This is a genomic window from Mycobacterium sp. IS-1556 (assembly GCF_001499985.1).
In the GTDB taxonomy this organism is placed as follows: domain Bacteria; phylum Actinomycetota; class Actinomycetes; order Mycobacteriales; family Mycobacteriaceae; genus Mycobacterium.
The window spans coordinates 54,325-110,159 of sequence record NZ_LQIM01000008.1; the positions used below are offsets into that span (position 1 = coordinate 54,325).

Annotated in this window: 58 protein-coding genes and 1 pseudogene (1 of these 59 running past the window's edge); 27 read left to right on the forward strand and 32 right to left on the reverse strand. The window is 67.0% G+C overall.

Features of this window, described 5'->3' with window-relative positions:
- Window positions 1-265: 265 nt before the first annotated feature.
- Window positions 266-1,096: an alpha/beta fold hydrolase gene (locus tag AU187_RS07680; protein WP_059166506.1), complete on the reverse strand. Its 831-nt coding sequence runs from the start codon at window positions 1,094-1,096 to the stop codon at window positions 266-268.
- Between the two features lie 204 nt (window positions 1,097-1,300).
- On the opposite strand from AU187_RS07680, the gene AU187_RS24905 reads away from it, so the two are divergent.
- Entirely contained in the window at window positions 1,301-1,816 is a 516-nt protein-coding gene (locus AU187_RS24905; protein WP_082684012.1) for a putative immunity protein, read from the forward strand.
- A gap of 83 nt (window positions 1,817-1,899) precedes the next feature.
- Here AU187_RS24905 and AU187_RS07690 read toward each other — a convergent pair whose 3' ends face one another.
- Complete coding sequence (locus AU187_RS07690; protein ID WP_059098319.1) at window positions 1,900-2,787, reverse strand: aminodeoxychorismate lyase; 888 nt, start codon at window positions 2,785-2,787, stop codon at window positions 1,900-1,902.
- Window positions 2,788-2,838: 51 nt separating this feature from the next.
- On the opposite strand from AU187_RS07690, the gene ygfZ reads away from it, so the two are divergent.
- Together ygfZ and AU187_RS07700 are read left to right on the forward strand one after the other, a co-directional pair.
- Complete coding sequence (gene ygfZ / locus AU187_RS07695; RefSeq protein WP_059098320.1) at window positions 2,839-3,915, forward strand: CAF17-like 4Fe-4S cluster assembly/insertion protein YgfZ; 1,077 nt, start codon at window positions 2,839-2,841, stop codon at window positions 3,913-3,915.
- Between the two features lie 127 nt (window positions 3,916-4,042).
- Window positions 4,043-4,222, forward strand: coding sequence for a DUF3073 domain-containing protein (locus AU187_RS07700; protein ID WP_059098321.1), 180 nt, complete (start codon window positions 4,043-4,045; stop codon window positions 4,220-4,222).
- 16 nt (window positions 4,223-4,238) lie between these two features.
- Here the strand turns inward: AU187_RS07700 and purM are convergent, their stop codons facing one another.
- The gene (purM, locus tag AU187_RS07705; protein WP_059098322.1) at window positions 4,239-5,312 is read right to left on the reverse strand and encodes a phosphoribosylformylglycinamidine cyclo-ligase; all 1,074 of its coding nucleotides are present in this window, start codon (window positions 5,310-5,312) and stop codon (window positions 4,239-4,241) included.
- An 85-nt stretch (window positions 5,313-5,397) separates the two neighbouring features.
- Between purM and AU187_RS07710 the strand changes: the two genes are divergently transcribed.
- A complete protein-coding gene (locus tag AU187_RS07710) occupies window positions 5,398-6,354 on the forward strand; it encodes an NAD(P)H-binding protein (RefSeq protein WP_059098323.1) in 957 nt (318 codons plus the stop codon).
- Here AU187_RS07710 and purF read toward each other — a convergent pair whose 3' ends face one another.
- The gene (gene purF, locus AU187_RS07715; protein ID WP_059098324.1) at window positions 6,355-7,878 is read right to left on the reverse strand and encodes an amidophosphoribosyltransferase; all 1,524 of its coding nucleotides are present in this window, start codon (window positions 7,876-7,878) and stop codon (window positions 6,355-6,357) included. It abuts the gene before it with no gap.
- 211 nt (window positions 7,879-8,089) lie between these two features.
- Window positions 8,090-8,491, reverse strand: coding sequence for a sterol carrier family protein (locus AU187_RS07720; protein WP_059098325.1), 402 nt, complete (start codon window positions 8,489-8,491; stop codon window positions 8,090-8,092).
- 61 nt (window positions 8,492-8,552) lie between these two features.
- Here AU187_RS07720 and AU187_RS07725 point away from each other — a divergent pair, with 61 nt between their 5' ends.
- Window positions 8,553-9,713, forward strand: coding sequence for an MCE family protein (locus AU187_RS07725; protein ID WP_059098474.1), 1,161 nt, complete (start codon window positions 8,553-8,555; stop codon window positions 9,711-9,713).
- 3 nt (window positions 9,714-9,716) lie between these two features.
- Here the strand turns inward: AU187_RS07725 and AU187_RS07730 are convergent, their stop codons facing one another.
- Genes AU187_RS07730 through purL form a run of 4 tightly spaced genes read right to left on the reverse strand, consistent with a single transcriptional unit; the run spans window position 9,717 to window position 15,158 of the window.
- The gene (locus AU187_RS07730) at window positions 9,717-10,508 is read right to left on the reverse strand and encodes an SDR family NAD(P)-dependent oxidoreductase (protein ID WP_059098326.1); all 792 of its coding nucleotides are present in this window, start codon (window positions 10,506-10,508) and stop codon (window positions 9,717-9,719) included.
- Window positions 10,505-11,128 carry an Rv0804 family intramembrane glutamic endopeptidase gene (locus AU187_RS07735; RefSeq protein WP_059098327.1) on the reverse strand — a complete coding sequence of 208 codons (624 nt, stop codon included), beginning with the start codon at window positions 11,126-11,128 and terminating at the stop codon, window positions 10,505-10,507. Before AU187_RS07735 ends, AU187_RS07730 begins: the two co-directional genes overlap by 4 nt.
- Complete coding sequence (locus AU187_RS07740) at window positions 11,128-12,852, reverse strand: alpha/beta hydrolase (RefSeq protein WP_059098328.1); 1,725 nt, start codon at window positions 12,850-12,852, stop codon at window positions 11,128-11,130. The genes AU187_RS07735 and AU187_RS07740 overlap by 1 nt, the downstream gene beginning before the upstream one ends.
- Window positions 12,849-15,158: a phosphoribosylformylglycinamidine synthase subunit PurL gene (purL, locus tag AU187_RS07745; RefSeq protein WP_059098329.1), complete on the reverse strand. Its 2,310-nt coding sequence runs from the start codon at window positions 15,156-15,158 to the stop codon at window positions 12,849-12,851. Before purL ends, AU187_RS07740 begins: the two co-directional genes overlap by 4 nt.
- A gap of 103 nt (window positions 15,159-15,261) precedes the next feature.
- Between purL and AU187_RS07750 the strand changes: the two genes are divergently transcribed.
- A complete protein-coding gene (locus AU187_RS07750) occupies window positions 15,262-15,492 on the forward strand; it encodes a hypothetical protein (protein WP_059098330.1) in 231 nt (76 codons plus the stop codon).
- Window positions 15,493-15,537: 45 nt separating this feature from the next.
- Here the strand turns inward: AU187_RS07750 and AU187_RS07755 are convergent, their stop codons facing one another.
- Both AU187_RS07755 and AU187_RS07760 read right to left on the reverse strand, forming a co-directional pair.
- Window positions 15,538-15,894: a VOC family protein gene (locus tag AU187_RS07755; RefSeq protein WP_059098331.1), complete on the reverse strand. Its 357-nt coding sequence runs from the start codon at window positions 15,892-15,894 to the stop codon at window positions 15,538-15,540.
- Between the two features lie 15 nt (window positions 15,895-15,909).
- A complete protein-coding gene (locus tag AU187_RS07760; protein ID WP_059098332.1) occupies window positions 15,910-17,172 on the reverse strand; it encodes a M18 family aminopeptidase in 1,263 nt (420 codons plus the stop codon).
- A gap of 49 nt (window positions 17,173-17,221) precedes the next feature.
- On the opposite strand from AU187_RS07760, the gene AU187_RS07765 reads away from it, so the two are divergent.
- The 3 genes from AU187_RS07765 to AU187_RS07775 are packed head-to-tail and all read left to right on the forward strand — an operon-like array spanning window position 17,222 to window position 20,031.
- Window positions 17,222-18,253, forward strand: coding sequence for a Dyp-type peroxidase (locus AU187_RS07765; RefSeq protein WP_059098333.1), 1,032 nt, complete (start codon window positions 17,222-17,224; stop codon window positions 18,251-18,253).
- The gene (locus tag AU187_RS07770) at window positions 18,253-19,050 is read left to right on the forward strand and encodes a family 1 encapsulin nanocompartment shell protein (RefSeq protein ID WP_059098334.1); all 798 of its coding nucleotides are present in this window, start codon (window positions 18,253-18,255) and stop codon (window positions 19,048-19,050) included. The genes AU187_RS07765 and AU187_RS07770 overlap by 1 nt, the downstream gene beginning before the upstream one ends.
- The gene (locus tag AU187_RS07775) at window positions 19,051-20,031 is read left to right on the forward strand and encodes an NHL repeat-containing protein (protein ID WP_156442335.1); all 981 of its coding nucleotides are present in this window, start codon (window positions 19,051-19,053) and stop codon (window positions 20,029-20,031) included. It abuts the gene before it with no gap.
- A 43-nt stretch (window positions 20,032-20,074) separates the two neighbouring features.
- On the opposite strand, the gene purQ is transcribed toward AU187_RS07775, so the two are convergent.
- The 3 genes from purQ to AU187_RS07790 are packed head-to-tail and all read right to left on the reverse strand — an operon-like array spanning window position 20,075 to window position 21,686.
- Complete coding sequence (gene purQ / locus AU187_RS07780; protein WP_059098336.1) at window positions 20,075-20,749, reverse strand: phosphoribosylformylglycinamidine synthase subunit PurQ; 675 nt, start codon at window positions 20,747-20,749, stop codon at window positions 20,075-20,077.
- A complete protein-coding gene (gene purS / locus AU187_RS07785) occupies window positions 20,746-20,985 on the reverse strand; it encodes a phosphoribosylformylglycinamidine synthase subunit PurS (protein WP_059098337.1) in 240 nt (79 codons plus the stop codon). Before purS ends, purQ begins: the two co-directional genes overlap by 4 nt.
- Window positions 20,986-21,020: 35 nt before the next feature.
- Complete coding sequence (locus AU187_RS07790; protein ID WP_059098338.1) at window positions 21,021-21,686, reverse strand: hypothetical protein; 666 nt, start codon at window positions 21,684-21,686, stop codon at window positions 21,021-21,023.
- A 46-nt stretch (window positions 21,687-21,732) separates the two neighbouring features.
- On the opposite strand from AU187_RS07790, the gene AU187_RS07795 reads away from it, so the two are divergent.
- Window positions 21,733-22,386 carry an MBL fold metallo-hydrolase gene (locus AU187_RS07795; protein ID WP_059098339.1) on the forward strand — a complete coding sequence of 218 codons (654 nt, stop codon included), beginning with the start codon at window positions 21,733-21,735 and terminating at the stop codon, window positions 22,384-22,386.
- Between the two features lie 82 nt (window positions 22,387-22,468).
- On the opposite strand, the gene AU187_RS07800 is transcribed toward AU187_RS07795, so the two are convergent.
- The 6 genes from AU187_RS07800 to AU187_RS07825 form a co-directional block, all read right to left on the reverse strand.
- Complete coding sequence (locus AU187_RS07800; RefSeq protein ID WP_059098340.1) at window positions 22,469-24,106, reverse strand: FAD-binding dehydrogenase; 1,638 nt, start codon at window positions 24,104-24,106, stop codon at window positions 22,469-22,471.
- Between the two features lie 23 nt (window positions 24,107-24,129).
- On the reverse strand, window positions 24,130-24,834 hold the full coding sequence (locus AU187_RS07805) for a DUF2334 domain-containing protein (RefSeq protein ID WP_059098341.1): 705 nt from the start codon (window positions 24,832-24,834) through the stop codon (window positions 24,130-24,132).
- 69 nt (window positions 24,835-24,903) lie between these two features.
- Window positions 24,904-25,401 carry a glutathione peroxidase gene (locus AU187_RS07810; RefSeq protein WP_059098342.1) on the reverse strand — a complete coding sequence of 166 codons (498 nt, stop codon included), beginning with the start codon at window positions 25,399-25,401 and terminating at the stop codon, window positions 24,904-24,906.
- Between the two features lie 9 nt (window positions 25,402-25,410).
- Window positions 25,411-25,968 carry a TetR/AcrR family transcriptional regulator gene (locus AU187_RS07815; protein WP_059098343.1) on the reverse strand — a complete coding sequence of 186 codons (558 nt, stop codon included), beginning with the start codon at window positions 25,966-25,968 and terminating at the stop codon, window positions 25,411-25,413.
- Between the two features lie 43 nt (window positions 25,969-26,011).
- Window positions 26,012-28,117, reverse strand: a complete 2,106-nt coding sequence (locus tag AU187_RS07820; RefSeq protein WP_059098344.1) for a S9 family peptidase — start codon at window positions 28,115-28,117, stop codon at window positions 26,012-26,014.
- 29 nt (window positions 28,118-28,146) lie between these two features.
- Entirely contained in the window at window positions 28,147-29,034 is an 888-nt protein-coding gene (locus AU187_RS07825) for a phosphoribosylaminoimidazolesuccinocarboxamide synthase (RefSeq protein ID WP_059098345.1), read from the reverse strand.
- Between the two features lie 31 nt (window positions 29,035-29,065).
- Between AU187_RS07825 and AU187_RS07830 the strand changes: the two genes are divergently transcribed.
- Both AU187_RS07830 and AU187_RS07835 read left to right on the forward strand, forming a co-directional pair.
- The gene (locus AU187_RS07830; RefSeq protein ID WP_059098346.1) at window positions 29,066-29,686 is read left to right on the forward strand and encodes a hypothetical protein; all 621 of its coding nucleotides are present in this window, start codon (window positions 29,066-29,068) and stop codon (window positions 29,684-29,686) included.
- 95 nt (window positions 29,687-29,781) lie between these two features.
- Window positions 29,782-30,639 (forward strand): annotated as a pseudogene (locus AU187_RS07835) (PDDEXK-like endonuclease domain-containing protein).
- A gap of 6 nt (window positions 30,640-30,645) precedes the next feature.
- Here AU187_RS07835 and AU187_RS07840 read toward each other — a convergent pair.
- Genes AU187_RS07840 through purB form a run of 4 tightly spaced genes read right to left on the reverse strand, consistent with a single transcriptional unit; the run spans window position 30,646 to window position 34,846 of the window.
- Window positions 30,646-31,230 carry a DUF1707 SHOCT-like domain-containing protein gene (locus AU187_RS07840; RefSeq protein ID WP_059098347.1) on the reverse strand — a complete coding sequence of 195 codons (585 nt, stop codon included), beginning with the start codon at window positions 31,228-31,230 and terminating at the stop codon, window positions 30,646-30,648.
- Window positions 31,217-32,176, reverse strand: coding sequence for a tellurite resistance/C4-dicarboxylate transporter family protein (locus AU187_RS07845; protein ID WP_231740242.1), 960 nt, complete (start codon window positions 32,174-32,176; stop codon window positions 31,217-31,219). The genes AU187_RS07840 and AU187_RS07845 overlap by 14 nt, the downstream gene beginning before the upstream one ends.
- A gap of 10 nt (window positions 32,177-32,186) precedes the next feature.
- Window positions 32,187-33,431, reverse strand: coding sequence for a cytochrome P450 (locus AU187_RS07850; RefSeq protein ID WP_059098348.1), 1,245 nt, complete (start codon window positions 33,429-33,431; stop codon window positions 32,187-32,189).
- On the reverse strand, window positions 33,428-34,846 hold the full coding sequence (gene purB, locus AU187_RS07855; protein WP_059098349.1) for an adenylosuccinate lyase: 1,419 nt from the start codon (window positions 34,844-34,846) through the stop codon (window positions 33,428-33,430). Before purB ends, AU187_RS07850 begins: the two co-directional genes overlap by 4 nt.
- Before the next feature lie 40 nt (window positions 34,847-34,886).
- On the opposite strand from purB, the gene AU187_RS07860 reads away from it, so the two are divergent.
- Window positions 34,887-35,750, forward strand: coding sequence for a DUF429 domain-containing protein (locus tag AU187_RS07860; protein ID WP_059098350.1), 864 nt, complete (start codon window positions 34,887-34,889; stop codon window positions 35,748-35,750).
- Here AU187_RS07860 and AU187_RS07865 read toward each other — a convergent pair.
- The gene (locus AU187_RS07865; protein ID WP_059098351.1) at window positions 35,747-37,165 is read right to left on the reverse strand and encodes an APC family permease; all 1,419 of its coding nucleotides are present in this window, start codon (window positions 37,163-37,165) and stop codon (window positions 35,747-35,749) included. The genes AU187_RS07860 and AU187_RS07865 overlap by 4 nt on opposite strands.
- 81 nt (window positions 37,166-37,246) lie before the next feature.
- The gene (locus AU187_RS07870; protein WP_059098352.1) at window positions 37,247-37,864 is read right to left on the reverse strand and encodes a TetR/AcrR family transcriptional regulator; all 618 of its coding nucleotides are present in this window, start codon (window positions 37,862-37,864) and stop codon (window positions 37,247-37,249) included.
- 126 nt (window positions 37,865-37,990) lie between these two features.
- On the opposite strand from AU187_RS07870, the gene AU187_RS07875 reads away from it, so the two are divergent.
- Window positions 37,991-38,815: an alpha/beta hydrolase-fold protein gene (locus AU187_RS07875; RefSeq protein ID WP_172800187.1), complete on the forward strand. Its 825-nt coding sequence runs from the start codon at window positions 37,991-37,993 to the stop codon at window positions 38,813-38,815.
- On the opposite strand, the gene purD is transcribed toward AU187_RS07875, so the two are convergent.
- Window positions 38,812-40,080, reverse strand: coding sequence for a phosphoribosylamine--glycine ligase (gene purD / locus AU187_RS07880; RefSeq protein ID WP_059098353.1), 1,269 nt, complete (start codon window positions 40,078-40,080; stop codon window positions 38,812-38,814). The two genes, AU187_RS07875 and purD, sit on opposite strands and share 4 nt — an antisense overlap.
- A gap of 73 nt (window positions 40,081-40,153) precedes the next feature.
- Here purD and AU187_RS07885 point away from each other — a divergent pair, with 73 nt between their 5' ends.
- The 3 genes from AU187_RS07885 to AU187_RS07895 are packed head-to-tail and all read left to right on the forward strand — an operon-like array spanning window position 40,154 to window position 42,554.
- Window positions 40,154-41,386 (forward strand): cytochrome P450, encoded by a 1,233-nt coding sequence (locus AU187_RS07885; protein ID WP_059098354.1) that lies wholly within the window; start codon window positions 40,154-40,156, stop codon window positions 41,384-41,386.
- A gap of 27 nt (window positions 41,387-41,413) precedes the next feature.
- The gene (locus AU187_RS07890; protein ID WP_059098355.1) at window positions 41,414-42,031 is read left to right on the forward strand and encodes a TetR/AcrR family transcriptional regulator; all 618 of its coding nucleotides are present in this window, start codon (window positions 41,414-41,416) and stop codon (window positions 42,029-42,031) included.
- Window positions 42,032-42,050: 19 nt separating this feature from the next.
- Window positions 42,051-42,554, forward strand: a complete 504-nt coding sequence (locus AU187_RS07895; RefSeq protein ID WP_059098356.1) for an EspA/EspE family type VII secretion system effector — start codon at window positions 42,051-42,053, stop codon at window positions 42,552-42,554.
- A 6-nt stretch (window positions 42,555-42,560) separates the two neighbouring features.
- Here AU187_RS07895 and AU187_RS07900 read toward each other — a convergent pair whose 3' ends face one another.
- Genes AU187_RS07900 through AU187_RS07920 form a run of 5 tightly spaced genes read right to left on the reverse strand, consistent with a single transcriptional unit; the run spans window position 42,561 to window position 47,305 of the window.
- Complete coding sequence (locus AU187_RS07900) at window positions 42,561-43,787, reverse strand: hypothetical protein (protein ID WP_059098357.1); 1,227 nt, start codon at window positions 43,785-43,787, stop codon at window positions 42,561-42,563.
- The gene (locus AU187_RS07905; protein WP_059098358.1) at window positions 43,777-44,211 is read right to left on the reverse strand and encodes a carboxymuconolactone decarboxylase family protein; all 435 of its coding nucleotides are present in this window, start codon (window positions 44,209-44,211) and stop codon (window positions 43,777-43,779) included. The genes AU187_RS07900 and AU187_RS07905 overlap by 11 nt, the downstream gene beginning before the upstream one ends.
- Window positions 44,212-44,215: 4 nt before the next feature.
- Window positions 44,216-45,058, reverse strand: a complete 843-nt coding sequence (locus AU187_RS07910) for an NAD(P)-dependent oxidoreductase (RefSeq protein ID WP_059098477.1) — start codon at window positions 45,056-45,058, stop codon at window positions 44,216-44,218.
- 5 nt (window positions 45,059-45,063) lie between these two features.
- Window positions 45,064-45,813 carry an SDR family oxidoreductase gene (locus tag AU187_RS07915; protein ID WP_059098359.1) on the reverse strand — a complete coding sequence of 250 codons (750 nt, stop codon included), beginning with the start codon at window positions 45,811-45,813 and terminating at the stop codon, window positions 45,064-45,066.
- A 25-nt stretch (window positions 45,814-45,838) separates the two neighbouring features.
- Window positions 45,839-47,305, reverse strand: a complete 1,467-nt coding sequence (locus AU187_RS07920; RefSeq protein WP_059098360.1) for an aldehyde dehydrogenase — start codon at window positions 47,303-47,305, stop codon at window positions 45,839-45,841.
- Window positions 47,306-47,445: 140 nt separating this feature from the next.
- Here AU187_RS07920 and AU187_RS07925 point away from each other — a divergent pair, with 140 nt between their 5' ends.
- The 10 genes from AU187_RS07925 to AU187_RS07970 all read left to right on the forward strand — a co-directional run.
- On the forward strand, window positions 47,446-48,054 hold the full coding sequence (locus tag AU187_RS07925; protein ID WP_059098361.1) for a TetR/AcrR family transcriptional regulator: 609 nt from the start codon (window positions 47,446-47,448) through the stop codon (window positions 48,052-48,054).
- Window positions 48,051-49,274 carry a cytochrome P450 gene (locus AU187_RS07930; protein WP_059098362.1) on the forward strand — a complete coding sequence of 408 codons (1,224 nt, stop codon included), beginning with the start codon at window positions 48,051-48,053 and terminating at the stop codon, window positions 49,272-49,274. Before AU187_RS07925 ends, AU187_RS07930 begins: the two co-directional genes overlap by 4 nt.
- Window positions 49,275-49,284: 10 nt before the next feature.
- Window positions 49,285-50,112 carry an SDR family oxidoreductase gene (locus AU187_RS07935; RefSeq protein ID WP_059098363.1) on the forward strand — a complete coding sequence of 276 codons (828 nt, stop codon included), beginning with the start codon at window positions 49,285-49,287 and terminating at the stop codon, window positions 50,110-50,112.
- A complete protein-coding gene (gene cyp51 / locus AU187_RS07940) occupies window positions 50,109-51,479 on the forward strand; it encodes a lanosterol 14-alpha demethylase (RefSeq protein WP_059098364.1) in 1,371 nt (456 codons plus the stop codon). Before AU187_RS07935 ends, cyp51 begins: the two co-directional genes overlap by 4 nt.
- A 6-nt stretch (window positions 51,480-51,485) precedes the next feature.
- Complete coding sequence (gene fdx / locus AU187_RS07945; protein WP_059098365.1) at window positions 51,486-51,695, forward strand: ferredoxin Fdx; 210 nt, start codon at window positions 51,486-51,488, stop codon at window positions 51,693-51,695.
- A 3-nt stretch (window positions 51,696-51,698) separates the two neighbouring features.
- A complete protein-coding gene (locus AU187_RS07950; protein WP_059098366.1) occupies window positions 51,699-52,244 on the forward strand; it encodes a nuclear transport factor 2-like protein in 546 nt (181 codons plus the stop codon).
- Window positions 52,245-52,334: 90 nt separating this feature from the next.
- Entirely contained in the window at window positions 52,335-53,462 is a 1,128-nt protein-coding gene (locus AU187_RS07955) for an NDMA-dependent alcohol dehydrogenase (RefSeq protein WP_059098367.1), read from the forward strand.
- Between the two features lie 6 nt (window positions 53,463-53,468).
- Window positions 53,469-53,924, forward strand: a complete 456-nt coding sequence (locus AU187_RS07960; protein WP_059098368.1) for a nuclear transport factor 2 family protein — start codon at window positions 53,469-53,471, stop codon at window positions 53,922-53,924.
- The gene (locus AU187_RS07965; RefSeq protein ID WP_059098369.1) at window positions 53,914-54,792 is read left to right on the forward strand and encodes an SDR family NAD(P)-dependent oxidoreductase; all 879 of its coding nucleotides are present in this window, start codon (window positions 53,914-53,916) and stop codon (window positions 54,790-54,792) included. Before AU187_RS07960 ends, AU187_RS07965 begins: the two co-directional genes overlap by 11 nt.
- A 32-nt stretch (window positions 54,793-54,824) precedes the next feature.
- Window positions 54,825-55,835, forward strand: partial view of an HNH endonuclease signature motif containing protein gene (locus tag AU187_RS07970; protein WP_172800185.1) — the 5' portion only. It continues 642 nt past the right edge of the window; 1,011 of the gene's 1,653 nt are visible here — the first part of the coding sequence; the start codon lies at window positions 54,825-54,827; its stop codon lies off the right edge, out of view.

Here is a 55,835-nt window from a genome sequence, read left to right on the forward strand (position 1 = left end):
AGGGGCTCGGGGGCCGGGTGACTGCGGGGAATTCGCCAGCGCGCGCAGAGCGCGAAGAGCCGTCAGCTCATTCCCCTGGCGCTGCTAGCTCGCAGCCACCTCACAAGTCCATAAGTCACTCAAAATCTCGGACCACCTCCTTCCCTGTGTACCGGCGAAGGTACCACTGACGCTATTAGGGCTGGTAGTGATTTTTCTCCCGTGCCGGGCGGATGCACTTGCCTACCCAGTTGAACGGGTGCCGAGGCAGCGGGCCCGAAATCGGCTATTCCGCTGACGTGTGGATGCGGTCGGCGAAGGACTCGATGATTCGCGCGACGTCCTTCGGGTGTTTGAGGTCGGCGCCGTGATCACGGCCGGCCATCACCACACGTTCCGCATCTGGTATCGCGCGTTCGATCGCATCCAGGCGCCGAACGAGATGATGTGGGCTTCTGTCACCGCCCAGCAAGAGGGTGGGCACTCGGATCGTGGCGTAGGTGTTGAGACGGTTGCCGAGCTGGTCCAGCGCTTCGAGGGCGTCGAGTTGGCACGGCACCAGCCGACGCAGGCGCGGGATGAGCGCGCAGGCCATCGCTGCTAGTGGTGCCTGCCAGGCCGGTAGCTCGATTGTTTCGCGGAAAAAGATGGCCATCGCCTTGTCGGGGCGGCCAGCGGCCAACGCCGCTCGCGCCTTGGCCAACACCTCGCCGTGCTCGCCTGCCAGAGGTTTGTCGATGACAGCTGCGGGTTCGAAGATCACGCCGCCGGTGAACGAAGACGGCGATGTCGCCAACGCCTCCAAGGCGACAACGCCACCGTCAGAATGGCCGTACAGCAGCACCGATTCCCCGACAGCCCGCACGATTGCGAGTAAGTCTTCGACCTCATCGGCGATCGTTGCGGGCGGTCCTCCCAATTTCGGGTCGCGCTTGAGGTCGAGCCGGTATTGGCGGCGGTGCAGTCGGATGACGCGGAACCTCGCGGCGAGTAGGCCGGAGAGTTTCTTCGTCCTTGTCCCGTCGTCCAATCCCGGACCGACGATCACGATGGTGGGGCCACGCCCCTCGTCGTACGCGTGTACCTCGACGCCGTCGGAAGACGGAACGGCAAGCATGGACTCACCCTAGCTACGCGCGAAGCAATGATCGACACCGCGCTACGCCTCGTCGACGAAGTCGGTTTAGACGCGGTGCGCCCGCAGATTCGAATATCACCAGCGCGAACTTCTAGCTGCCGCAACAATTGACGAGCCACGGGAAGACCGCAAGGTTCGCCTGGATAGGATGCGGGGCGGACTTACATAGGGGCGCCGCCAGCCATGATTCTCCCGAAGGTGCGCGATCCGCGCTTTGTGACCGTCCGCCGCGGTGGGACCTTGACGGACTCGGATCACCATTTGCTCGCACTATGGGCGGCCTCATGCGCGGAGCACGTCCTTCACCTATTCGAGTCAGCTCACCCTGAGGATCCACGACCGCGTCAGGCCATCGAGCATGCCCGCGCCTGGGTGCGGGGCGAGGTCAAGATGATGGAGTCTCGCGCGGCAGGAGGTCATTCCATGGGAGCGGCGCGAGACAAGCAAGGGGCAGCACGGCACGCCGCATACGCAGCTGGCCAGGCTGGCGCCGTAGCCCATGTCGCCGCCCACGAACTCGGCGCGGCCGCCTATGCGATCAAGGCCGCACGTGCTGCTGCGCCGGACGGCGAGGCCGAAGCCGCAGGACGACTCGAGTGCCGCTGGCAGCGGGACCAGCTCCCGGAGGCGATCCGAGAACTCGTACTTGACGATCAGCGATTGCGGAACCACATCTGCTGGTTGGTGTTCGACTGCTGAGCCGGCCAGCCTGTATCGGCGTACCGGTTCATCTGCACACGGCGAGGCGATGGTTCCCCGTATCCGCGCGACGGTACCCGCGTTCAGCGATCGCTGACGACCGCGGCGTCGACGAGTTCGGCGAACTCCGCCGCCAACGGGCTCGGCGGCAGCGCTCTGCCGTCGAGGGTGTGCACCCGCGCGGCGAGCGTGATGCTCGACACCAGCCAAACACCTTGAGCGGTAAGCAGATCCGTTGTCCGCAACGAGCGGTAGTCGCAGTCGTACCCCTTGTTGCGCGCCACCTCGAACAACGCCTGCTGCGTGGTGCCGCGCAGGATCGGGAACCATGGCGGCGGCGTGAAGAACGCGACGTCGCCCGCGCCCGGTTCGGACTCGGCGGCGATCACCACGGTCGAACGCGGTCCCTCGAGGAGGTGACCATCGGCGCCGACGAAGATCACATCGCCGGCGCCGTGCCGCTCGGCATGCCGCAGGGCGGCCATGTTCACCGCGTACGACAACGTCTTCGCGCCGGCCAACAGCCACGGCATCTCGGCGGTGCCCTCGGTCGGTAGTCCGCGGGGCAGCGTCAGCGCCGCAAGCCCGTGGCGGCGCACCTGGGCCACCCGCGCCGGCAACGCACCGATCGTGGCGAACGCCGTCGGTGGCGACCCGCCTTCGCGGCCCCGGCTGTACACCAGCCGCAGCACGCCCTCGTCGTCGGCGCGCGCGTTCCATTCCTCGACCGCTGCGGACACCGCGGCCCGCCACCGCGGCAGGTCGGGTGCCGGCAAGTCGGTCATCCGCGCCGATTGGCTGAGCCGGGCCAGGTGGCTTTCGAGCAGGCACGGTCGGCCGTCGCGGATCAGCAGCGTCTCGAAGACACCGTCGCCGCGTACCGCTGCGAGGTCGTCGGCGTGCAGCAGCGCCGCCGCCGGATCGTGCAACCGCCCGTCCAGCGTCACCACGACCCCGGGTTCGCCAGCCATGGGCCCACAGCGTAGCCGCGGCCCGCCGAGGGCCGAACGTAGAGTTGACGTGTGACATTCTCTGCGCCAGCCGTCCCCGCTCCCGACACCGGACCCGACGCCGGCGCTGTCTGGCACTACGGCGATCCGCTGGCCGAGCAACGGGCGGCGGCGGACGCGGCGGTCGTCGTGGACCGCTCACACCGCGCTGTGCTCACCCTCACCGGCGGCGACCGCAGGACCTGGCTGCACAGTCTGACCACCCAGCACGTCAGCGACATGGGCGACGGCACGGTCACCGAGAATCTCAGCCTCGACGGCCAGGGCCGTGTCGAAGATCACTGGCTGCAAACCGAACTCGGCGGCGTCACGTATCTCGACACCGAAGCGTGGCGTGGCGAGGCGCTGCTGAGCTACCTGCGCAAGATGGTGTTCTGGTCCGACGTCGCGGTCGAACCGGCCGACCTGGCGGTGTTGTCACTGCTCGGCCCGCGGTTGGCTGACGCCGCGGTGCTCGACGCGCTCGGCGTCGGTTCGCTACCGGCGGAACGCACGGCCGTCGCGCTTCCCGAAGGCGGCTTCGTGCGGCGCCTCGGCGGATCGGCGCTCGAACTCGACCTCGTGGTGCCCCGCGAACAGGTCGACCGCTGGCGCCGGCGGCTCGACGACGCAGGGGTCCGGCCCGCCGGGGTGTGGGCCTACGAGGCCCACCGGGTGGCCACGCTTCGGCCCCGGCTGGGTGTGGACACCGACGAGCGGACGATCCCGCACGAGGTCGGCTGGATCGGCCCCGCCGTGCATCTGGACAAGGGCTGCTACCGAGGGCAGGAGACCGTCGCCCGGGTGCACAACCTGGGTAAACCGCCGCGGATGCTGGTGCGGTTGCATCTCGACGGTTCGACCGACCGGCCCAGCACCGGCGACCCGGTGCTCGCCGCCGGCCGGACGGTCGGTCGCCTCGGCACGGTGGTCGACCACGTGGACGACGGCCCCGTCGCGCTGGCGCTGCTCAAGCGGGGGCTGCCCGCGGACACCGAATTGACCGTCGCAGGGGTGCCCGCGCTGATCGACGCGGACTCGATGCCGCCGCCCGACGTCGCAGGTGCCGGACGCCGCGCGGTCGAACAGCTGCGCGGCGGAAACCGCTGACCGCCGAGGGCCTGGCAGCGCACCGCAGCCAGGCACGGTAAAGTGTCGGCAGGACGATAAAAAGACAGATCAGATCGGAGCCGCCTGCAAATCGGGCCGCTCCGTTATTGCGCGAGGGGGTCCCCCCATGGGCCGCGGCCGGGCAAAGGCAAAGCAGACCAAGGTTGCTCGTGAGCTCAAATACAGCTCACCGCAGACCGACTTCGAGCGGCTTCAGCGCGAGCTGTCGGGCGCTCCCGATGACGACATGGCCGGTACCGACCCGGTGGCCGACGACTGGGTCGACGACGACGACTGGCGCCGCTGACGCTCAGAGCTGAGGCTCAGAAGCGCGGGTGCTGACCCACGAGCCTGGCTCGAGGACCGTTCTTGCCGCCCTTCTTGACGGTGCCCAGCGTCCAGCAATTCAGGTGACGCGCGGTCAAGATCGCCAGGGCGCGGTCGGTGTCCTCCGGTGCGACGACCGCGACCATCCCGACACCCATGTTGAAGGTCTTCTCCATCTCGCTGCGCTCGACCCGTCCGCGTTGCCCGATCATCGCGAACACGGGTGCCGGCGTCCAAGTGCCGCGGTCGATTTCGGCGACCAGCCCGTGCGGGACCACCCGCTCGAGGTTGCCGGCCAACCCGCCGCCGGTGACGTGGCAGAAAGTGCGTACCTGCGTCTCGGCGGCCAGGGCCAGGCAGTCCTTGGCGTAGATGCGGGTCGGCTCCAGCAGTTCTTCGCCGAGCGTGCGACCGAACTCTTCGACATGACCGGCCAGGTTCATCCGGTCGATTTCCAGCAGCACCTTGCGGGCCAGTGAGTAGCCGTTGGAGTGCAGGCCGGTCGAGGCCATCGCGATCAGCACGTCCCCGGGCTTGACCCGGTCCGGGCCGAGCACGTCGTCGGCCTCGACGATGCCCACCCCGGTGGCCGAGATGTCGTAGTGGTCGGGCGCCATCAGGCCGGGGTGCTCGGCCGTCTCGCCGCCGAGCAGCGCGCAGCCGGCCAGCTGGCAACCGTTGGCGATGCCGGCCACCAGTTCGCCGATCCGCTCGGGAACCGTGCGCCCGACCGCGATGTAGTCCTGCAGGAACAGCGGTTCTGCGCCACAGACCACGAGGTCGTCGACGACCATCGCGACCAGGTCGATTCCGACCGTGTCGTGCTTGTCCATGGCCTGGGCGACCGCCAGTTTGGTGCCGACGCCGTCGGTCGACGAGGCCAGCACCGGTTCCCGGTAGCCGCCACGCAGCGCGAACAGTCCCGCAAAGCCGCCGATGCCGGCGCGTACCTCGGGCCTGGTGGCCTTCTCGGCGAGTGGTTTGAGGAGTTCGACGGCCCGGTCACCGGCTTCGATGTCGACCCCGGCCGACGCGTAGGAGATGCCGGCAGGTTCGGCGCGTTCGGTCATCGCGATAAAGGCTACCGGTGTTCGCCGCGCCGCGGTAACCGCCTTCTTGGGTTTGCCCGCGCACCAAACCGGCGATCCCGCCGGGATGACAGACGCGATTCGCTGCTTGGTGACGGGCGCGACCGGCTATATCGGCGGCCGGTTGGTGCCCGCTCTGCTCGACCACGGTCATGCGGTGCGGGCGCTGGCGCGTAACCCCGACAAGCTCGACGACGCGTCGTGGCGCGACCGGGTGGAGGTGGCACGCGGCGACCTCGGTGGCACGGACTCGCTGCGCAACGCGTTCGAGGGCATGGACGTCGTCTACTACCTGGTGCACTCGATGGGCACCTCGCCCGATTTCGTCGAGGAAGAGGCCCGGTCGGCCCGCAACGTCGTCGCCGCTGCACGCGATGCGGGGATCAGGCGGTTGGTGTATCTGGGCGGCCTGCACCCAGCAGAAGCCGACCTGTCCCCGCATCTGCGGTCGCGGACCGACGTCGGCGAGATCCTGATTGGGTCCGGAATCGAGACCGTCGTCCTGCAGGCCGGAATCGTGATCGGCGCGGGATCGGCTTCTTTCGAGATGATCCGGCACCTGACCAACCGCCTGCCGGTGATGACGACACCGAGATGGGTGCACAACAAAATCCAGCCGATCGCGATCGACGACGCGCTGCACTATCTGGCCGAGGCCGCCGCTGCGCCGGTAGCGGCATCGCGCACATGGGATATCGGCGGACCCGACGTGCTCGAATATCGTGAGGCGATGCAGGTGTACGCCGATGTGGCCGGTCTGCGACGGCGGGTGATCATCGACTTACCTTGGCTCACACCGACGTTGGCGAGTTGGTGGATCGGGTTGGTGACGCCGCTGCCCGGCGCGCTGGCACGTCCGCTCGTCGAGTCGCTGGAGTGCGAGGCGGTGATGGCCAACCACGACATCGATGACGTCATCGCGCCGCCGCACAGCGGCCTGACGGGTTATCGCGACGCGGTGGCGAAGGCGTTGCAGCGCGGCCCGCTGCCCGGCGATCCGCGCTGGGCGCACGTAGGGCGGTAGTTACGGCCTGCGCAGCGCCGAGACGTTGTCGTTGTCGGACTGCAGCGGCACGCCGGTCTTGGCGGCCGTCGCGAGCATGTGCTCGATCACGTTCTTGCCCAACGCCGATTCGCCCGGCAACTCGATCGGATACTTGCCGTCGAAGCAGGCGCTGCACAACCTGGAAGCGGGCTGCTCGGTCGCGGCGATCATGCCCTGCTGGCTGATGTAGCCGAGGGTGTCGGCGCCGATGGCGTGGCGCACCGCCTCGAGCATCTCCCCCTGGTCCTCGACGGCGTTGGCGATCAGTTCGGCCGGGGTGGCGAAGTCGATGCCGTAGAAGCAGGGCCATTTGACGGGCGGCGACGCGATGCGGACGTGCACCTCCACGGCGCCGGCCTCGCGCAGCATCCGGATCAGGGCGCGCTGGGTGTTGCCGCGCACGATCGAGTCGTCGACGACGATCAGTCGCTTACCCCGGATCACTTCCTTGAGCGGGTTGAGCTTGAGCCGGATGCCGAGCTGGCGGATGGTCTGCGACGGTTGGATGAACGTGCGTCCCACGTAGGCGTTCTTCATCAGGCCTTGGCCGTAGGGGATGCCGGACTCCTGCGCATAACCCACCGCGGCGGGGGTGCCCGACTCCGGCACGCCGATCACCAGATCCGCCTCGACCGGCATCTCCCTGGCCAGTCGGCGGCCGATGTCGACGCGGGTGGCGTGCACCGAACGGCCGGCCAGAGTGCTGTCCGGGCGCGCCAGATAGACGTACTCGAAGACGCAGCCCTTGGGTTCGGGGTTGGCGAACCGGGTGGAGCGCACCCCGTCGGCGTCGATGGCCAGCAGTTCACCGGGCTCGATGTCGCGGACGAACGAGGCGCCGACGATGTCGAGCGCCGCGGTCTCCGACGCGACGACCCAGCCGCGGTCCAACCGCCCCAACGCCAACGGTCGCACCCCGTACGGATCGCGCGCCGCATACAGGGTGTTCTCGTCCATCCACGTCAGGCAGAACGCGCCACGCACGGTCGGCAGCAGTTCCAGCGCGGCCTGCTCCAGCGTCGCGTCGGCCGCCCCGTGGGCGAGCAGCGCACCGAGGATGTCGGAGTCGGTGGTCGCCGCCGGAGCGCCCCTGGTACCGAGCAAACCGGCCTCGCGGGCGCGGGCGGCGAGTTCGGCCGCGTTGACGAGGTTGCCGTTGTGTCCCAGTGCGACGCCGGTGCCCGCCGCCGTGTTGCGGAACACCGGCTGGGCGTTCTCCCACGTCGTCGAACCGCTGGTCGAGTAGCGGCAGTGCCCGATGGCGACGTGGCCTTCCATCGCGGCCAGCGTCTGCTCGTCGAAGACCTGGCTGACCAGGCCCAGATCCTTGAACACCAGCACCTGGGAGCCGTCGGCGACGGCGATTCCCGCGGCTTCCTGGCCGCGGTGCTGAAGCGCATAGAGGCCGTAGTAGGTGAGCTTGGCGACCTCTTCACCCGGCGCCCACACGCCGAATACGCCACACTCTTCGCGGGGTTCAGGATCGGTCTGCGGGCCGGTCACGATATGGCTGCTCCCAGGGCGGAATGGGTAGACCGCCTCAGTCTACGTACATCACCGGTCATTCACCGAATGCGGCGGGGGTGTCGCCGCAGTCGAAACAAGCCGTCCGCTTGCGCATGTTTCTGCCGTTCAACCTGCGATTTCGGTGTACTTCGCCGCGCGCATCGCGACGAACTACACCGAAATCAGCCGTAGCGAAGGTGTGGCCAAGTTAACCGTCGAGGTCGACCAGCGGTAGCCAGGTCGCGATCTCCCCGGCGCGCGACCCCGACAGCGTCAACCGGCCGTCTGCCACGGCGTCGTTCGGCGACAGCATCCCGCAGGCGAGCAGCAGCCAGGTCCGCGGATCCGTCTCGGCCACATTGGGCGGGTTGCCGCGCCGGTGCGACGGCCCCGCGATGCACTGCACCGCGATGAACGGCGGTACGCGGACCTCGACGCTGGAACCCGGCGCGACGGCGGCGAGCGTGCGGGCCGTCAACCGGACCGCCTCGGCGAGTTCGGTTCTGGCCGGCGCTGGTCGCTCATCGTCGCGTAACCAGTCCGCGAGCGCCGCGACCGCCGTGCGGGTCTTCGCCGGATCGGCAGGGCGGACCCGTCGAGAGGTGGCCATCCCTTACTGTCTCAAAGTGTTCGTCGACCGCCACAAGCCGCCGTACAAGGTGGCCGGTGCGATGTTCCTGGTCATCGCCACCGTCGCGGCGGGCGTGCTCTATCTGCAGTTTCGCGGCGACCTGTTGCCTCGGACCCAGCTGACGTTGCTGTCGCCGCGCGCCGGTCTGGTCGTCGAACCGGGCGCGAAGGTGACCTACAACGGCGTGGAGATCGGGCGGGTCAGCCGGATCTCGCTCGTCGACGTGGGCGACGGGCACCAGGCGAAACTCACGCTCGAAGTCAATCCCCGCTACCTGGACCGCATTCCGGTGAACGTGGTTGCCGAGATCCGTGCCACCACGGTGTTCGGCAACAAGTACATCTCGTTCACCGCACCGGAAGACGCGTCGCCACAACACATCACGGGTCGAGATGTGATCGAGGTGTCGGCGGTGACGACGGAGTTCAACACAGTGTTCGAGACGGTCATGGCGCTCGCAGAACAGGTCGACCCGATCAAGTTGAACCAGACCCTGGCCGCGACGGCGGAGGCGCTCACCGGTCTGGGAGACCGATTCGGCGAGTCGCTGCTCAACGGCAACCGGATCATCGACGACCTCAACGCCCGGATGCCGGCGATCCGGTCCGACACTCAACTGCTGGCCGATCTCGCCGACGTGTACGCCGACGCGTCACCGGAGCTGTGGGACGGCCTCGAGAACGCGGTGACCACCGGCCGCACGTTCAACGACCACCGCGCCGACCTCGACGCCGCGCTGATGGGCGCGCTCGGCTTCGCCGACATGGGGGCCGACGTCTTCGAGCGCGCGGGCCCGTATCTGGTCCGCGGCGCTGCCGATCTGGTGCCCACGGCGAAGCTGCTCGACTACCACAGCCCCGCGCTGTTCTGCACTATCCAGAACTTCAACGAGGTCCAGCCGCGGGTGGCGAAGACGTTGGGCGGCAACGGGTATTCGCTGACCGGTGGCGGTGGCGTCCTCGCGGGGGCCGGCAATCCGTACATCTACCCGGACAATCTGCCGCGGGTCAACGCCACCGGCGGGCCGGAGGGCCGTCCCGGCTGCTGGCAGGACATCACCCGGGAGCTGTACCCGATGCCGTACCTGGTGATGGACACCGGCGCCAGCATCGCCCCGTACAACCATCTGGAACTCGGTCAGCCGTTGTTCATCGAGTACGTGTGGGGCCGCCAGGTCGGCGAGCTCACGATCAACCCGTGAGGTTCAGTCCGGGAAACCGAACAGCTTGACCACGCCGTGGTCGCGACCGGCGGTGTAGCCACCGTCGACCGCGATGGCCTGCCCCGTCACGAACGACGCATCGGTCGACACGAGAAACGCTGCGACGGCCGCGATCTCGTCTGGCCGGCCGCGCCGTTGCAGAGCGTGCTCCTCGGTGATGGAACGCAGTGGGCCCGCCATGCCTTCGAGGCCCATCACGCTCTGGAGCATCGGGGTGTCGACGAACCCGGGGCAGATGGCGTTCGCGCGGATACCGCTCGGGCCGTAGTCGACGGCGATGTTCTTGGTGAGCAGCACGACACCGCCCTTGGCGGCGTTGTAGCTGCTGCCGCCGGCGGTGCCCTCCAGACCTTCGACGCTGGCCAGGGTGACGATCGACCCGCGCTCGCCGTCGACGCGCGGTTGCTCGATCATCTTCGCCACCGCGGCCTTGGCCACCAGGAACGTTCCGGTGAGGTTGACCGCGATCACGCGGTCCCACTCGGCGCGGTCGAGCAGGTGCACCGGCCCGCCGCCGGCGACCCCGGCCGAGTGCACGACGCCGTCGAGGCGTCCGCGAACCGCGGCGAACACCGATGCCACGGCAGCTTCATCGGTGATGTCGGCGGTGACGAACTCGAAGCGCTCGCAAGGTTCCTCGGGTGGTGGCGCCACGTCGGCGCCGATCACGGTGTCGCCGCGGGCGAGCAGGCGCCTGACGGTGGCCAGCCCGATGCCCGACGCAGCCCCGGTCACGACGATGGTGCGCGGACGGTCGCGCTCGGCGGTGCTCATGCCCGGGACTCTATGCGCCGCTGAACGGCGAGCGCTGCCAACGCCGCGGCCTCGTTGGCGGCCAGATGGGCCAGCATCGGCGCGGCGAGGCTGCCCGAGCGGGCATGCAGCCACCCGAACGCCCAACCCGCAACGCCGGTGAGAAGGACCGTGCCCAACACCGGGTTGCGGGTGAGGCGGGCATCCATGATGTGCCACAGGCCGAACGCCACCGACTGCAGAAAGCGCCCGCCGACCGGTTCGAACGCGGTCTCGGCGGCGGTACCCAGCGTCGCCCGGTAGGCGACCTCCTCGGGCCAGACGGTTCCGACCGGAATGTCGAACGCCATCCACCGCACCGGACGGTCGGGCAGTTCACGCGCGGCCATTCCGCCTCGTACCGACGGGACCGCGGTCGCCGCCGCCACCCCGAGCGCGATCACCGCACCCGCGGCCAGGCCGTGGCGCAGGCCGGACCACAGTGCGGGCGGACGCAGGCCCAGCGGGGGGCGAGCGAGCGCGTACAGCCCGGTGCCCAGCGCGGCGTTCGCAATCGGATGGAACCGCACCCGAGGCGCGATGAAACTCCATCCCACCAGGGCGACGGCCACAGCTGCCGCGCGAAACTTGTTCGCCGCCATCAGTATTCCGGTCCGTCCTCGCCCTCGGTCTTGGTCAGCGCGGTGCGGATCCGTTCGGTGTCCTCACGGGTCCAGCCGTCGGGCGGTGCGACGGCGGCCCAGCCGTCGAGCACGAGATCGCCGTAGTTGTGGCCGTGCCCTCCCGGGACCGAACTGGCGTTGGTCATGTCGGCCGCAACCTGACCGAACGTCACGATCGGATACCACCGCATGGAGGCCGTGCGGTCGCGACCGGGCGGTTCGCGCAGCCAGTCCGGCCGGCTGAACAGCAGATCCGGCGACCACCACACGATCGGATCGGACGGGTGCTGCAGGAACAGCACGCGCGTGCCCTCCCACGGCGGCGCTGTGTCCCGCTCGATCTCGGCGGGATCGGTGGCTTCGGAGAACCGGACGGTGCGGCCGTTGTCGTAACGCGGCTCGACTTGCGGGGTGCCCGGATCCCGCCGCTCGGTGATGGCTTTCCACAGCGGGCTGGCGTTCGGTGGTCCCACCCACAGCACCGACGAGAAGCCCATCCGCGAGATGTCGGGCAGCCACTCGAACGCGCCCTGCCCGGCCATCGAGCCCAGGCTCTCCCCGTAGAGCACGAGTTTCGGCCGCCGGTCCTGCGGAAGTTCTTCCCAGCGTTGCTGAATCGCGTCGATCATCATGCGCCCCGAGACCATCGACTTCTGCTGGTCACCGAGGAAGGAGATCCAGCTCGGCAGGAAGGAGTACTGCGATCCGACCAGCGCGGTGTCGCCGTTGTACATCATCTCCAGCGCCCGGGCTGCCACCGGATTGATCCAGCCGGTGCCGGTGGTGGGGATGATGACCAGCAGCTCACGCTCGAACGCGCCGGTGCGCTCGAGCTCGCTGAGCAGGACCGCCATTCGCTGTTCGGCGGTTTCGGCGGTCTGCAGCCCGACATACACCCGGATCGGCTCCTGGGCGGGCGCTCCGTTGAGTTCGGTGAGCTCGTCGGCGTGCGGACCGGTGGCGACGAAGTTGCGGCCCTGGTAGCCCAATGTGTCCCAGGCCGCGAAAGACTCTGGACTGCCCGATCTTTCGGGTTCGATCGGTTGGATGACGCCTTCCCGAGTGGTGGTGTTCTGCGGTTGGAACACCCGGTTGGCGCCGGCGAGGAAGCCGCGCACCAGCACACCGTTGATCAGCGTGATGGCAAGCACGACGACGATCGCAGTGCCGATGAACAGCGCCACCTCGTCGTGCAGACGCCAGCGCCGGATGAAGAACCGGGCCATCGTCTTGATCACCTCGAGCAGCACGCGCGCGACGGCCACGCACACACCGCCGACCAGCAACGCGACGACCAGCGTGCGCAGGTACCCGAGCGTGGCCGGTCCCTCGATGCCCATCACCGCCGACACCTGTCGCTGCCACGCCGCTGCCGGGATCACCATCACGATGCTGGCGGCGATCGACAGCACCACCGTCGCGGTCTTGAGCACCAACAACATCCGCTTCGATGGAGGCCACCAGGTGCGACGGCGTAACACGAAGCGGCGCAGCATTTTTGCGAGGAAGACGCCGATGCCGTAGCCGATCGCGGCGTTGAGACCGCCGATCAGGCCTGCGAACAGCCAGTCACGCGGCAGCAGCGACGGCGTCAACGACAGGCAGAAGAACAATGCGGCGAACGCGACGCCGACGAAGTCGAGGCGGACCAGGCGCCACGCCCAGACGTGTATCGGGTGTCGTTGCCGCGTGTGTTCGCTCACCCGAACAACCTGGGCAGCACGCTTTCTGACGTGCTGCGCAGGTCCTCCAGAGTGACGGTGAACAGACCTTGGACCTCGATCGCATCGCTGGCGGCATCGACCACGCCGATGCGGGTGGCGGGCAGGCCGCGGGCCTCGCACATGGCGCGGAACCGGCTCTCTTCGGTGCGTGGCACCGCCACCAGCACCCGGCCCGCAGATTCGGAGAACAAGAACGTGAACGGACCAGTTCCTTCTTGCCAGTCCTCGGGAAGCACGATGCGGCAACCGGTTTCACCGCGCAGCGCGGCCTCGACGACGGCCTGGATCAGCCCGCCTTCGGACAGGTCGTGCGCAGCTGAGACGAGACCGTCGCGGGACGCGGCGGTAAGCACCTCGGCGAGCAGTTTCTCGCGTGCGAGATCCACCGCGGGCGGCAGCCCGCCCAGGTGGTCGGCGGTGACCTGCGCCCAGATGGATCCGTCGAATTCGTCGCGGGTGTCGCCCAGCAGCATCAGCGTCTCGCCCGGTTCGTCGCCGAAACCGGTGGGAATGCGTCGTTTCACGTCGTCGATCACGCCGAGCACACCGACGACCGGTGTCGGCAGGATCGCGGTGGTGCCGGTCTGGTTGTAGAAGCTGACGTTGCCGCCGGTGACCGGAATGCCCAGCGCCGCAGCGCCATCCGCCAGGCCGCGCACCGCCTGGCTGAACTGCCACATCACGCCGGGGTCCTCCGGCGAACCGAAGTTCAGGCAGTTCGTCACCGCGACCGGAGTCGCGCCGGTGACCGCGACGTTGCGGTATGCCTCGGCCAGCGCCAACTGCGCCCCGGCGTACGGGTCGAGCGCGGTGTAGCGGCCCGACGCGTCGGTCGAGATCGCGATGCCGCGCCCGCTGGTCTCGTCGACGCGCAATAACCCGCCGTCGGCGTCTTCGGCCAGCACGGTGTTGCCGCGCACATAGCGGTCGTACTGCTCGGTGATGAAGGCACGGCTGCACAGATGCGGACTTCCCAGCAGCGCAAGCAGAGCCGCTTTGAGCTCTGCACCGGTCGATGGCCGCGGCAGCCTCGCCGTGGTGTCGGCGTTGAGCGCATCCTGCGTGTCGGGCCGCTGTACCGGTCGTTCGTAGACCGGGCCTTCGTGCGCGACCGTGCGCGGTGGCACGTCGACGACGGTCTCGCCGTGCCAGGTGATCTGCAGTCGGTCGCCGTCGGTCACCTCGCCGATGACGGTGGCCAGCACCTCCCACTTGCGACAGACGGCCATGAATTTGTCGACGTTGTCGGGCGTGACGACCGCGCACATCCGCTCCTGCGATTCGCTCGACAGGACCTCGGCGGGCGTCATGTTGGCCGCCCGCAGCGGCACCGTGTCCAGTTCGATGCGCATGCCTCCGTCGCCGGCGGAGGCGAGTTCACTTGTGGCGCAGGATAATCCGGCACCGCCGAGGTCCTGGATGCCGACCACCAGGTCGTTGGCGTACAGCTCGAGGCAGCACTCGATGAGCACCTTCTCCATGAACGGATCGCCCACCTGCACGCTGGGCAGCTTCTTGCGCCCGGGCGCGCCGCTCTCGTCGCCGCCGAAGGTCTCCGAGGCCAGCACCGACACGCCGCCGATGCCGTCGAGGCCGGTGCGGGCACCGAACAGAATGATCTTGTTGCCCGCTCCCGACGCGAACGCCAGGTGCAGGTCCTCCTTGCGCAACACCCCGACGCACAGCGCGTTCACCAGCGGGTTGCCCCCATAGGACGCGTCGAACACCGTTTCGCCGCCGATGTTGGGCAGTCCCAACGAGTTACCGTACCCGCCGATTCCACGCACCACGCCGTCCACGACGCGGCGGGTGTCGGGCGCGTCGGCCGCGCCGAACCTCAGCTGGTCCATGACCGCGACCGGGCGGGCGCCCATCGCCATGATGTCGCGCACGATCCCGCCGACGCCGGTGGCCGCACCCTGATAGGGCTCGATGTAGGAGGGGTGGTTGTGCGATTCCACCTTGAAGGTGGCCGCCCACCCGTCACCGATGTCCACGACGCCGGCGTTCTCACCGATGCCGGCCAGCATCGTCTTGCGCATCTCCTCGGTGGTGGTCTCGCCGAAATAGCGCAGATGGACCTTCGACGACTTGTAGGAGCAATGCTCACTCCACATCACGGAGTACATCGCCAGCTCGGCGTCGGTGGGCCTACGGCCCAGAATTTGCCGGATCCGCTGGTACTCGTCGTCCTTGAGTCCGAGTTCACGAAACGGTTGCGGCTGATCCGGGGTGGCGGCGGCGCGGTCGACGGTGTCCAAGGCGTGGGTTAGCTCCGACGTCACGTGGCCAGTCTAGTTTGGGCCGTCGGACCCAGGCCCTCGACACGGGTTTGGCCGTGGTCGCTCCGGGTAGGCGAATCTCGTCACCAAAGGAAGGAGGCGACCAATGAGCACATCCACCGAAACCGGCCAGGTGACCGGGACGAAGGACAAGAACTACAACCTCATCTGGTACACCGAGCAGTGCCTCGAGAACGCGCTGCGGATGGAGACCTACGTCCGGGACGCCGAGCGCGACGGCGACGATGAGCTCGCAGAACTGTTCCGCAAGGCGCAGGCTGACAGCAGGAAGGGCGCCGAAGAAGGTAAGCGCCTGCTCGCCAGCAGGATCAAGTAACCACCATCCGGTCCCGGCGACGGCCCGCCTGTGCCGCCGCCGGGGCTACGGGTGATCGGCCGAGCCGATACAGAACAGGTTGCCGTCCGGATCGGCGAGCACCACCCAGCCGAAGTCGCCGATGCTGTGCCGGGCGGTTTCGGTGGCGCCGATCCCGACCAGGCGTTCGACCTCCGCCTCGGTGTCGCCGACGCCGAAGTCGAGGTGCACCCGGTTCTTACCCGGCGTGGGATCGTCGACCTTGTGAAAACCGAGGCCCGGGCCGCCGTCCGGCCGGGACACGGTGACGAAAAAGCCTGGCGCAACCGCGTTTACCTGGCCGCCCAGAGCGCGCGCCCACCACTCGGCGAGCATATCGGGATCCGTGCTGTCGAAGGTGACGTTCACGATGGCGAGGGTCATGGCGCCGACCCTAGATCACTGCGGTGACAAGAACGCCGTCAACGCCGCGGCGTAGGCGGTGACGTCATCGGCGCCCATCACCTCCCGGGCCGAATGCATGGCCAGCTGCGGTGCGCCCACATCGACGGTCGGGATGCCGGTGCGAGCCGCGGTCATCGGCCCCACCGTCGACCCGCACGGCAGATCCGCCCGGTGCTCATAGCGCTGCAGCGGCACTCCGGCCTGCGCGCAGGCCAGTGCGAACGCCGCAGCGGTCCGGCCGTCGGTGGCGTAGCGCAGGTTCGGCTGAACCTTGAGAACCGGGCCCGCGTTGACCTCTATGAGGTGCCCCGGCTCATGTCGTTCGGGGTAGTTCGGATGAGTCGCGTGCGCCATGTCGCCGGAAGCCACCATCGAGTCCGGTAGTCGGCGCAGAAACTCCTCGCGCCCGCCGCCCTCGGCCAGTGTGATGCGCTCCAGCACGGTTGCCAGCAGATCGGACTGTGCGCCGTGGTCGGACTGCGAGCCGACCTCCTCGTGGTCGAAAAGCACCAGCACCGGCAGGTACGCGCGTGGTTCGGCGGCCAAGAACGCTTCCAGTCCGGCGTAGCAGGTCGCCTGGTTGTCCAGCCGAGGCGCGCTGACCAGCTTGCCGCCCGAGCCGACAAGCCGTGAGGGGGTCAGGTCGTGGGTCATCAGATCGGCGCCCAGCACGTCGTCGGCCGGCACGCCGGCGTACTCGGCCACATAGTCGAGGAACGCTTCGGGCCCGCCACCGACGCCCCACACCGCGTTGACGTGGCGCTGCGGGTTCAGCTCGACGGCCTTGCGGTCCTCGGCGAGGTGGATGGCCAGTTGCGGCACCCGCAGGATCGGTTCGTCTATCCGGATGAGTTGGTGCACCAGGTGGCTGCCGTCGCGCACCGAGAGCCGGCCGCTGACGCCGAGGTCGCGGTCCAGCCACGAGTTCAGCCACGCGCCGCCGTACGGCTGCAGCGCGACCACCCGCCATCCCGAGATGTATCGGTCGGGGTGCTGCTTGACCCGCAGGTTCGGGCTGTCGGTGTGGGCGCCGACGATGCGAAACGGTGCGCCCTGGCTGTCCGCATCCGTCCGCCAGGCGATCAGCGAGCCGGCCCGCACGGTGAAGAACCGGCCCCCGGACGACGGCCAGGGGTCGGCCTCGGAGAGTTCGCGGAAGCCCGCCGAGCGCAGCCGGTCCGCGGTGGTCTCGCAGACGTGGTACGGCGAAGGCGAGGCGTCGATGAACTCACACAGGCTCTGAGGGCTGGCTGCCATCTCTTCATCTTTACGGGTGATTCAAGATCATTGGCGATAGGGTCCAGTTGTGCCCGAAATACAGCCGCAGCCGGTGCTCGAACCGTTGACGCCGGCGGCCGTCTTCCTGGTGGCGACCATCGTCGCCGGCCGGGAGGAGACCGTGCACGATGCGCTGACCGAGATCTCGGGTCTGGTGCGGGCCATCGGTTTCCGCGATCCGACAAAACGGCTGTCGGCGGTCACATCAATTGGCTCCGATGCCTGGGACCGGCTGTTCAGCGGTCCTCGACCGGCCGAGCTGCATCCCTTCACCGAGATCCGCGGCGGGCGCCACCACGCCCCGGCGACCGAGGGCGACGTGCTGTTCCATATCCGTGCCGAGTCGATGGACGTCTGCTTCGAGCTGGCCACCAAGCTGGTCGAGGCGATGGACGGGGCGATCACCATCGTCGACGAGACGCACGGCTTCAAGTTCTTCGACAACCGCGACCTGATGGGCTTCGTCGACGGGACCGAGAACCCGGATGGTGCGCTCGCGCGCTCGGCAACCCAGATCGGCGACGAGGACCCCGATTTCGCGGGCGGCTGTTATGTGCATGTGCAGAAGTACGTACACGACATGGCGGCATGGAACTCGTTGGCGGTCGAGGAGCAGGAGCGGGTGATCGGCCGCACCAAACTCGACGACATCGAACTCGACGATGCGGTCAAGCCGACCAATTCACATGTCGCACTGAACGTGATCGAAGACGACGCCGGCAACGAGCTGAAGATCGTGCGGCACAACATGCCGTTCGGCGAGATCGGAAAGGGCGAGTTCGGCACCTACTTCATCGGGTATTCGCGGAGCGCCGCGGTCACCGAACGGATGCTGGACAACATGTTCATCGGCGACCCGCCGGGCAACACCGACCGCATCCTGGACTTCTCGACCGCCCTGACGGGCGGCATGTTCTTCACCCCGACCGTCGACTTCCTCGACGACCCTCCGCCACTGCCTGATTCGGTCGCCGACGGGGCTCCGCCGGCGGTGGCCGTGGTGACTCCCGCCGAATACGAAGGCTCGCTCGACATCGGCAGCTTGAAAGGAATCCGTTGATGAACAACCTGTATCGCGATCTGGCGCCGGTCACCGAAGCCGCCTGGGCGGAAATAGAATTGGAGGCCAGCCGCACGTTCAAACGGCACATCGCCGGGCGGCGGGTGGTCGACGTCAGCGAGCCCGGCGGGCCGGCGACCGCTGCGATCAGCACAGGGCATCTGCGTGACGTCGCTCCTCCCGGCGACGGCGTGATCGCGCACCTGCGCGAAGCCAAGCCGTTGGTACGGCTGCGGGTCCCGTTCACCGTGTCCCGCACTGCAATCGACGACGTCGAGCGGGGCTCGCAGGATTCGGACTGGGACCCGGTCAAGGATGCCGCGATGAAGCTGGCCTTCGCCGAGGACCGGGCGATCTTCGAGGGCTACGAGGCGGCGTCCATCGAAGGCATCCGGGCGTGCAGTTCCAACACCGCGCTGGCGCTGCCCGACGACGAGCGCGACATCCCCGACGTGATCTCCCAGGCGTTGTCCGAGTTGCGGCTCTCCGGCGTCGACGGCCCCTACTCGGTGCTGCTGTCGGCCGAGGTGTACACCAAGGTCAGCGAGACCACCCAGCACGGCTATCCGATCCGCGAGCACCTCCACCGGCTCGTCGACGGCGACATCATCTGGGCGCCCGCTATCGACGGTGCGTTCGTACTGTCAACGCGCGGAGGCGATTTCGACCTGCAGCTGGGTACCGACGTGTCGATCGGCTACCTGTCGCACGACGCAGGAACAGTCGAGCTGTATCTGGAGGAGACGCTGACGTTCCTGTGCTACACCGCCGAAGCCTCGGTCGCGCTGACGCCCTGAGTGCGCGAGCGGACCAGCGGAGGTGGACAACCCAAACAAGCAGGCCGCTACGATTCCCAGCGTGGAGACGGAGAAGGTGAACCGTTGCTTGCCGACGGCGGGGGGCTCTTGAACATCGTCAAGCAGGGTCTACAGCGGCGCGGTGGTGTGCTCGGATTCCTCCTCGGCATCGCCGCCGTCGTTGTGTTGGTGGCTGCGTGCACGAACTCTGCACCGACCTCCCGGCCGCCGGATGTGCCACTGCAGACGGGCACGCAGAGTACGTTCCCGCTTGTCGCGATGGGCATTTCGTCGTTGAGCGTCGACGATGAGAACGTCCTCTATCTGGGTGGCGCCACCGGAATCTCCACTCTGGCACCAGGAGCAGTTCGCCCGACCCCGTTGAACCTCAGTGGTTATCCGACAGTCTCAACGTCCGCCGTTGCACCGGACGGCACGCTGTACTTCGTCACTCTCGACGGTCTCGTTCAGACCGTCTCACCCGGATCCACGGAACCGAAGAGGCTGCCCTTCGCCAAGCTGCAAAATTACAGCGATATCGCGGTGGCGACCGACGGCACAATCTATCTCGGCGACAACAAGCAGAACAAACTGTTGAAATACATTCCGGGTGCGGACAGTCCGACCGAGCTGCCCGTAACCGGCGTCACTGGGGCAGGACACGTGGCGATCGACGCCGAAGACAACCTGTTCGTGTTCACGATGGGTGAGATCGTGAAGATAGCGAAGGACGCGGAGGCCGCCGAACCGGTCGACGGTGGGCCCGAAGATGTCGGTGGCCTAGCCGTCGACACTGCGGGCAATCTGTATGCAACCGACGTGAAGGCAAATACCGTCTCACGCATGCCCGCCGGGGGAGGCGAATGGGCCCAGCTACCGTTCACCGGCCTCCAGAGCCCGACCCACATCACCGTCGACCGCGACGGCAACGTATACGTCGTGCACCAAGGGCGAGAGCTCGTCAGGCTCGCTGCCAAATAGCGCGCAGAGGGGCTGTTGAAGCGCGGCGTGTCGTGTGCTCCGCTCAGGCGCTCAGCACGCCGTCCAGCGCGGAGTAGAACAGGCCGAGCCCGTCGTCGGACGGTCCGGTGAGCGCCTCGGTCGCGTGCTCGGGATGCGGCATCAGGCCGACGACGCGTCCGTCGGCGGAGCTGATGCCGGCGATGTTGCGTTGTGAGCCGTTGGGGTTCTCCCGGTAGCGGAACACCACCCGTCCCTCGCCCTCGAGCTCGTCGAGCACCTTGTCGCTGGCCACATAGCGGCCCTCGCCGGACTTCAGGGGGATCAGCAGGTCGGCGCCCTGCTCGTAACGCGATGTCCACGCCGAGGAGGTCGATGCGACTTCCAGCCAGATGTCACGGCAGACGAAGTGCAGTCCGACATTGCGGGTCAACGCGCCCGGCAGCAGACCCGACTCGCACAGCACCTGAAAACCGTTGCAAATACCCAACACCGGCATACCCTGCCCGGCGGCCCGCACCACTTCGCCCATCACGGGCGCGAACTTCGCGATCGCGCCGGCCCGCAGATAGTCCCCGTAGGAGAACCCGCCGGGCACCACCACCGCGTCGACGTTCTTCAGATCGGCGTCGGCATGCCAGAGCGGAACGGCTTCGGCACCGGCCAACCGAACGGCGCGCGCGGCGTCGACGTCGTCAAGGGTGCCGGGAAATGTGATGACGCCCACACGAGCGGTCACGACTGCTCCCTGCTCACCGACCAGTCCTCGATCACGGTGTTCGCCAACAGCGATTCTGCGATCTCCGCGAGAGTGTCATCGTCGATGCTGTCGTCGACCTCGAGCTCAAAGCGCTTGCCCTGCCGCACATCTGAGACACCGTCGAAGCCAAGTCGGCCCAACGCGCCGACGATCGCCTGCCCCTGCGGGTCGAGGATCTCCGCCTTGGGCATCACGTGCACCACCACCCTTGCCACGCGTCAACTGTACCGGCGGCTTCGGCTTGCGCGAGTCACCGGCACGAACCCAGGTACGCGCCGCACAGCGGGGCGGTCAGCGCGTCAAAAACCTGCGCGTCGGGCACCGCGACCCAGGGCACCTGCACCGGCAGGGTCGACCACATCGCCAGTTCGACGATCGTGCCGCTCGTCGGATGCGCGAGCAGATACTGATGCACCACCTGTTGGCCGGCCACGCTGATCACCGCGGCCAGCCGCTCCGGGTCGGTCGTGGTGATCGACGGCGACACCAGCGGAGCCGTCAACTGGCAGGTCCGCAGCCTTTGTCGCGCGGTGTCGAGCACCGACCGCGACAGCGGACCGTTGTGCGCGACGTCTCCGCGCCAGTGCAACACCTGCGCCCGTAGCTGCCACTGACCAGCTGGATTGCCGACCTCGGCCCTGGCCGCGACCACATAGTCGCGCAGGTCGGCGGGCACCGGGGGGCTGCTGCAGAGTTCCTCGAACATGAACCGCGGCGAGGGCGCGCTGACCGCCAACCCGGCCAGGCCCGGCCAGCGGTACACCGAGTACAACGGAAGCTCACTGGACACCGACCACGCGGAATCGGGAATCGCGTCGCAGATCGGCGGGCAGATGCCCGGCACGGCGGCCGCCGTCGGGATGGGTGTCATCGCCACACCGAACGCCGTGAGCGCCACTGCCAGCAGCAATCGCACGACTCAAGTACCCCCTGAACACGGCCAGCGCCGCCACAATATAGGCATGGAATTGACGCATTTCGGACATTCATGCTTACTCGCGAATTTCAAGGGTGAATCGGGTGGCGAATCGACGATTCTTTTCGATCCCGGGACGTTCTCGCACGGTTTCGAGGGCATCACGGGGCTGTCGGCGATCCTGATCACCCATCAGCATCCCGACCACGCCGACACCGAGCGATTGCCCGCGCTGCTCGACGCCAATCCGCAGGCCGCGCTGTACGCCGACCCGCAGACCGCCGCCCAACTCGGCGATCCGTGGCGCGCGGTCAACGTCGGCGACGAGTTCACCATCGACCACCTCACGGTCCGCGGTGTCGGCGGCAAGCACGCGGTGATCCACCCGGAGATCCCGGTGATCGACAACATCTCGTACCTGATCGGCGACGGCTCGCATCGTGCCCGCCTCATGCATCCCGGCGACGCGCTGTTCACTCCTGGCGAACCGGTCGACGTGCTTGCGACGCCCGCGGCCGCGCCGTGGATGAAGATCGCCGAGGCGGTGGATTACCTACGCGCCGTGGCGCCGACGCATGCGGTGCCCATCCATCAGGGGATCATCGATCCCAGCGCCCGCGGCATCTTCTACGGCAGGCTCTCGGAGATGACGGACACCGACTTTCAGGTGCTGGACCCGGAGAACAGCAGGGCTTTCTGAGCGCGAGCTGGGGCCACGCGAGCAGACGCAAACTGCCCATCTTTCACGCGTTTTCGGGGCACTTTACGGCTGCTCGCCGGGTCTAGGCGGTGTCGCGTGCCGCCGCGCGGCCGGCGGCCCGGCCGGAGAACACACACCCGCCGAGGAAGGTGCCCTCCAGCGACCTGTATCCATGCACGCCGCCACCGCCGAATCCCGCAGCTTCCCCCGCGGCGAACAAGCCCTCGAACACGCCGCCGTCGGGTCGCAGTACCCGCGCGTCGAGGTCGGTTTCCAAGCCACCCAGGGACTTTCGCGTCAGGATGTGCAGTTTGACCGCGATCAGCGGACCGGCCTTCGGATCGGTCAACCGGTGCGGCGCGACGACGCGACTCACCCGGTCGCCGAGATAGTTGCGCGCCACCCGGATCGAGGCGATCTGAAAGTCCTTGGTGAACTTGTTCGCGACCTCCCGGTCGCGAGCGGTGACCTCGGCCTGCACCGTCGCGTAGTCCAGCGGCTGGACATCGGGGACGGCGTTCATCGCAGAAACCAACTCGCGCAGGGAATCAGCGCTGACGAAGTCGACCCCACGGTCGACGAACGCCTGCACCGGTCGCGGCGCGCCGGCACGTACCCGCGCCAAGACATCGCGGACGCTGCGGCCCGTGAGGTCCGGGTTCTGTTCCTGACCGGAGAGCGCAAACTCCTTGGCGATGATCCGCGCATTGAGGATGAACCACGTGTAGTCCTGCCCGGTCTGTGCGATGTGCTCCAGCGTGCCGAGCGTGTCGAACCCCGGATACAGCGGCGACGGCAGGCGGTTACCGTTGGCGTCCAACCACAACGACGACGGCCCGGGCAGGATCCGGATCCCGTGCAGCGGCCAGATCGGGTCGTAATTCGTGATGCCCTCGGTGTAATGCCACATCCGGTCGCTGTTGATCACCCGCGCCCCGGCCGCCTCGGTGATGCCGATCATGCGTCCGTCCACGTGCGCGGGTACGCCGGACAGCAACTGTTCGGGCACCCGGCCCATCCGCTGGGGCCAGTTCTGCCGCACCAGGTCGTGGTTGCCTCCGATGCCGCCACTCGCGACGACGACCGCCTGTGCACGGAACTCGAACTCCGCGACTGCTTTTCGTGACGATGCGACACCGCGCGGCTCGTCCGAGGGCTCGAGCACTGTTCCGCGCACGCCGACGACGGCGCCGTTCTCGACGATCAGCTCGTCGACGCGATGCCGATGCGCGAACCGGGCGCGTCCGATCAGGCGGCGCGCGAAGATGTCGACGATCGCCGGTCCGGTACCCCAGGTGATGTGGAACCGCGGCACCGAATTGCCGTGTCCGCGGGCGTCGTATCCGCCGCGCTCGGCCCACCCGACGATCGGGAACGTCTGCAGGCCACGCTCGCGCAGCCAGCCGCGCTTCTCGCCCGCTGCGAAATCGACGTAGGCATGCGCCCATTGGCGTGGCCAGTGATCCTCCGGGCGGTCGAATCCCGCCGAGCCAAGCCAGTCCTGCAGAGCCAACTCGTGGCTGTCCCGGATGCCCAGCCGGCGCTGTTCGGGGCTGTCGACGAAGAACAGTCCGCCGAACGACCAGTACGCCTGACCGCCGATGTTGTTGGAGTTCTCCTGGTCGAGAATCAATACGCGGCGGCCACGTTCGACGAGTTCGCATGCCGCCACCAGGCCCGCAAGCCCGGCCCCGACGACAATGACGTCAGCATCTGCCATGTCGCCACGTTAGCGGGCGGACGCTATGCGGCGTCTGTCAATGCGCTGAACGGCCGCCATTCGTAGACACCGGGCACACACCGGTGCATGAGTGCGAGGTCGACGGCGTCGAGCATCGCCTGCCGCGGCCCCGGCCTGCGCAGATGCCGGGCGGCGACGGCCACTCGAACCACCCCTCCTCGTCGCGCGATGCGCTCGGCGGACAACACCAGTGTCCGGCACCACCACGGCTCGCTGAGGAAACCTTCACCGATGCCGAGGACCCGCGACCGTACCGCCGTCCCGCGGGCCAGATCGGTGATCTCCGTGAGACCGGCGACCAGCCGAAAGCCATTGCGCGGCAGCGCCATGAGTGTCCCCTGCGACACCGTCCAACCCGGCGCCGCGAACAGCCGCGTGCGCAAACCCATGTGCTCCATCACGCGGTCGGCGGCCGTCAACCGCAGATTCGCCTCGTGCGCCGGCAGTGTCGCGAACTCTCCACGCCGATTCTTGGTGGCCGCCTCGTCGAAACCGTGCAGCACAATCACGTCGCGCGCATCGCGTCTGCGTGCCAGCCACTGCACCGTGGCGGCGTCGTCGTCGAGCCGGTAGCCGCCCTTGATCCTCGGCGCCACCAGGAACGAGACAGGCACTCCGCGCATGTCGAGTTGCGCGCAGAACTCCGCCACGTCGGGGATCGTGCGATCGCTGATCCCGGAGACGGAGACGATCAGTTGTCCAGCCACGCGGCCAGTATGGCAACGTCAGGTGTCACAACGGTTTACGACAGGCTGACGGCACATGACCATCGCATGCTATCGCGGCAGGACACCCTCGATGGCCGCGATCACCTCAGGAGAATCGGGCTCGGTGCGGGGACGGAACCGCTTGGCCACCGTTCCGCCCGGCGCGAGCAGAAACTTTTCGAAGTTCCACTGGATGTCGCCGGCCTCGCCGCTGTCGTCGGGTGTCTTGGTCAGTTCGGCGTACAGCGGATGCCGGTCGGTACCGTTGACGTCGGTCTTGGCCAGCAGCGGGAACGTCACTCCGTAAGTGGTCGAGCAGAATTCCCGAATCTCCTCGGCGGTACCCGGCTCCTGGCCCATGAATTGATTGCACGGCACGCCGATCACCGTCAGACCGCGGTCGCGGTAGTCCTTGGCCAGTTGCTCGAGCGCGGTGTACTGCGGCGTCAGGCCGCATTTCGAAGCGACGTTGACCACCAGCGCGGCGCCGTCGGCAAGTTCGCCCAACGTGGTGTCGCGGCCGTCGAGGGTGGTGACAGCGATATCGGTCAGCGGAGTGTCGGTCATGCCCGCACGTTACCCGGTCTTGAAAAGCATGCCCGCCACGCGGTGGACCGTTGCCATCGGATCACCGTCGACGTCGATCGCCTTATTCAGCCACAGCAGCGAAAACCCATGCACCAGTGACCACGCCGCCAGCGCGGCAGCTTGGGGGTCCTCGGTGGCGCGCGGATCGTCGAGGGTCCCGACGCCCTGTGCCAGCTCGGCGCCCGCAGCATCCTGAGCCGCCACCAACTCCGGGTTGGCCGGGTCGACAAGCGACCGGTCGAACATCACCGCGTAGTGGCCGGGGTTGTCGAGGGCGAACCGCACGTACGCCAGTGCGGCATCGAGGAAATCCGGCCTCGCATCGGCCAGGGCAGCGGCCAGCTTTCGCCAACCCTGGGCCGCCAGCGCGGTGAACAGGCCACGGCGGTCGGTGAAGTGGTGCGCGGGCGCCGCGTGCGACACCCCCGCCACGCGGGCCAGCTCGCGCAGCGAGATGCCGTCGGCGCCACGCTCGGCCACCAGATCGGCCGCCTCTGCGAGGATGACGGCCTTCAGATCGCCGTGGTGGTACGAGGTCCTGCTCATCCCACCAGCATACCCGGAGAACTTGACAGTGCCTAGATTGTGGTTAGGGCCGACGCTCGTGATCGGCCTTGGCGACATCCAGTAACCAGGCGTACTGGAACGCGGTCTCCTTCCAGCGCTCATAGCGTCCGCTGATACCAGCATGGCCGGCGTTCATCTCGGTCTTGAGTAGCACCGGATTGCCGTCGGTCTTGATGTGACGCAGTGCCGCAACCCATTTCGCAGGCTCGACGTAGTACACCCGGGTGTCGTTGAGCGACGTCATCGCGAGGATCGGCGGATAATGCTTGGCCGCCACGTTTTCATACGGCGAGTACGACTGCATGTACTCGTAGACTTCCTTGCTCTCCAACGGGTTTCCCCACTCGTCCCACTCCGTGACGGTGAGCGGGAGTGACGGATCCAAGATCGTGGTGAGCGGGTCGACGAACGGCACCACCGCGAGGATTCCCGCGAACAGTTCCGGCGCCATATTCGCGACCGCGCCAACCAGGAGACCGCCGGCGCTGCCCCCGTAAGCGACGAGGTTCTCCGGTCGGGTGATGTCGGTCTGCACGAGATGGTTTGCAACGGTGATGAAGTCGGTGAAGCTGTTCTTCTTCTCGAGCATCTTGCCGTGCTCGTACCACGGCCTACCCAGCTCCCCGCCGCCGCGCACGTGGGCGACCGCGAACACCATGCCGCGCTCGAGCAGCGACAGACGTGCGATGGAGAAACGTGGATCCTCGCAAGCCTCGTATGCGCCGTATCCGTAGAGCAGCGTCGGCGCCGGATACTGCAGGCCGATCTTGTGCACGATCGAAATCGGTATCCGCGCACCGTCGGGCGCCACTGCCCAATCGCGGCGTTCGACGTAATCCTCGGGGCGGTAGTCGCCGAGCACGGGCTGCTCGCGCAGCAGCGTCCGTTCACCGGTGGCGAGGTCGACGTCGTAGACGCGCACCGGGATGACGTATGAGGTGGCGCCGATCCGTAGTTTGGGTGCGCTCCAGTTCGGGTTGACGCTCAACCCGGCTGACGTGAGTTCGGACTCGAACGTGAAGTCCTCGGGGTGGCCGTATTCACCATTCGGATAGATGGGCCACAGCTGGATCTTCGGCAGCGCCTCGCTCCGGTAGCTGACGACGAGGTGCCTGTCGAACGCGTCCACGGAATCCAGGCGGGCGTCGTCGCGGTGCTCGATCAGTGTGCGCACCGCGGTGGGGTCGTCGACCGGCGCATCGACGAGCGTGAAGTTCTCCGCACCGTCGTTGTGCAGGATGAGGAACCGGTCTTCGCCGCCCACGACGGCGTGCTCGACGGAATACTCGACGAAGTCGCGGCGTGGCCACACGACCGTGAACTCGGCCTCCGGATCCGTCGCATCGGCGTAACGCACCTCGGAGGTGACGGCGCTACCGGCGGCGATGATGACATACTTGTCGCTGCGGGTCCGGCCGACGCCGAGCCAGTACCGTTCGTCGGGTTCGTGATACACGCGTTGCGCAGGCAGGCCGGCGCCCAGCCGGTGCCGCCAGATGGTGTCCGGGCGCCACGCCTCGTCGAGCGTTGAGTAGTACACGGTGCGGTTGTCGGCCGCCCATGTCGCGCCCGGGCCGATTCCGACGATCGTGTCGTCGTACAGTTCTCCGGTGCGTAAATCCTTGAACCGCAGCGTGTATCGCTCGTCGCCCTTGACGTCGACGGAGTACGCCAGGATGTTGCCGTCCAGGCTGACCGAGGCGGCGCCCAGGGAGAAGAAGTCGTGTCCCTCGGCCTCGACGTTCTCGTCGAGCAGCACCTGCTCGCCGGGAATCTCGGTGTTCTCGTCGAGCACCGGCGGCGTCCAGTCGTCGGGATCGGCGACGGGGCAACGGCAGTGCACGCTGTACTGCTTGCCCTCGAAGCTGCGGCCGTAGTACCACCAGGCATCGCGTCGGGTCGGCACCGAAAGGTCGGTCTCCTTGGTGCGTGCCTTGATCTCGTCGAAGATGTTCTGCCGCAACGGCGCCAGATGCTCGGTGACGTGCTCGGTATAGGCGTTCTCCGCTTCGAGGTGTGCGGTCACGTCCGGATCGCTCTTGTCGCGCAGCCACTCGTAGGGGTCGACGAAGACGTCGCCGTGATGCTCGCGGCGGGTCTCGACGCGTTTGGCGACCGGCGGCTTCATCCGCTGTTGATTCGCTCCGCAAGCGTCGCTCATCCGCCGATCCAATCGCTGAAGTCGAGGCCCGAAATGCGCTCGTACGCCTCGATGTAGCGAGCCCTGGTGGCTTCGACGACGTCCGGCGGCAGGGGTGGCGGTGGGGTGTCGCCGGTTCGGTCCCATCCGGAATCCGGCCCGGTGAGCCAGTTGCGGACGAACTGCTTGTCGAAGCTCTGCTGCACGACACCTTCTTCCCAGTCGTCGGCGCGCCAGTATCGGCTCGAGTCCGGGGTGAACACCTCGTCTGCCAGCCGCAGTTCGCCGTCTTTGTCCACGCCGAACTCGAATTTGGTGTCGGCGACGATGATGCCCTTGGTCAACGCGTGCTCGGCGCCCTGGATGTAGGTCCGCAGTGTCCGGTCGCGGACCTGTTCGGCTCGCTGCGTGCCGATCAACTCGACCACCTCGTCGAATGAGATGTTCACATCATGCTGTCCCAGTTCGGCTTTGGTCGCCGGGGTGAACAGCGGCTGCGCGAACCTGCTGGCCTCGCGCAGTCCCGCGGGCAGCGCGATCCCGCACACCTTGCCGGTCTGCTGATAGTCGATGAGACCCGACCCCGTCAGGTAGCCGCGCGCGACGGCCTCGACCGGCAGCATCTGGAGTTCCTGCACGACCAGCGCGCGACCGAGCACGTCGGCGGGGATGCGCTCGTCGTCGGGTGGGCCGGCGAGGTGGTTGGGCGCGTCGAGGAGGTCGAAGAAGAACACGCTCATCGCGGTCAGGATGCGGCCCTTGTCGGGGATCTGCGAGTCCAGGATGTAGTCGTAGGCGGAGATGCGGTCACTGGCCACGAAAAGCAGCGTCTCGTCGTCCACGCGGTACAGCTCGCGAACCTTGCCGCTGGCCAGATGTTCGTAGTCGGACAGAGCGGGGCGCATCGGGCCAGCCTATCGGGCAGCATCTACAGCCATGACTTCGCGGTTTATCCCCTACGCCACCACACCGTCGCGTGTCCTCGGCCAGCTGATCAGCGACATCGTCGTGGTCGCCTGGACCACCGTGTGGGTGATGGTCGGCATGGCCGTGCACTCGGCCGTCTCGACGATCGCCGCGGTGGGCCGTCAAGTCGAGACGGGCGCCAACGGGGTGTCCGAGAATCTCGACACCGCGAGTGACCGCACCGGCGACTTCCCGCTCGTCGGCGACGCGCTGAGCAAACCGCTGCGGGCGGCCAGCGAGGCCGCGCTCGACATCGCGGGGGCCGGTCAGAGCCTCGACACCACCGCGTCCTGGTTGGCGTGGGTGCTTGCGCTGGCGGTGGCCGCGCCGCCAGTCCTGTTCGTCGCGATGCCGTGGCTGTATCTGCGGCTTCGGTTCTTCCGTCGGAAATGGACCGCGATCGCGCTGGCCCGCACTCCCGCCGGCGAGCAACTGCTGGCGCTGCGCGCGCTGGCCAACCGGCCGCTGGCCAAGCTGGCGGCGATTCACCCCGATCCCGTCGGGGCGTGGCGCGAGCACGACGCCACGGCGATCCGCGGCCTGGCCGCGCTGGAGCTGCGTTCGGCAGGAGTCGCGCGGCTCCGTACCTGAGCGATTTGTGGAGTTTTGGCGGCGGTGAGAGCCGGTGCGGCTCCACGAGTCGCCCGGAATGGAACCGGTCGGGCACGTTCTCGCGTCCACACAGAGTGCCCGACGACTATCTGTGCCGACAGGACGGCGTACTCACCCGAACCCAGGCGCTTCGTGTGGGGCTGAGCCAGGTTGCGATCAACCGCAGGATTCGGTCGGGGCGTTGGCTGCGCTGCGCTCGCGGCGTGTACTTCGTCGCCGATCGGCGATTCACCGACGCCGCTCGGGTACGCGTCGCTGTGTTGGCCTACGGCCCGCAGGCATGCGCGAGCGGCATGGCGGCGGCATGGTGGCACCGGCTGACGCAATTCGCGCCGACGACGGTCGAGGTCACCGTTCCACGAGACAGCCGACTTCGACATCGGCCGGAAACCCGGCTGCGGCGGCGTGACCTCGACCCGCACGACGTGGTCGAGCGCGACGGGCTGCGAGTCACCGCACTGCCGCTGACAGTCGTTGAAGCCGCGGTCCGGCGCGGTGGCGGAGCCAAGTTGATGGATACCGCATTGCAGCGCCACGTCGACCTCGCGTAGCTATGGCGAGCGCACCTACGCAACAAGGGCAGGTACGGCTCGCCCTCGGCACGCAGGCTCTTGCAGGCGGCCGAGGACGGCGCCCGCTCGGAGGCCGAGCGACTGCTGGTGAAGCTTCTTCGCGACGCTGGGTTCACCGGCTGGAAGGCGAATTATCCCGTCGGCGGCTACAAGGTCGACGTCGGCTTCGTCGCAGCGAAAGTCGCCATCGAGGTCGACGGGTGGGCCTTCCACCACGACCCCGATGCGTTTCAGATCGACCGCAAGCGCCAGAATGCAATATCGCTTCTCGGCTGGAAGGTGTTGCGCTTCACCTGGCTTGACCTGACGGAGTATGCGCAACGCGTGATCGCTGAGATCGCCGCGGCGACCGGCCAGTGAACCGCACTACCCGAGCACGCGCCGCCACACCCGCCCGAACGAGTACCGCGCCGTCACCGACCCGAACCGCACTCGGCCGCGGACCACGACATGCAACCGCTCCGACCCCGGGCCGCGGGGCACCTTGACGGTCGTGCTGCCGGCGAACGTCTCGACACCGTCGAGGTCGGCGGTGGCGCCGTCGGGCAGGATCAGTTCGGTCGAGCTGAAGTAGTCGTCGATGTCCAGGACGACGGTCGGACCGCGCACGGCCGCGTTGGTGAAGTCGAGCGTGGTGTCACACATTCGGGTGTTCACCCTCAGGTGTGACGGCACAGTCCACCGCCCCCGCCGCGACACCGACGACATCCGACCACGCAACACCTCGCCATCGGCAGGGCCCGCCGTCGCCGGTGGCGGCACATCCATGTCAGGGAGATCGGCCAAGACCTTGCGCAGGTCTCCGCGAGTACGCGCGGCCAGCACAGTGTCGATCCGCTCGCTGAACTCGTCGAGGGTGAGCATGCCCTGGCCCACCGCCCGTTCGAGCAGTTGGCTCACATGGGCACGGTCGTCGTCAGAGATCCGCAGGTTCGCATCATCGGAGTCCATGTCTTGAGGGTAGGTGGCGACGGACACGCAACCGCCATGCGCCGGCGAACGCCACGATGAGCCACGCGGCGAACGCGATCCAGAAAAAGGTCAGCGAAACGCCGGACAGGACAGGCCATCCGGTCTCCACAGCCATCGCGTGGCTGGCCGCCGAGTACATGCCCAGCGGAAACACCATCGCCCACCACACCGCGGCGAAACGCCGGGCTTCGGCCCGCTGGATGTGTCGAAGGCCGAAGTAGAGAAGCGGCAGGATCCACAACGAAGCCACACACCACGTCGCGATGGTCATGGCGCGGACGTCGTCGATCCCCGCCCGGTGGAGGTGGTCGCCGGCCAACGTGGCAATGGCCATGGCGCCCATCAGTATCCACGCGTCCGGCTCGAACCCGCTGGGGTCCAGTCGCGCGGCGAACGCCCGCGCCAGGATCAGCGCGGTCATCAACACATACACCGCGATCGCCACCAGCCAGATCGCCGCACCGATCATCAGCAGGGCGTGCGAACCCGTGTCACGCGCCAGCGCCACGGTGACGATCGCCAGTCCGGAGGTGCCGACGCTGCCCAGTTCCCATGCGCCGCGCGCCCGCTCCTGCAACTCCTTCCAGGACCTGGCCGCCATATTCCGCGCCGTCAAAGCGCTCACCACCAACCACGCCACCGCCGCCAGCACGCCGAGTGTCCACACCACCGCCGATATCGACGTCAACCTGCTGTCGATGACCGCGCACGCCGCGACGAACGTGAACATGCCGATCGTGACGTCGGGATCCGCAATATCCGGCGGCTGCCCGCGCCAGGAAACTCCCGCGGCCGCCATGAGGACCACGAGCCCGACGATGGCCACCACAGCCAGCCCGTCGCTGACGTACACGAAGCCGTGGTCCGTCGCAGCGATCGACACAATGCCGGTCGCCATCACGAACGCGAACGCGTCGGGTCTCACCGCTCGAAGCTCACCGCAGCTCCACGACAAGATGCCGAATGCCGGTGTGCCGGTTGCTGCGCGTCCACTCGACGGGTTTGACCAGCGTGGCCAACGAGAACCGCGTCAGCAGTTCCTCGAACAGCACCCGAAGCTCCAGCCGCGCGAGGTTGGCACCGAGGCAGTAATGCACACCGTGCCCGAAGCCCAGATGCGGGTTCGGTTTACGCCCGATGTCGAACACATCCGGGTCGGTGAAAACCGTCGCGTCGCGATTGGCCGAGCCCTCCCAGATCTGCACTTTCTGACCGGCCGCGATCTCACAGCCGCCCAACGACACATCGCGCGTCGCGGTGCGCCGCTTCGACGGTGAGGGCGACGTCCAGCGCACCATCTCCTCGATGGCCGACGGCAACGAACCCGGATCCGAACGCAGAGCCGCAAGCGAATCGGGATTGTCGATCAACGCCAACAACCCGCCGGCCACCGCATTGCGCGTCGTCTCGGCGCCCGCGCTGAACAGCAGGCTGAAGAATAGATACAACTCGATTTCCGAAAGGAGGGCCGGCGAACGCGCGCCGTCGTCCACGGTGTCATCTAGGCAAGCGTTCGCCACCACCGACAGCATGTCGTCGGTCGGCGACGCGCGCTTGGCGGCGATCAACTCCTGGCCGTAGGCGTACATCCGCGAGCCGGCCTCCTCGGCCGACAACTGACCAAGGGTCGCCTTCCGTGAACCGCCGAAATCGAACTGCGGCTCGATCGCGTGAAAGAGCCAATGACGTTCGGACTCAGGAACTCCCAACAGAATGCAGATCATCTGCATCGGCAACTCGGCGGCCACGTCGACCAGGAAGTCAAACGGCTCCCCCGGCTCGACAGCGTCCAACAACCGCCGCGCCCGCGCACGCAGATCGTCCTCGACCCGGCGGATCATTCGCGGCGTCAGGCCCGAGCTGACGAGCCTGCGAATCTGCGCGTGTCGCGGATCGTCCATCATGTTGAGCACCTGCCCGGCGATCGCCAGGTCTTGCAGCAGCGTGCCGCCGTATGCGCGGGAGCCGCCGGTCACCGACGAGAAGGTCTGCGGATCACGCAGCACCGCATGCGTTTCGGCGTAGGTGGCGACGGACCAGAATCCCTCGCCGTCGGGGGTGTGCTCGGTCGGCTTGTGCCAATACACCGGCGCCTCGCGCCGATGCACTGCGAACAGGTCGTGCGGAAAGCCGTTCGCGAAGTTGTCCAGATCGGTGAAATCGACCGCCGCCAGTGTCACAAGATGGCACCCGAAGTGTATTTGGCGGCTTCGGGATAGCGGCTGACCAATTCGCCGACGGCCTCGACGACCCGGTCCACCTGGTCGCCGGCCGCACCAGTGAACGCCTGTTTGTCGGCCAGCGCCGCATCCAGCGCAGGCCGGTCCAGAGGTAGCCGCGGATCGGCCGCCAGCCGGTCCAGCAGGTCGGGTTCCTGGCCCTTCTCCCGCATCGCCAGGGCCACCGCGACGGCGTGCTCCTTGATCACCTCGTGGGCGGTTTCGCGGCCGACCCCGGCGCGGACGGCGGCGATCAGGATTCGCGTCGTCGCCAGGAACGGCAGATACCGATCCAGCTCTCGCTGGATCACCGCGGGGTAGGCCCCGAACTCGTCGAGCACCGTGAGGAAGGTTTCAATCTGCCCGTCGACGGCGAAGAATGCGTCGGGCAGCGCCACCCGGCGCACCACCGAACAGAACACATCGCCCTCATTCCATTGCGCGCCAGCCAGTTCGGCCGCCATGGCGGCGTAGCCACGCAGCACGACCTGCAATCCGTTCACCCGCTCACACGAGCGAGTGTTCATCTTGTGCGGCATCGCCGATGACCCGACCTGGCCGGGCGCGAAGCCTTCGGTGACGAGTTCGTGTCCGGCCATCAGCCGGATGGTGTGCGCCAAGGACGACGGTCCCGCGCCCAGCTGCACCAGCGAGGAGACGACGTCGTGGTCCAGCGATCGCGGGTACACCTGTCCGACGCTGGTGAAAATGTCTGTGAAGCCGAGGAATTCGGCGACACGTCGCTCCAGATCCGCAAGCCGCGAAGCGTCACCGTCGAACAGGTCGAGCATGTCCTGCGCGGTGCCCATCGGGCCCTTGATGCCCCGCAGCGGGTAACGGTCAATCAACGAGCGCAGGCGCTGCAGCGCGATCAGCATCTCTTCGGCCGCCGACGCGAATCGCTTGCCCAAGGTGGTCGCCTGCGCGGCGACGTTGTGGCTGCGGCCGGCCATCACGAGGTCGCGATACAGAACGGCGCGTTCGGCCAAGCGGGCCACCACCGCGACCCCATGCGAATGCACCAGCTCCAGGGACCGGCGGATCTGCAGCTGTTCCACGTTCTCGGTGAGGTCGCGGCTAGTCATGCCCTTGTGCACGTGCTCGTGGCCGGCCAACGCATTGAACTCCTCGATGCGCGCCTTGACGTCGTGGCGCAGCACCCGCTCGCGCGCCGCGATCGACGCCAGGTCGACCTGTTCGAGCACCCGCTCGTAGTCCGCCACCACCGTCGCCGGAACGTCCACACCCAACTCCGCCTGCGCGCGCAGCACGGCGACCCACAGCCGGCGCTCCGCGACGACCTTGGCCTCCGGCGACCAGATGGCCACCATGTCCTCGCTGGCATAACGATTGGCCAGCACATTGGGGATCGTCACAAACACTCAGCTTACGGCGCGGGTAAGGCAGGCTGGCCCCATGTACTTCGTAGGGCTCGATCTCGCGTGGGCGGACGCGAACCAAACCGGTGTAGCCGTCCTGGACGACGATGGACGGCTCGTGCAGGTCGGCACGGCGGTCAGCGACGACGAGATTGCGGCGACCCTCGCGCCGTATGTCGACGGCCCCTGCGTCGTGGCCATCGACGCTCCCCTCATCGTCAAGAATCCCAGCGGCTATCGACTCGGTGAGACCCTGTACAACCGGGATTTCATGCCGTTCGAGGCAACCGCGCAGCCCTCGAACACGGGCAATCCGCTCTTCAACCCGCCCCGCGCCGAAGTTCTCTGCGAGCGACTGGGCCTCGATCCCGACCCGCAGTCGCGCGGTGATCGTCGCGCGATCGAGGTCTACCCGCACGCAGCAACGGTTTCACTTTTCAAACTCGGCAAGACGCTCAAATACAAGCGGCGCGCCAAGGATGTCGCGAAGCGCAAGTCCGAGCTGCTGAGGATGGTGGAGCTGATCGAGGGGTTGCACGACGCGACGCCGCAACTTCGCGTGCGCAGTAGTCCCGCCTGGCTCGAACTTCGCAAGAGAATCGAGGCGGGCGTTCGAGCGTTTCAGCTGAACGCATGCGAAGATCCCGTCGACGCGGTGCTCTGCGCGTACGTCGCGCTGTATTTCGAGCGACGGCGCGAGGACATCACGATCTACGGTGACCGCGAAGTCGGCTACATCGTCACGCCTGCGTTGCCACCGGAGCTGACGCCCGCTCCTCGGGCTCGTGCGGTGCCAGACCCCGACCCCGGCGAAGTGTTGCCGCGGCTCGAGCAGGTTCAACTTCTCATCGAACGCGCACAGCGTGAGCTGACCGAGATTCGCAGGCAGCTGGGCGGCTAATCCGGCGTTTCGGCCAGCCGGGTCGGGTCGGTGATGCCGGCGTCCCTGATGCCGAGCTGCTTGTTGATCATCATGGTGATCACGAACAACACGACGCCGATAACGAGCAGAACGCCGGCCACCAGGTACTGCGAACCGGGGCGGCCCGACAGCGGCGTCACCAGATACAGCGATGTGATGAACCCGATCACGGGCAGCACCGTCGGTGTTTTGAAGTGCCCGCCGGCCTCGCGGACGTCGCGGCGCAGCACCAGCACTGCGACGTTGACCATCGCGAAGACCGCCAACAACAACAGCGACGTCGTGCCACCGAGCACCGAAACCGCCTTGCTGCTCGCGAACGCAGAGACATAGAAGATCAGACCGAATGCGATGACCGTCGTGAACACGATTGCAACCCATGGAGTGTGGCGTGTTCGGTGCACCGTGCCCAGCACGGGCGGCAACACATGCTGTCGTGCCATGCCGTAGATCAGCCGGCTCGCCATCAACATGTTGATCAGCGCGGTGTTCGAAACCGCGAACATCGTGATGAACGGGAACAGCTCGTCGATCGGAAGTCCGGGCGCCGCCGCCTCGACCACCGCGACAAGCGGTGTGGCGCTTGCCCTCAGTTCGCCGATGGGCACCAACGCGACGGCGATGATCGACACCACGATGTACACCACGCCGGCGAGGCTCAAGCCGGTCAACAAGACCTTCGGGAAGATCCGGACCGGGTCCTTGGTCTCCTCGGCCATGTTGACCGAGTCCTCGAACCCGACCATCGCGAAGAAGGCTAGTGACGTCGCCGCGGTGATCGCGACGAATGTGCTTCGCTCCTGGCTGCTTTCGAACATGACAACGCGCGAGAAATCATAGTCACCGGCCTGGGTGAACGCCCACAGCCCGACGAAGATCACCATCATCAGTCCGGTGATCTCGATGACGGTCAGGCCGACGTTGAGCTTGACGCTTTCGCTGACGCCGCGCAGGTTGATCGCGGCCAGAACGGCCATGAAGGCCAGCGCGATGACGGCGACACCGGCCTTGCCCCAATCCAGTGCGAAACCTTTGATCAGGTTGGCCGCGAACGCTTGTGACGCGGTCGAAGCAGACGTGATGCCGGAACACATCACCACGAACGCGACGAGGAAGGTGAAGAACTGAACTCCGAATGCCTTGTGCGCGTACAGCGCTGCGCCCGCAGCCTGCGGATATTTGGTCACCAGCTCCAGGTAGGAGAACGCCGTGATCGTCGCGATGCTGAACGCCAGCAGGAACGGCAGCCAGGCCGCCCCGCCGACTTCACCGGCAACCTGGCCGGTCAGCGCGTACACGCCGGTGCCGAGGATGTCGCCGACGATGAACAGAAGCAACAAACCCGGACCCATGACCCGCCGAAGTTCCGGTTGCTTGTCCACCGGCGTACTCATCGGTGTCCTCTGCTCTTCGCGCAAGCGCTCATCGGTGTCCTCTGCTCTTCGCGCAAGCGCTCATCGCCCTCCTTGTGGCGTCTACACCTGCGCCACTCGCTCGTCGATAGGTGCCAACACGTCTATCACGTCGATCAACGTCGCGCGCGCTGTTGCGCGCGGGCCGTCGCCCTCGGCGACGAGCGCCGCGACCACCGCACCGTCGACGGCGTTGACCAAGGCGGTCATGTACTCCGCCCGCACCGACCGCCCCGAGCGTTCGATGACCTCGATGACCGCGTCGCTGCGCTGGCGCAAAATCCGCCGTTGGATGTCGCGCAACAGGGGGTGTCGTGCGCATGCGATGTAGCGCTCGTACCGCGAGATCAACTGCTGCCCCACCGTGTCATCGACCAACAGGTCGACCAAGATGTCGGCGGTCGACTCCGCGCCTCGACGCCGCCGCGACAGCATCGCGACGCGCGCCCGCAACTGCTCGGCCTCGCGCTCGCCGACGTATTCGACAGCCTTCGCGATCAGGTCGTCGAGCGACGAGAAGTAATAGGTCGTCGACGCCAGCGGCAGCCCGGCACGACGGGCCACGGCGCGATGTCGCACCGCGTCGAAGCCGCCTTCGCACAGCAGATCGGCAGCCGCGCTGACCAGCGCATACCGCCGACGTTCTCCCTTGGGAGTGACCGCTGCCGTCACGCCTAGCATGCTGCCAGCCGGGCGGGTCTCCCATCGGACTTTCGGCCAAACGTCAGGCTTTGCCCACAGAAGTCGGGACTGGTGTTTCTGATGCGACGCCCAAACGGCCGCGCCGGCCGAGCAAGCGCCGATGGCATGATGGCCGCCATGTCCGAGCTGACTCGCCGTTCGCTTCTGCGCCTCGGAGTCGGTGCCGCGGCCGGCGCGGTGGCGTTGCGGATGGCGCCGGCGGTTCCGGCGGCCCCCGCCGCGCCGACCTACGTCGACGGCTCCTTCGTCTCGGCGGCGCGGGGAGGACTGGCGACCAACTGGGCGATCGCCCGCCCGCCCGGGCAGAGCGCCCCGTTGCGTCCCGTCATTGCGCTGCACGGGAAGGGACAAGACGCGGCCGGTGTGATGGCCGGAGGTGTGGAGCAAGGCCTGGCCGAGGCCGTCGCCGCGGGGCTGCCGCCGTTCGCGGTGGTCGCCGTCGACGGTGGCGGAAGCTACTGGCACAAACGGGCGTCCGGCGAGGACTCCGGGGCGATGGTGCTCGACGAGTTGCTCCCGATGCTCGACTCGCAGGGCCTGGACACCTCGCGCGTCGGCTTTCTCGGGTGGTCGATGGGCGGCTACGGCGCGCTGCTGCTCGGCGCCCGACTCGGACCCGCCCGCACGGCGGCGATCTGTGCGGTGAGCCCGGCGCTGTGGACGTCGCCAGGGGCGGCCGCACCCGGCGCATTCGACAGCGCCGAGGACTATGCGGCCAACAGCGTGTGGGGATCGCCCGCGCTGGCGTCCATCCCGATCCGAATCGACTGCGGCACCGACGATCCCTTCTATTCGGCGACCAAAGAGTTCATCGCGCAGCTGCCGAATCCGCCCGCCGGCGGCTTCTCTCCGGGCGGTCACGACGGCGGGTTCTGGAGCTCGCAGCTGCCCGGCGAGCTGAGCTGGATGGCGCCGTTGCTGACGGCCTAGAGTGCAATTCGCCCTTCGGCCGCTGCCAACCCGATATCACTGCGAAAATGACTGCCCGGCAATCGAATCGACTTGATCAGCTGGTAGGCGGCCGCACGCGCGGCCGGGAGGTCCACACCCGTGCCGACCACCGAGAGCACGCGTCCGCCCGATGACACGATCGCGCCGTCGTCACGCCGACTGGTGCCCGCGTGCAGCACCCCGTCGACCTCGGACCCGGCGATCGCGTCGCCAACTCGCGGGCGGCCCGGGTAGTTCTCCGCTGCCAGCACCACGGTCACCGCGGCGCCGTCGCGCCATTGCAACGGCGGCTCGCCCGCGAGGTCCCCGATCGCTGCGGAATACAAGAGTTGTCCCAGCGGCGTCTCCAGCAACGCCAGCACACATTGGGTCTCCGGATCGCCGAAGCGGCAGTTGAATTCGACCACCGCGGGCCCACCCGACGTGATCGCCAACCCGGTGTAGAGCAGGCCCGAGAACGGGCAACCGCGCGCAACCAGTTCGGCGGCAACGGGTTTCACCACTTCATCGACGATCCGGTTGACGACGTCGTCGGGCAGCCACGGCAACGGCGCGTACGCCCCCATGCCTCCGGTATTGGGTCCGGTGTCGTTGTCCCCGACGCGTTTGAAGTCCTGCGCCGGAAGCAGGGGCACCACGGTCTCGCCGTCGACGACGCAGAACAGCGACACCTCCGGGCCGTCGAGGAACGACTCGAGCAATACCGGATGCCCCGCGTCGAGCAGGCTTGCGGCATGCGCCCGCGCGGTGGCGCGGTCAGCCGTCACCACCACACCCTTGCCCGCCGCCAGGCCGTCGTCCTTGACCACCCACGCGGGGTCGCCGCCCGGTGGGCCGAACCGGTCGAGCGCGGCATCGAGGCGTGCCGGATTGTCGACGACCTCGCTCCTGGCGGTGCGCACGCCGGCGGCGGTCATCACGTCCTTGGCGAACGACTTCGAACCCTCGATGCGGGCCGCGTCCTTCGTCGGCCCGAAGCAGGCGATCCCGACGCTGCGCACGGCATCGGCGACGCCGAGCACCAACGGCACTTCCGGCCCGATGACGACCAGGTCGGCGGCGATGCGCTGGGCCAACTTCGCGACCGCCTCACCGGAGGTGATGTCGACGTCGTACTGATCGGCGATCCCTGCGGTCCCCGCGTTACCTGGGGCGACCGCCAGCCCCTCGACCTCGGGGTCTCGCCGCAGCGCCAGCAGCAGCGCATGTTCACGGGCTCCGGAGCCGATCACCAGGACTCGCACAACTGCTCACCCTAACGCCTGTCAACCCAACCCTTCGGCCATACACTTGACACGACACTGTATGGTCGAATGTATGACGCACGCCACATGTCCGTTCCTGCCCGAGGGATACGACTTCACCGACCCCGAGGTGCTGCTGCGCGGCATCCCCGTGACCGAATTCGCCGAGCTGCGCAAGACCGCCCCGGTGTGGTGGAACGAGCAGCCCGAGTCGATCTTCGACGACGGTGGCTACTGGGTGATCAGCCGCCACGACGACATCAAGGCCATCTCCCGCAACGGTGACCTGTGGTCGACCAACCGCAAGGGCGCGGTGATGCGCCTGCCCGAAGGTGTGACCGCCGACCAGCTCGAGCTCACCAAGGCCTTGCTGATCAACCACGACGCCCCGGAGCACACCAGGCTGCGCAAGCTGGTGTCACGGTTGTTCACACCGCGGGCGATCACCACCCTCGAGGCGAAGCTGGCCACCGCTGCACGTGAAATCGTCTCCGCCGCAAAGGAAAAAGGCAGCGGCAACTTCGTCGACGACATCGCGATGAGCCTGCCGCTGTTGGCGATCGCCGACCTGATCGGAGTACCGGAGGCCGATCGCGAAAAACTGTTCCACTGGACCAACGCGATCATGAACACCGACGATCCGGACTTCGACTCCGACCCGACCGCGGCCAACGCGGAATTGATGGGCTACGCCTACTCGATGGCAGAGGAGCGTCGGCGTTGTCCGGCCGACGACATCGTCACCCGGCTCGTGCAGGCCGACATCGAGGGTGAGTCTCTCGAGGACGTCGAGTTCGCGTTCTTCGTGATCCTGCTGGCGGTCGCCGGCAACGAAACCACCCGCAACGCCATGACACACGGCATGAACGCGTTCTTCGAGAACCCCGACCAGTGGGACCTGTTCAAGCGGGAACGACCGGACACCACCGCCGACGAGATCGTGCGCTGGGCCACCCCCGTGCACTGTTTCCAGCGAACTGCTCTGGCAGACAACGAACTCAGCGGTGTCACAATAAGCGAGGGCCAGCGCGTCGGACTGTTCTACAGCTCGGCCAACTACGACGAAGAGGTCTTCGACCGGCCCTTCGAATTCAACATCCTGCGCGACCCCAACCCGCACCTCGGCTTCGGCGGCAACGGCGCGCACTACTGCATCGGCGCGAACCTGGCCCGCATGGAGATCAAGCTGATCTTCAACGAGATCGCCGACCAGATTCCCGACATCGCCAAACTCGGCGAACCACAACGTCTTCGGTCGGGCTGGATCAACGGCGTCAAGGATCTGCAGGTCTCCTACACGGGTTGATGGGGCTGGCTGAGTAGGATTTTCGCCGTGCGCACCCACGGCTGGTCCGGATCGGCACCGTCGACGGACGAGGAAGCGGTCGCCCGCATCCTTGACGCCGCAGGCAAGGCGATCGACGCCCGCGGCGCGGAATTTTCCATCGCCGACGTCGCTCGCACCCTCGGTGTCACGAGGCAGACCGTCTACCGGTACTTCCCCAGCACCGACGCGCTGCTCGAAGCCTCCGCGCAACGCGCCGCGACCGGCTTCCTGGATCGGTTGGCCGACCATCTGCAGGGAGTGACCGACCCGCAGGAGGCGGTCGCCGAGGGTATCGCCACCGCGCTCGAGTGGCTGCCGAAGGACAAGCACATGGGCCTGCTGCTGATGCCCGGTCGAGCCAGCGCCTTCAGTCAGACGGTCACCTCGGATGTGGCGCTGCAGTTCGCCAACTCGATGCTGCGGCGCTTCGACGTGGACTGGACCGGTCTCGGCTTGACCGACGGCGACCTCGACGACTTGGCCGAGCATCTGCTGCGGATCATCCAGTCATTCATCATCGACCCGGGCCGCCCGCCGCGCCGAGGCGCGGAACTGCGCAAGTACCTGCGCCGTTGGGTCGGCACCGCGCTGGCGCCCGAAATTGCCGTCGAACGCACGAGTTGACCGGCTTTAGACTCCGATCGTGAGTGTCCTGGCTGCTTTCTTGTCGACGTGGGAACGCGCGCACACCACGTTCGGCGAGGGCACTCCCCACGGCGGTGACGGCCTCGACCAGAGTGCGCGGTTCCGACGACTGCAAAGCGATGTCGACGCCGCCGCGCCGCGGGACTGGACCGGCGCAGGCTCGGACTCGTATGCCGAGGCGAACCAGCGACAGAGCCGTGCACTGTCCGCGATGGCGGACCTCGATCAGCGACTCAAGGCGGAGGTCGACCGGTCGGCGGCGGTGGTGGCGGCCGGCCGACGCGACCTCGAAGCCGTCAGGCAGTGGGTGGTCGACGCTGCCGCGACCGTCCCGAGAACCGCCCTTGGTGAGCAGATGCTGTGGCCGGTCGTCAGCAAGGGCGCGAGCGAGGTCGCCGAGATCATCCGCCGTTCCCATGGTGAGCTGTCCGCCATCGCCGAGAGGATGCGGGGGCTGGGCACCGAGTACGAGGCTCTTCGGCCACCGACTCGCGACGCCTGAGAGGTATCAGAGCACAGTCAGCGGCAGCGACTTGCGGTCCTCGAACTCCCACGTTGAGCCGCCGCTGACCCTGACCACCGACACCTCGGAGAATTCCTTGGCCGCCGTGTCGGTTTCGACGACGCGCGCGGTCCAGTCCTCGTGGTTGCCCGTGACTTCCACGTCGAATCGCGGGTCGATGACCCGCACCGCCGCCTGCAACGGGCGCACTTCGTCGGGAGACACCAGCGACACCCACGCGCCGTCCTCGTGGGCCGGTGACCGTCGCACCTGCACGATGTCCGGACCGAACTCGGCGTCGACGTATGCCTGCGGGTTGAGCATCGGATGCAGCTTCAGGGTCTGCACCGCTCCCTCGATCCCGCCCGGCAACTTCAGCGCGCGATGGATGCGCTCGGCGGCGATACCCGCCACCCCGATGAGCTGCTTGGTGCAGATCTCGGTTGCCAGTTCGGTGTTCGTCCCTGCCCGCTTGCCGACCGCGATGACGAACGACAGATTCAACAAGTGCATCTGCAGGCAGACCTCGTCCGCCATGCGCACCAACGCCGAATGCGAGAACGCGGCGAAGTCGAAGTCCGAAAGCAGCGGGCCCGAGTAGTCGGCCTGACCCTCGTCGGACGGATCGATCGGGTCGAGTTCCGTTCTGGCGGCGCGGCTTCGGCCGACAACCTCCAATACCGGGTGGTCCTCGACCTCGGGATGGGACTCGTCGATGATCACGGTCCACGCGCAGTGCGGGTGCTGGTCGGCGGGGGTGCGCGGCGGACGGTGGATCGGGCGGATCTGTGCCCTGCGGTTGGTCGCGACGGCCGTCGCGTCGAACGTCGGGTCCTCGATGTCGTGGCACATGCCGCGCACGTACTCTTCACCCATCGGCTCGACGTCCAGCAACGCGCCACAGTGGTCGAGGTGGAATTCGCCGTGCCACCGGTCGTGCACGGTGTAGCGGAAATCCATGAACTGCGGCGGTGCCCCGATGTCGAGCTGCAGACCTTTGAAGATCGTGATGACGTCGACGCCCTCGTACTTCAGCGCCTTCTGCATCCGCCTGGTGTAGATCGGGCTGGCGCCCATCCACTCCTCGATCGCGATCTGCAGCATCTCCTCGCGTCCGAAATTGCTGATGCACCATGCCATTCCAGACCGGTCGATCAGCTGACCGATCAGCAGCAGCTCGGGCACCAGCACCGCGAGTTCGTCGCGGGACAGCGAGGAGTACCTACTTGTCATCGAGACTGCTCCCCGAGTGCATCTTCAGCGCGGCGTTCACATTGCCCTTTTTGTCCTCGCCCTGCTCGGCGGTCTTCTTCCGGTTCTTGATCACCTTGGTGACCGCCCCGTCGAGCTTGGATCCCAACGGGAACCCGAGGTAGTGCGTCAGGAAGATGGCCATCTCCTTGAGCTCCTCCTCGGTGATCTCACCGTTCGCCAGCGCGGCGTTCGCCTGGATCTCAGCCAGGTCCGAAATCCCCAGCGCCGTCACGACCGTCAGCGTCATGATCCGCTTGTCGCGCATCGAAAGCCCCGGCCGCGTCCAGATGGTCCCGAAGAGGTGATCGGCCGTCAGCGCGAAGTACTCGCCGGGCATGTCGGGCATCTCCCAGCCGTACACCTCGTTCATCTTCTCGAGGCCCTTGCGGCGCAACTCGTCCATACTGCTACTCCTTCGTACGCGGAACGCCGAGTCCGGCCGCCAGGTCTCGCAGCGCGATCTCGGCAAGCGGCAGTTCGATTCCATTCTCCGCGCCGAGCCTCAGTGCCAAACCCAGATCCTTTTCTGCGAGCCCACGGGTGTGGACGAACATGTCGTACACGAAGTGGTCGGGCTGCAGTGGTTTGGTGTCGTCGCGAACCATGATCGCTCCGGGTCCGCCGCTCTGCGCATCGCTGTGTCGCACAACCCGGCCGAGCTTCTGCAGATCGATGCCCGCCGCCTCCGCGAGCCGCTGCGCTTCACACGCCGCGGCGAATCCGACGAAGGTCAGCATGTTGCGGGCCAGCTTCATCCTGGTTCCGGCACCCGGTTCACCGGCGCGGACCACCATCGATGCCCACTTCTTGAACACCGGCTTGACCGTGTCGTACGCCTCGTCATCCGCGCCGACCATGACGGCCAACTCGCCCTTCTCGGCGGCACCGGCGCCACCGCTCACCGGCGCATCGACGATGTGAATGTTATTACTCCGTAGCTGCTCGGCGAGCTCACCTGCGGTGCCGGGCTCTATGGTCGAGTGGATCGCGATCACAGTGCCGCTCTTGGCATGTTCGGCGAGCTGTTGCACCACGTCGCGCACCTGTGCGTCGTTCAGCACGGTGACGCTGATGACGTCAGCAGCCTTGGCGACATCGGCCACACTGTCGGCCAGTTCGGCACCCAGTTCGGCCAGTGGCGTCATGGCCTCGGTGCGCACATCGAAGACCACCAGGCCGCCCGGCCAGTCGACCAGGCGCTTGGCCATCGGCGCACCCTGGTTGCCGAGACCGATGTAGCCGAGCTTCATATCGGTCACCTGATGATCTGCCCGCCGTCGACGTTGAAGATCTGACCGGTGATCCACTTGGCCTGATCCGACAGCAGGAACAGACACATGCCGACCAGGTCCTCGGGCTCTCCCATGCGCGACAACGGAATTCGCTTCACGATGTCATCGACCATCTCCTGCGGCGTGGTGGTGCGGTTGGCCTCGGTGTCGATGGGCCCCGGCGCGATCGCGTTCACGCGGATGTTCTGGCCGCCGAGTTCGGTGGCCAACTGCTGCGTCAGCCCGTTGATGCCGACCTTGGCCAACCCGTAGAAGTTCGAGTACAGCCACGCCGCGGTGGACGACTGGTTGACGATCGCCCCGCCGCCCCGCTTTGCCATCTTCTTGTAGACCGCGCGGGTGCACACCAGGGCGCCGTCCATGTTCACGCTCATGAACTTCTTGTAGTAGTCCCAGTCGACGGTGATCAGGAAGTCCAGCTTCATGCCGCCGAAGATCGCGGCGTTGTTGACCAGGTAGTCGATGCCGCCGAACTCCGAAAGCGTCTGCGCCGCCATCTCCTTGGCCGATTCGGGATCGGACACGTCGACCCGCACGGCCAGCGCGTTGCCGCCCTCGCCCTTGATCCCGTCGGCGACCTTCTGCGCACCCTCGGTGTTGATGTCGGCGACGACGACGGCCGCGCCTTCGCGGGCCAGCGCCTCGGCGTAGGCCTGGCCGATCCCGCCACCCGCACCGGTGACGATCGCGACTTTCTCGTTGAACTGCCCCATCTCTCTCCCTATCTGCCGAGTCGTGTCACCGTGCGGTCGCGATGGCCTTGATCTCCAGGTATTCCTCGAAACCGGCCAGACCCATTTCGCGGCCGAGGCCGGACTGCTTGTAGCCACCGAACGGCATGTCCGCCGAGTACCAGACGCCGCCGTTGATGTTGACCGTGCCGACCCGCATCCGCGCCGCCGCCCGGTTCGCGCGCTCCTCGTCGGCGGAGAACACCGTGCCGGACAACCCGTATGGCGAATCGTTGGCGATGCGCACCGCGTCGTCGTCGCCGTCGTGGGCGATGACCGTGAGCACCGGGCCGAAAATCTCTTCACGGGCGACCTTGGCGTTGTTGTCCAACCCGGCGATCACCGTGGGCTCGATGAAGAAGCCGGTGTCGCGGTCCTGTGGGCGGCCGCCGCCGCATGCGAACTTGCCACCCTCGTCGATCGCCGAGTCGAGATAGCCCTGGACGCGATCGCGCTGGCGCGCGGAAATCACCGGCCCGCAGATGGTTCCGGCGTCCTGCGGGTCACCCGGCCGAAGTCCGGCCATCGTCGCGGCCGCCGCCTCGACGGCCTCGTCGTAACGGGCCCGTGGTACCACCAACCGCGTGGTGATCGCGCAGCCCTGGCCCGCGTGCATGGACGCGGTGAACGCCGACATCGAGCACGCGCCCGCCAGATCCGCGTCGTCGAGCACGAGAAACGCAGACTTGCCGCCGAGTTCGAGGAACACCTTCTTGATCGTGGCCGCGCCGTCGGCCATCACGGCACGGCCGGTGGCCGTCGACCCGGTGAACGAAACCATATCCACCCGAGGGTCTTTCGACAGCAGGGCGCCGACTACGTGGTCGCTCGACGTGACGATGTTGACCACGCCCGGCGGGATGTCGGTCTGGTCGGCGATCAGTTCCCCGACCGCGGCCGCACACCACGGCGTGTCCGGCGCCGGCTTGAGCACGACGGTGTTGCCCGCCGCCAGCGCGGGACCGATCTTGGCGAGGTTGATCTGGTGCGGGAAGTTCCACGGCGTGATAGCACCTACGACGCCGACGGCCTCGCGAACCACCTTGCGACGAGACGGAATCCCCATCGGCGAGGCGACTCCCAGGTCGGTGACCCACTGATACGACTCGGCAGTGTCGGCGCAGAACGTCAGATCCTCGACCGGTCCCTCGAGTTGGGCTGCGGAGGTCAACATCCGCGGCGCGCCCACCTCGGAAATCGTCAGCTCCCGTAGCTCTTCGATGTTGTCGCGCAGCACCTGCTGCAGTTGGCGCAGGCAGCGCACTCGCAACTCGGTGTTGGTCGACCAATCCGTCTCGTCGAAGGCGCGGCGGGCCGCCTCGATCGCGCGCGCCATGTCGTCGGCGGTCGCGTCGGCGGCGACGCCGAGCACCTCCTCGGTCGCGGGGTTGACGGTCTGGAACGTCCCGCCACTGCCGCCGACGAGCTTGCCGTCGATGAGCAACTGACTCTCGCGATTGGCCAGCATTGCCATCTGCGCTCCGTTCCCCGTTGCTGGACAAGTGTCCGGGTTGATTTGCAAGCAACCTTAGACCTCTGGCCTGGCAAGTGGCAAGCAGACGCGTCCGAGCTGCGCACTTGCGGGCCGGACTTGGGATCAGATAGCTTGGACATGTGTCCAGTGAACCCGTGGTCGCGGTCACAGAGCCGTCGCCCGTGACTGTCGGCGAGACGCCGCGCAACCGTCGCCAAGAGGAGACGTTTCGCAAGGTGCTCGCGGCAGGGGTCGAGATGCTGCGGGAATCGAGCTACGCCGACCTGACGGTGCGAGCCGTCGCCGCGAAGGCCAAGGTCGCCCCGGCGACCGCCTACACCTACTTCTCGTCGAAGAACCACCTGATCGCCGAGGTCTACTTCGACCTGATGCGCCAGGTGCCGTACTTCACCGACGTCAACGAGAGCAGACTGACCCGCGTCGAGAAGACGCTGCGCGCCATGGCGCTGATGGTTGCCGACGAGCCCGAGGTCGCGGCGGCCTGCACGACCGCGTTGCTGAGCGGGACCGACGCCACCGTGCGCGCCGTGCGCGACCGCATCGGCGCCGAGATCCACCGCCGCATCCGCTCGGCCATGGGACCCGACGCCGATCCACGCGCGCTGGCCGCCTTGGAGATGACGTTCTTCGGCGCGCTGGTCAACGCCGGCAGCGGCGTGTTCACCTACCACCAGATCGCCGACCGGCTTTCCTACGTCGTCGGCCTCATCTTGGGAGACGAGCAGTGACCCCTCAGACCGGAGCCGCCTCCGACGTGATCCTCGACCCCTACGATTACGACTTCCACGAAGACCCGTATCCGTACTACAAGCGATTGCGCGACGAAGCGCCGCTGTACCGCAACGACGAACTCGGCTTCTGGGCGCTGTCGCGGCACCAGGACGTGCTGGCGGGTTTCCGCAACAGCACCACGCTGTCGAACAAGTTCGGCGTGTCTCTGGATCCCGCCTCCCGCGGCCCGCACGCGTCGAAAACCATGTCGTTCCTGGCGATGGACGATCCGGCGCATCTGCGGTTGCGCACACTGGTGTCAAAGGGCTTCACGCCACGCCGCATTCGCGAGTTGGAACCGCGGGTCACCGAGATCGCGGTCCAGCACCTCGATGTCATGCTGGATCGAGCCGGACCCGACTCGACCGTTGATTACGTCGACGAATTCGCAGGCAAGCTGCCGATGGACGTCATCTCCGAACTGATGGGCGTGCCCGAACCCGACCGCACCCAGGTCCGAGCCTGGGCGGACGGCGTGATGCACCGCGACGAGGGTGTGACCGACGTGCCGCCCGCGGCCGTCGAGGCGTCCATCAACCTGATCGTCTACTACCAGGGCATGGTCGCCGAACGCCGTAAGAACCCGACCGACGACCTCACCACCGCGCTGCTGGAAGCCGAGATCGACGGCGACCGGCTCACCGACGACGAGATCCTCGGCTTCATGTTCCTGATGGTGATCGCCGGCAACGAGACCACCACGAAACTGCTTGCCAACGCGGCGTTCTGGGGCCACAAGAACCCCGACCAGCTGACTCCCGTCTACGCCGACCTGGACCGCGTGCCGCTATGGGTCGAGGAGACGCTGCGCTACGACACCTCGAGCCAGATCCTGGCGCGCACCGTCGCCGGTGAGCTGACGCTGTATGACACCACCATCCCCGATGGGGACGTGCTGCTGCTGCTGCCGGGTTCGGCACACCGCGACGAGCGGGTCTTCGATGATCCCGACCGGTTCATCATCGGCCGCGAAATCGGCTCAAAACTCATGAGTTTCGGCAGCGGCGCACACTTCTGCCTCGGCGCGCACCTCGCGCGCATGGAGGCCAGGGTCGCGCTGACCGAGTTGTTCAAGCGAATCCGCGGATACGAGGTCGACGAGGCCAACGCCGTCCGTGTCCACTCGAGCAATGTCCGCGGGTTCGCTCATCTTCCGATCACTCTCCAAACCGTCTGAAGGCCAACACATGCCCCGTTTCGAACCGCTACCCGAACGGCGACCCGCCATCGTCGCCGGCGCCTCGTCAGGAATCGGCGAGGCGACGGCCGTCGAGATGGCCGCGCGCGGCTTCCCGGTCGCGCTCGGCGCGCGCCGCGTCGAGAAGCTCGACGACATCGTCGGCAAGATCAACGCCGACGGCGGTGAGGCGGTCGGCTTCCATCTCGACGTCACCGACCCGAACTCGGTCAAATCCTTTGTCGCCCAGTCCGTCGACGCGCTCGGCGAGATGGAGGTGCTGGTGGCCGGCGCGGGCGACACGTACTTCGGCAAGCTCGCCGAGATCACCACCGACGAGTTCGAATCGCAGTTGCAGATCCACCTCGTCGGCGCCAACCGACTCGCGGCCGCTGTGCTGCCCGGCATGCTCGAGCGTCAGCGCGGCGATCTGATATTCGTCGGCTCCGATGTGGCGCTGCGGCAACGCCCGCACATGGGCGCCTACGGCGCGGCCAAGGCCGCCCTGGTCGCGATGGTCAACAACTTCCAGATGGAACTGGAGGGAACCGGCGTGCGTGCCTCGATCGTGCACCCCGGCCCCACGAAGACCAGCATGGGCTGGAGCCTGCCGGCCGAGAAGATCGGTCCGGCACTCGAGGACTGGGCTAAATGGGGTCAGGCCCGCCACGACTATTTCCTGCGGGCCTCCGACCTGGCGCGCGCCATCACATTTGTGGCGGAGACGCCGCGCGGCGGGTTCATCGCGAACATGGAATTGCAGCCCGAAGCCCCGTTGGCGGACGCACCCGTGGAACGTCAGCAGCTCAAGCTGAACGAGGAGAACCTGAACTCATGACTGAATCCAATGCGACGACGACGGCGGTCGTCCCCCGGGTTTCCGGCGGCGAGGAAGAGCACGGCCACCTCGAGGAGTTTCGCACCGACCCGATCGGTCTGATGAAGCGTGTCCGCGAGGAATGCGGTGATGTCGGCTGGTTCCAGCTGGTCGACAAGCACGTCATCCTGCTCTCCGGCGCGGAAGCCAACGAGTTCTTCTTCCGTTCGGCCGACGAGGATCTCGACCAGGCCGAGGCCTACCCGTTCATGACGCCGATCTTCGGCAAGGGTGTGGTATTCGACGCCAGCCCGGAGCGGCGCAAGGAGATGCTGCACAACTCGGCGTTGCGCGGCGAGCACATGAAGGGCCATGCGGCCACCATCGAGGGCGAAGTCAAGAAGATGATCGCCGACTGGGGCGACGAAGGCGAGATCGAACTGCTCGACTTCTTCGCCGAGCTGACGATCTACACCTCGACGGCATGTCTGATCGGGTTGAAATTCCGCAACCAACTCGATCATCGATTCGCCGAGTACTACCACGACCTCGAGCGCGGCACCGACCCGCTGTGCTACGTCGATCCGTACCTGCCGATCGAGAGCTTCAAACGCCGCGACGAAGCCCGCGTGAAACTCGTTGCGCTGGTTCAGGAAATCATGAACCAGCGCATGGCCAACCCGCCGAAGGACAAATCCGACCGCGACATGCTCGACGTGCTGGTGTCGATCAAAGACGAGGACGGCAACCCGCGGTTCTCCGCCGACGAGGTGACCGGCATGTTCATCTCGCTGATGTTCGCCGGACACCACACCAGCTCGGGCACGTCGGCGTGGACGTTGATCGAGTTGATCCGGCACCCCGCGGTGTACGCCGAGGTACAGGACGAACTCGACGAGCTCTACGCCGACGGCCAAGAGGTGAGTTTCCATGCGCTGCGTCAGATCCCGAAGCTCGACAACGTGGTCAAGGAGACGCTGCGGCTGCATCCACCGCTGATCATCCTGATGCGCGTGGCGCAGGGCGAGTTCGAGGTGGCCGGCTTTCCGATCCGCAAGGGCGACTTCGTCGCGGCCTCACCGGCCATCAGCAACCGGATCCCAGAGGACTTCCCGGAACCCGACGCCTTCAACCCGGACCGTTACAACAAACCCGAGCAGGCCGACGTCGTCAACCGGTGGACCTGGATTCCGTTCGGCGCAGGCAGACACCGCTGCGTCGGCGCCGCATTCGCCCAGATGCAGATCAAGGCGATCTTCTCGGTCCTGTTGCGCGAGTACGAATTCGAGATGGCCCAGCCGGCCGACTCCTACCGCAATGACCACTCCAAGATGGTGGTCCAGCTGCAGCGGCCGGCCAAGGCTCGTTACCGCCGGCGCGTCAAGTAGGTCGCCATGGGTTGCTTTCGGATCGAGGTGGATCTGGACCTGTGCCAGGGCCACGCGATGTGCGAACTCGAGGCGCCCGACTACTTCACGGTGCCCAAACGCGGCAAGGTCGAAATCCTCGATCCCGAACCGCCGGAAGACGCCCGCGATGAGGTCCAGAACGCGGTCGACATGTGCCCCACCCAAGCTCTGTCCATCAAGGAATTAGGAGAGTAGACAATGCCATCACTGCCTCGCGAGGACCTCGACAAGTGGGTCGAAGAATGGCTGGAGGCCAACCGGGACGCCGAGCGCAACGGCGACTGGAAGCCGTTGGCCGAGTTCTACACCGACGACGCCACCTACGGCTGGAACATCGGCCCCAAGGAAGACGTCATGTGTGTCGGCATAGAAGAAATCCGCGAGATCGCCTTAGGCCTGGAGATGGAGGGTCTGGAGAACTGGGTCTACGAGTACCAGAAAGTGCTCGTCGACGACAAACAGGGCGAAATCGTCGGCTTCTGGAAGCAAATCGTCAACAAATCCGATGGCTCGCAGGACGAGATCTACGGCATCGGCGGCAGTTGGTTCCGACTCGATGCCAACCTCAAGATCGAATGGCAGCGCGACTTCTTCGACTTCGGCCACGTGGCCAAGGGATACGCGAAGCTGATCGAGTCCGGCGACCTGTCACCGGGAATGCAAAAGCGCATCGAGCGCTCGCTGGCGGGTGAGAAACTGCCCGGCTACTACCCGCTCGGTCAGGCCCCCGCACCCATCTGGTGACCGGCCAAGCAGTTGATTGGGGGTGACTGTGACGTACCTAACTACTCCCTCTAGTCTGTGGTCACCGGCTCTAACGGAAGGCACGTGCGAATGAAGACAAAAGGCGCTCTCATCTGGGAGTTCAATCAACCGTGGTCGATCGAGGAGATCGAGATCGGTGACCCCGTCAAGGACGAGGTCAAGGTTCAGATGGAAGCGTCGGGGATGTGCCACTCCGACCACCATCTGGTGACCGGCGGCATTCCGATGGCCGGCTTCCCCGTGCTCGGCGGCCACGAGGGCGCGGGCATTGTGACCGAGGTCGGGCCGGGTGTCGAAGACATCAAACCCGGCGATCACGTGGTGATGTCGTTCATCCCGTCCTGCGGCAACTGTCCGTCGTGTCAGGCAGGCATGCGCAACCTGTGCGACCTCGGCGCCGGACTGCTCGGGGGCACCGCGGTCTCCGACGGCACCCATCGCATCCACGCAAACGGGAAGCCCGTCTTCCCGATGACGCTGCTGGGCACCTTCAGCCCATACATGGTCGTGCACAAGAGCTCGGTGGTGAAGATCGACGAGTCGATCCCGTTCGAGGTCGCCTGCCTGGTCGGCTGCGGCATCACCACCGGCTACGGTTCGGCGGTGCGCAGCGGCGACGTCCGGCCCGGTGAGGACGTCGCGATCGTCGGCGTCGGCGGTGTCGGCATGGGAGCGCTGCAGGGCGCCGTCACGGCGGGTGCCCGCCGCATCTTCGCCATCGACCCGGTGGAGTGGAAGCGTGATCAGGCGCTGAAATTCGGTGCCACACATGCCTATCCGGACTGGGAGTCGGCCATGGCAGGCATCGGGGAGGTCACCTGGGGCTTGATGGCCCACAAGGTGATCGTCACCGTGGGCGAGTTGCACGGCAAGGACGTCGACAACTACCTCAACCTCACGGCCAAGGGCGGCACCTGCGTGGTGACCGCAATCGGGAGCCTGCTCGACACCGAGGTCAACCTGAACCTGGCCATGCTGACCCTGATGCAGAAACGACTGCAGGGCACCATCTTCGGCGGCGGTAACCCGCACTTCGACATCCCCCAGCTGCTGTCGATGTACAAGGCCGGCAAGCTGAACCTCGACGACATGGTCACCCGGCAGTACAAGCTGGAGCAGATCAACGACGGCTACAAGGACATGCTCGAGGGCCGCAACATCCGCGGGGTCATCCGCTACACCGACGACGACCGCTAGGCCCCGATGTCCGACAAGAACACCGAAACGGCCGAGAAGACACCGGCTTTGGCCGCGTCGCACAACTCGTGGAAGTGCGTGCACGCCCACGACAAGCAGGGCTGGCTGGCCTTGATGGCCGACGACGTCGTGATCGAGGATCCGATCGGCCAGTCCTTCACCAACCCTGACGGCGACGGTGTGCGCGGGAAGGAGACGGTGTCCAGGTTCTACGACGCCAACATCGCCTCCAACGACCTGAAGATCACGTGCGAGGAGACGTTTCCCTCCAGCTCACCGCACGAGGTGGCCCATATCCTGGTGTTGCGCAGCAAGTTCGACAACGGCATGACCAGTACCGTGCGCGGCGTGTTCACCTACAAGACCGACGACTCGGGATTGCTGACCAACCTGCGCGGCTACTGGAACATGGACATGATGGAGTTCGGCCAGGCGGCCAGCCAGCCAACGGATGACAAGTAGCCCGCCACTGCGCGGGCGCGGCGCGGTTGTCGTCGGTGGTTCGCGTGGTCTCGGGCTGGCGGTCGCCGAGCTGCTCGCCGCACACGGCGCGGGGGTCATCGTCAACGGCCGCGACGCCGACGCCGTAACCCAAGCAGCGCAACGGATCTTGAACGCGCGCGGCCTGCCCGGCTCACCCGCAGATCCGGCCGTTGCGGACAGCCTGATCGACATGTGCGTGCAGGAATTCGGTCAGATCGACATCCTGATCAACTGCGCGGGCACCGCCGAACCGCACGGGTCGTCGATCCTCAACGTCACTTCTGCGCAGTTTCGCGATCTGATCGACGCGCACCTCGGCACGGTGTTCGAGACATGCCGGGCAGCTGCCCCGAAGATGGTGGCGCAAGGCGGCGGCGCGATCGTGAACACCAGTTCGTTCGCTTTCCTCGGCGACTATGGCGGCACCGGTTACCCGGCGGGCAAGGGCGGCGTCAACGGCCTGACGCTGGCGATCGCCGCCGAGTTGAAAGGCGACGGTGTGCGCGCGAACGTGGTGTGTCCCGGAGCCAGGACGCGACTGTCCACCGGCCCGGAGTACGAGGCACACATCAATGACCTACACCGGCGAGGTCTGCTCGACGAGATGAGCATGCAGGGCGCCCTGGACGCCGCACCGCCGGAGTATGTGGCGCCGACCTACGCGTACCTGGCCAGTGACCTCGCCGCAAACGTGACGGGGCAGATCTTCATCGCCGCCGGTGGGTTCGTCGGGCGCTTCGACAGGCCGACGCCGACGATTCTCGCCTACCGCGACCATCACGACTCGCCTCCGTGGTCGGTCTCCGAGCTGGATGGAGTTATCCACAGGGGTGGTGACCGGCGCTGATTTTGTCGGCCGGTCGTGGCATGCTCGGAGACATGGTCGAACAGGTGTTCGATACGAAGTTTGAGGCAGCCGACGACGCGGCCGTCGTGGCTGTGATCGCGGACTGCGCTCGCGCAGAGGCGGTTCTGGCCGCGCGTCGGCTGGCGGCCACCGCCGAGCTGACCGCCCGGTACACCGAACCCGACGGCCAGCGCGAGCATCTGGCGGTCGATGGCTGGCGGATGGCCTCGGCCGAGGTGTCGGCCGCGATGGGCATCGGCGACCGTGGCGCTTCGCGGGAGATGTGTATCGCGATGGCGCTGCGCGAGCGGCTGCCCCACGTGGCTGCGTTGTTCGCCGAAGGCCGCTTGAGCGCTGGGCTGGTCGCGACCATCACCTGGCGCACGCAACTGATCGTGGACTCCGAGATCCTGGCGAAGGTCGACACCGCCATCGCGGACCGTGCGGCCAAGTGGGGGTCACTGTCGGTGGCGAAGCTGGAGTCGGCGATCGACTCGCTGGTCGACGAGCACGACCCCGACGCGCGGCGGCGCCTGCGCGAGGCCGCCCGCAGCCGAGACGTCCAATTCGGTAAGCGCGACGATGTGACCGGAACGACGTCACTGTGGGGCCGCTTATCAGCCGCCGACGCAGAGCTACTCGAACGTCGGCTCGCACAAATGTCAAGCGAACTGTGCAAGGACGACCCCCGCACCGCCGGGCAGCGCAGGTCCGATTCGCTGGGTGCCATGGCCGCACACGCTGAGCGACTGACCTGCCAGTGCGGCAGCCCGGAATGCCCATCTGGCGGAGATGATCCGCGAGCAACCAACTTCGTCATCAACGTGATCACCGGACCCGCGGCCCTGACCGCACAACCGGATCCGCAAATGTCCGGCGATGACCAAATGCAACCTACCGAGCCCGCAGCCCAGCCTGCCCAACCCCCGGCAGAACCTGCCGCCGCTGCGGCCGAGCGGGCCCAACCCCGGGCAGAGCCTGCCGCCGCTGCGGCAGGGGGTGCGCCGTCGAATTGCGCGGCGGTTATCCTCGGCGGTGCTCTG

What these genes read in the sequence shown, in the direction of transcription:
- AU187_RS07680 (WP_059166506.1), bottom strand. Translation starts at nt 1,096, where the DNA reads ATGCTTGCCGTTCCGTCTTCCGACGGCGTCGAGGTACACGCGTACGAC.
- AU187_RS24905 (WP_082684012.1), top strand. Translation starts at nt 1,301, where the DNA reads ATGATTCTCCCGAAGGTGCGCGATCCGCGCTTTGTGACCGTCCGCCGC.
- AU187_RS07690 (WP_059098319.1), bottom strand. Translation starts at nt 2,787, where the DNA reads ATGGCTGGCGAACCCGGGGTCGTGGTGACGCTGGACGGGCGGTTGCAC.
- AU187_RS07700 (WP_059098321.1), top strand. Translation starts at nt 4,043, where the DNA reads ATGGGCCGCGGCCGGGCAAAGGCAAAGCAGACCAAGGTTGCTCGTGAG.
- purM (WP_059098322.1), bottom strand. Translation starts at nt 5,312, where the DNA reads ATGACCGAACGCGCCGAACCTGCCGGCATCTCCTACGCGTCGGCCGGG.
- AU187_RS07710 (WP_059098323.1), top strand. Translation starts at nt 5,398, where the DNA reads ATGACAGACGCGATTCGCTGCTTGGTGACGGGCGCGACCGGCTATATC.
- AU187_RS07720 (WP_059098325.1), bottom strand. Translation starts at nt 8,491, where the DNA reads ATGGCCACCTCTCGACGGGTCCGCCCTGCCGATCCGGCGAAGACCCGC.
- AU187_RS07725 (WP_059098474.1), top strand. Translation starts at nt 8,553, where the DNA reads ATGTTCCTGGTCATCGCCACCGTCGCGGCGGGCGTGCTCTATCTGCAG.
- AU187_RS07730 (WP_059098326.1), bottom strand. Translation starts at nt 10,508, where the DNA reads ATGAGCACCGCCGAGCGCGACCGTCCGCGCACCATCGTCGTGACCGGG.
- AU187_RS07735 (WP_059098327.1), bottom strand. Translation starts at nt 11,128, where the DNA reads ATGGCGGCGAACAAGTTTCGCGCGGCAGCTGTGGCCGTCGCCCTGGTG.
- AU187_RS07750 (WP_059098330.1), top strand. Translation starts at nt 15,262, where the DNA reads ATGAGCACATCCACCGAAACCGGCCAGGTGACCGGGACGAAGGACAAG.
- AU187_RS07755 (WP_059098331.1), bottom strand. Translation starts at nt 15,894, where the DNA reads ATGACCCTCGCCATCGTGAACGTCACCTTCGACAGCACGGATCCCGAT.
- AU187_RS07760 (WP_059098332.1), bottom strand. Translation starts at nt 17,172, where the DNA reads ATGGCAGCCAGCCCTCAGAGCCTGTGTGAGTTCATCGACGCCTCGCCT.
- AU187_RS07770 (WP_059098334.1), top strand. Translation starts at nt 18,253, where the DNA reads ATGAACAACCTGTATCGCGATCTGGCGCCGGTCACCGAAGCCGCCTGG.
- AU187_RS07795 (WP_059098339.1), top strand. Translation starts at nt 21,733, where the DNA reads ATGGAATTGACGCATTTCGGACATTCATGCTTACTCGCGAATTTCAAG.
- AU187_RS07800 (WP_059098340.1), bottom strand. Translation starts at nt 24,106, where the DNA reads ATGGCAGATGCTGACGTCATTGTCGTCGGGGCCGGGCTTGCGGGCCTG.
- AU187_RS07810 (WP_059098342.1), bottom strand. Translation starts at nt 25,401, where the DNA reads ATGACCGACACTCCGCTGACCGATATCGCTGTCACCACCCTCGACGGC.
- AU187_RS07815 (WP_059098343.1), bottom strand. Translation starts at nt 25,968, where the DNA reads ATGAGCAGGACCTCGTACCACCACGGCGATCTGAAGGCCGTCATCCTC.
- AU187_RS07820 (WP_059098344.1), bottom strand. Translation starts at nt 28,117, where the DNA reads ATGAAGCCGCCGGTCGCCAAACGCGTCGAGACCCGCCGCGAGCATCAC.
- AU187_RS07825 (WP_059098345.1), bottom strand. Translation starts at nt 29,034, where the DNA reads ATGCGCCCCGCTCTGTCCGACTACGAACATCTGGCCAGCGGCAAGGTT.
- AU187_RS07830 (WP_059098346.1), top strand. Translation starts at nt 29,066, where the DNA reads ATGACTTCGCGGTTTATCCCCTACGCCACCACACCGTCGCGTGTCCTC.
- AU187_RS07840 (WP_059098347.1), bottom strand. Translation starts at nt 31,230, where the DNA reads ATGGACTCCGATGATGCGAACCTGCGGATCTCTGACGACGACCGTGCC.
- AU187_RS07860 (WP_059098350.1), top strand. Translation starts at nt 34,887, where the DNA reads ATGTACTTCGTAGGGCTCGATCTCGCGTGGGCGGACGCGAACCAAACC.
- AU187_RS07865 (WP_059098351.1), bottom strand. Translation starts at nt 37,165, where the DNA reads ATGAGTACGCCGGTGGACAAGCAACCGGAACTTCGGCGGGTCATGGGT.
- AU187_RS07870 (WP_059098352.1), bottom strand. Translation starts at nt 37,864, where the DNA reads ATGCTAGGCGTGACGGCAGCGGTCACTCCCAAGGGAGAACGTCGGCGG.
- AU187_RS07875 (WP_172800187.1), top strand. Translation starts at nt 37,991, where the DNA reads ATGATGGCCGCCATGTCCGAGCTGACTCGCCGTTCGCTTCTGCGCCTC.
- AU187_RS07885 (WP_059098354.1), top strand. Translation starts at nt 40,154, where the DNA reads ATGACGCACGCCACATGTCCGTTCCTGCCCGAGGGATACGACTTCACC.
- AU187_RS07900 (WP_059098357.1), bottom strand. Translation starts at nt 43,787, where the DNA reads ATGACAAGTAGGTACTCCTCGCTGTCCCGCGACGAACTCGCGGTGCTG.
- AU187_RS07905 (WP_059098358.1), bottom strand. Translation starts at nt 44,211, where the DNA reads ATGGACGAGTTGCGCCGCAAGGGCCTCGAGAAGATGAACGAGGTGTAC.
- AU187_RS07910 (WP_059098477.1), bottom strand. Translation starts at nt 45,058, where the DNA reads ATGAAGCTCGGCTACATCGGTCTCGGCAACCAGGGTGCGCCGATGGCC.
- AU187_RS07915 (WP_059098359.1), bottom strand. Translation starts at nt 45,813, where the DNA reads ATGGGGCAGTTCAACGAGAAAGTCGCGATCGTCACCGGTGCGGGTGGC.
- AU187_RS07920 (WP_059098360.1), bottom strand. Translation starts at nt 47,305, where the DNA reads ATGGCAATGCTGGCCAATCGCGAGAGTCAGTTGCTCATCGACGGCAAG.
- AU187_RS07935 (WP_059098363.1), top strand. Translation starts at nt 49,285, where the DNA reads ATGCCCCGTTTCGAACCGCTACCCGAACGGCGACCCGCCATCGTCGCC.
- cyp51 (WP_059098364.1), top strand. Translation starts at nt 50,109, where the DNA reads ATGACTGAATCCAATGCGACGACGACGGCGGTCGTCCCCCGGGTTTCC.
- fdx (WP_059098365.1), top strand. Translation starts at nt 51,486, where the DNA reads ATGGGTTGCTTTCGGATCGAGGTGGATCTGGACCTGTGCCAGGGCCAC.
- AU187_RS07950 (WP_059098366.1), top strand. Translation starts at nt 51,699, where the DNA reads ATGCCATCACTGCCTCGCGAGGACCTCGACAAGTGGGTCGAAGAATGG.
- AU187_RS07955 (WP_059098367.1), top strand. Translation starts at nt 52,335, where the DNA reads ATGAAGACAAAAGGCGCTCTCATCTGGGAGTTCAATCAACCGTGGTCG.
- AU187_RS07960 (WP_059098368.1), top strand. Translation starts at nt 53,469, where the DNA reads ATGTCCGACAAGAACACCGAAACGGCCGAGAAGACACCGGCTTTGGCC.
- AU187_RS07965 (WP_059098369.1), top strand. Translation starts at nt 53,914, where the DNA reads ATGACAAGTAGCCCGCCACTGCGCGGGCGCGGCGCGGTTGTCGTCGGT.